We start from the raw sequence: 57,671 nt of genomic DNA, 5'->3' as shown, positions 1-57,671 counted from the left end.
CAGCAAAAGAAAGCGAAAGAAAATCAAAAGAAAGCCGCTAAAAAAATAAAACAAATGAGTGAGATGATGAAAATGAAAGCTGGAGGTGGCGGTGGAGGCGATCAAATGTCTGAAGATATTGATGCCTTACGTCAAATTCTAGAGAATTTGCTGCTATATTCTTTTGATCAAGAAGGACTTATGGAAACATTTGAAAGCATAGGTATCAATAATAACAACTACGGAAAGTATATAATTGAACAAAGTAATTTAAGAGAACATTTTGAACATATCGACGATAGTCTATTTGCCTTATCCTTAAGGCAACCAAAGATTTCTGAAAAGGTCAATTCCCAGATTACTGAGGTCTATTTTAACATCGACAAAGCCCTAGAACAACTTTCTGAAAATAGATTATATCAAGGTGTCGGTGCACAGCAATATGCTGTCACCTCAACCAATGAATTGGCAAGTTTTTTAAGTGATGTTTTAGATAATATGGAAATGTCTATGAATCCGTCTCCTGGTCAAGGGGAAGGCGATTCGCAATTACCGGATATTATTAAATCACAAGAGGAGTTGAATAAGGAAATGGAAGAGGGCGTCAAAAAGCAGGAGGAAGGAAAAAAAGGAGAAGAAGGAAAGGAAGGCGAAGGGGAGAAACCTGGAGAAGAGGGAAAAGAAGGTGAAGGCGAAAAGCCAGGCGAGCAAGGCAAGGATGGAAAAGAGGGCGAAGGCGGAAAGTCTGGCGAAAATGGAGAGCAAAAAGGTGAAGGCAATCAACGCGGCCAAAAAGAAGGTGAAGGTGGAGAGGGTAAAAATGGAGAAGGAAAAGACGGAAAGAATGGTAAAAACGGTAAAAATAGTGGTGACGGATCTGATGGAAATGGCGAAGGCGAAAAGAACAACGGTTATGGCGAAGGCGGAAGTGAAGAACAGAATGGGGAATTATTCAAGATCTACCAACAACAACAGCAGTTGCGTCAAGCGTTGGAAGATCGATTAGCAAAAGAAGGAAAGATTGAATCTGCTGGTGAATTAATTAAACAGATGGAAGATATTGAACTGGATTTGTTGAATACGGGTTTTACCAATCAAACGCTTCAAAAGATGATGGATCTGCAGCATCAGTTGCTTAAATTAGAAAATGCAACCTTCATGCAAGGCCAAGATACAAAGCGGAAATCGGAAACCAATAAAGAGGAATTCAACCAAAATAACCCTAGTCAGATTCCGACAGCGAAACAATATTTTAATACGACTGAAATTTTAAATCGTCAAGCCTTACCTTTGCAGAATCATTTTAAGAAGAAGATTCAAGAGTATTTTAAAAAGGCCGATGATTAGTTTTAACTACGAAACCGATTTTAGTTTAGAACAGGAGATGCAGATTTCCGATTGGATAACAGAAACTATTTTAGAGGAAAATTGTAAAGTAGGCGATATTGATTACATTTTTTGTTCAGATAATTATCTACATCAATTGAATGTCGATTTCTTAAATCATGATACGTTGACGGACATTATTAGCTTTGACTATTCAGTAGGAAAGGAGCTACATGGTGAAATTTATATTTCGGTAGATAGAGTGAAGGAAAATGCTTCTGATTTTGAGGTGTCTTTTGAAAATGAAATGACAAGAGTTATGATTCATGGTATTCTGCATTATTGTGGTTATAAGGATAAGTCTGAAGATGAGGCAAAGTTGATGCGTTCAAAAGAAGATTACTATCTAGCAAAACGAAATTTATAGTCACGATTTGGTTGTATATTCGCGGGCTGAAAAATTCCTTGTTAAAAAGGATAGTTGGTTTTCTCAAATTTATTTAATAAAAAAGAATCCTTATTTCTAAGGAGTATAATTGTTCCACGTGGAACAAAAAGAATTACTATATGTTTAATGATGTTTATGATGTTATAGTTGTAGGAGCTGGCCATGCAGGAAGTGAAGCTGCTGCTGCCGCTGCGAATATGGGAAGTAAGACGTTGTTAATTACAATGAACCTTCAAAATATTGCCCAAATGTCGTGCAATCCAGCTATGGGAGGAATTGCCAAAGGGCAAATTGTAAGAGAGATTGATGCGCTTGGTGGTTATAGTGGCATTGTTTCTGATACTTCGGCTATTCAATTTAAGATGCTTAACAAATCTAAAGGTCCTGCGATGTGGAGTCCAAGAGTTCAATCTGACAGAATGCGTTTTGCTGAAGATTGGCGACTACTTTTGGAAGGCACTGAGAATCTTGATTTTTATCAAGAGATGGTATCGGGTCTATTAGTTAAGAATCATAAAGTAGTCGGCGTAAAAACGTCACTTGGAGTCGAGGTTAAAGGAAAGAGTGTTGTATTAACAAACGGAACATTTTTGAATGGGTTAATTCATATTGGAGACAAAAATTTCGGCGGAGGAAGAGCAGGCGAAAGAGCTGCAACTGGTATCACTGAACAACTGGTGAATTTAGGTTTTGAATCTGGAAGAATGAAAACTGGAACACCGCCAAGAGTTGATGGTCGTTCTCTGGACTTTTCTAAGATGATAGAACAGCCAGGTGATGAAAATCCTGAAAAGTTTTCTTATTTAGATACTACAAAACCACTAAAAGAACAACGGTCGTGTCACATGTCTTACACGAGTGAATTAGTTCATGATTTGTTGCGTGAAGGTTTCGACCGTTCGCCAATGTTTAATGGAAGAATTAAAAGTGTGGGACCGCGTTATTGTCCATCTATTGAAGATAAGATAAATCGATTTGCGGATAAAGATAGGCATCAATTATTCGTAGAGCCCGAAGGTTGGAATACCTGTGAGTATTATATTAATGGGTTTTCCACATCGTTGCCAGAAGATGTTCAATTTAAAGCGTTGCGTTCTGTCGTTGGCTTTGAAAAAGTAAAATTCTTCAGACCGGGTTATGCTATTGAGTATGATTATTTTCCACCAACACAATTGAAACACACCTTAGAGACTAAACTTGTCGAGGGTTTATATTTCGCTGGACAAATTAATGGAACCACAGGATATGAGGAAGCAGCGTCCCAAGGTTTAATGGCAGGAATAAACGCCAGCTTAAAAGTGCAAGAGAAGGATGCGTTTACGTTACAAAGAGATGAAGCCTATATAGGTGTTTTGATCGATGATTTAATAACCAAAGGAACTGAAGAACCTTATAGAATGTTTACATCTCGTGCAGAGTATAGAACACTTTTAAGACAAGATAATGCTGATTTTAGGTTAACACCTAAAGGTTATAAATTGGGGTTAGCTTCTGAAAAACGTTTGAAACGAATGGAAGAAAAGGAATCCAAGTCCGTGGCATTTGTGCAATTTTTTAGAGATACGAGTGTGACGCCTGAAGAGGCTAATCCTGTGTTGGAATCAAAGAATTCGGCACCTGTAAAACAGCAAGACAAAATGTTTAAGTTGTATGCGAGACCAAATATTACGATTGATGATGTACGTAAATTTGATGCAGTTGAGTCCTATATTCAAGAACATGATTTAGATACCGAAGTTATAGAGCAAACAGAAATACAAGTCAAATATTCCGGATATATAGAAAAGGAAAAGAATAATGCGGATAAATTAAATAGGCTTGAAAATTTAAAGATTCCTGCTGATTTTGATTATTCGAAACTAAAATCAATGAGTATTGAGGCTCGGCAAAAATTGAGTAAGATTCAGCCCGTAACTATTTCACAGGCGTCTAGAATTAGTGGTGTCAATCCTAACGATATTTCTGTTTTATTGGTTTATTTAGGACGTTAAATTCCTGCGATAGCTGTAATTTCGGAAATAAATAAATGAATGTTCCACGTGAAACAATTAGTACAATTCATGAAAAACACCCCTAAAGTCCCCTCAGTGATTTTAATTTTTTTAAACAAAAGACGTATATCTGAAAACGTTATTTTCAATCCGTAAATTGTCCCCCTTGAGGGGACTTTAGGGGTGTTATTAGAATTATAACGTATAGTTCCACGTGAAACAATTTTAAAATAACAGTAAAGATTTAGGGATAAACTTTAAAATTTAATGAAAAATTGGGGAAGAATATCAGCGAAAGCATCTTAAATATTGAGGTTTATAGTTTTGCTCAACACATAGGAAATACTTTTCTAAATGTTTTTTTATATATGTTTTGCGCTTATATTTTTTCCATTTTTATAGTAGGCGATAAATCTAATCAAGTGTCGATTTTGTTATTTTATGTTTGTATCACTATCATTATTTTTATTATGAATATTCTATATAGTTTCAGAAAACCTTACACATACATATATAGTATTTCAATTGAAAATGAGCTAATCACAATTAAGTTTCGCAAGCTATTTAATAATCAGTTTGAAGAGGTTAACATTAATGATATAGATATGAAGTTAGAGATTATAGGAAAGAAAAATTTAAGTCTTAAAATATGTGGTTTTAATAATGGAAAGAATTTTTGTATTGAGCAGCCTGAAATATTTCAATGGAAAAAGAAATTATTGAATAATACTTATGATACATTAGATGGAATAATTACATCTAAAACTAAATAATAAATAAAGTATAAAATTCATAAATAAGTGCCAAAATCATACCCAACATACCTAACCTTAAAAGACTATTCCGTTTCCAAAGAAGAATTCCAATTATTGCACAATAAGGAATTAGATATGCTAGAAACATATCCTCAACCAGAAGCCGAAAAACTTTCAGAATATTATAAAAGCGAAGACTACATTTCGCATACTGACACAAAGCGAAATCTGCTAGAATTTGCCTACCATAAAGTGAGAGAAATTTGTCTAACGCGAAAATTGAAATTAATCAATTCTTTTGAATCAGAATCAAAGACACTTTTAGATATTGGATGCGGAACAGGCGATTTTTTAGAAACTGCTTTAAAAGATAATTGGAATATAAGCGGAATTGAACCTAACGAAAATGCGAGACAGATTTCTAATTCAAAAACCAACAACGCCGTTTTTGGAAGTGAAGAATTATCAAACCTAAAACCTCACACTTTTGATGTCATTACACTTTGGCATGTCTTAGAACATTTACCAAATTTGGAAATGCATACAGGATTATTTAAAAAACTTTTAAAACCAAATGGCACTTTAGTAATTGCTGTTCCTAATTTTAAAAGTTACGATGCGACGTATTACAAAAACTTTTGGGCAGCTTATGATGTCCCAAGACATCTTTGGCATTTTTCTAAAACTTCGATTTCAGAATTATTTAAAAATGAAAACATGACATTGGTCAAAACTTTACCGATGAAATTTGATCCCTATTATGTCTGTTTACTTTCAGAAAAATATAAATCCGGATTTATGAATCCTTTCAAAGCATTTTGGATAGGGTGGCTGTCTAATCGTAAAGCAAAACGTTCAAAGGAGTATTCTTCGCAGATTTATGTCTTAAAGAACGCTAATTCTTGATTAGAATCCGTTTCGTTCGATATTAGCTTTACCAATGGGCGGATACAAGAGGAAAATCAGATTCGCCTTTAAATCGCTTTATTTAGCTTCATTTTCTATAGATTATACAAATACGACTCTAGAATGTCAATAGAAAACATGAATACTTAAATATTTTAGGAAAACACAACCTAACTTTTATACATTTGCACAAAATTAATAGATAATACAATGAAGAAAATAATTTTAAGTTTAGCTGTTTTGATTTTTGCAGCATCTTGCCAAGAACAAGAAAAAATCGCATTTATTGATAATGGAAAAGTAATTAACGATTATCAAATGAAAATTGACATTGAGGATAAGTTTAAAACCCAAAATGAAAATTTTTCAAAACAACGTGACAGTATTGCTAAAACATATCAAATGGAAATGCAGTCTATACAACAACGATTAGCCACAATGTCGCCACAGAAACAACAGGAAGAATCCCAAGCCTTTTCACAAAAATGGCAACCTGTGCAGCAACAAATGCAAATGCAACAACAGCAAATGGAACAAATGTTCACTACGGAAATGGATTCTGTAATTTCGAAAATGAACAAATTCGTTGAAGATTACGGCAAAAAGAACGGTTATACCTTTATTCTTGGTAAAAACCAAGCAGGAAGTGTTGTATATGGAAACGAAGCCAATGACATCACGGAAGGTGTTATTGAAGCCATAAACGAATCTTATAGTGGAAAGGAAGCCAAAACTGAAGAAGAAACAGCAGAAGAAACTACTGAAGAAAAATAATATAACAATTTATCAAAATATAAAGCCGAGCCTAAGAAGCTTGGCTTCTTTTATGTAGTAAACGCGTCAGTTTTATAGATAAATCCGTGAGAATAATTTTAGAATTCCCGTTACGCTCAATATGATAAATTGCATCTTGGAGCTCTTCTGAAATTTCCATAATATTAGAATCATGGACAAAAGGCGCAAATTTTTCTAATTTAAAATCGTCTGATTTCGGTTCCAAATAGACCAGTTCATCAGCTTTATAATTGAGTAACAAAGCTTGCCTGAAATAATTCAAACAAAATGCTAAAAACTTCTTTTGTGTTTCACGGCCTGTTTTGGCAATTTCCTCTGACCAAGAAATTAAATCGTGAATGGCCGCTTTGTTGCCTTTAGCCTTAAATGCCGAACGAATCCAAATAACAAACCATTTTTCAAACTGAATATCTTCACTATCCTGATAAATTAAATCACAAGCCTTGTTGTAATTCCCATTAGACTGATGTGCAATTTTCGTAGCAACCGATTGCTCAATATGGTAATTTTTGACTAAAGCTTCAGTAATAGCGTCTTCTGCCAACGGCGGAAAGTGCAAAATTTGACAACGCGAACGAATGGTGTTGATAATTTGCTCTTCATCTTCAGCAATAAGAATAAAAATGGTCTTTTCCGGTGGCTCTTCAATCAACTTTAACAGCTTGTTGGCGCTAGCAGAATTCATTTTTTCGGCCATCCAAATCAGCATCACTTTGTGACCACCTTCATAAGATTTTAGTGTCAGCGATTTCACAATTTCCAAGGCTTCATCTACACCAATTTGTCCTTGTTTGTTATCCACACCAAGCTTTTTGTACCAATCAAAGAGGTTGCCATAGGGTTGTTGGTCTAAAAGTTCTCGCCATTCTTCGAGATAAAAGCTTGAAACGGGTTTGCTTTTTACTTTATCGCTCGTGGTGACGGGAAAGGCAAAATGCAAATCGGGATGCGAAAAATTCTTGAATTTTATATTACAGGAATCGTTTCCGCCTGTGTTTTCGCCATTGGTATTGCCGCATAATATATATTGGGCATAAGCCAAGGCCATGGGTAAGGTTCCAGAACCTTCCGGACCAACAAAAAGTTGGGCATGCGCAATTCTGCCAGCATCAACACTTGTGGTAAGATGGTTTTTTATGTGTTTTTGACCTAAAACGTCTGAAAATTGCATGTAGCAAAACTATGTTATTTTTATGAATCTGAAATTAATTTTTTAAAAGTTAAATCTAAAAAGAGAAAAAGCAGATAAGCGAAAAGGTTATCGTAAATAAAGGCTATTTATTGTTAAAATGTAGTCCTTTAAAGTCTATTTTTTAACAGGTTAATCTTTATATTTGTAATTCAAAATATTATTATTCACACCTTATTATATTCTCATGAAAACCATAAACGATTTCAACTTTCAAGATAAAAAAGCATTAATCCGAGTAGATTTTAATGTACCATTAAACGATAATTTCGAAGTAACTGATGCTACAAGAATTGTTTCTGCCAAACCGACCATCATTAAAATTTTAGAAGATGGAGGGAGTTGCGTTCTTATGTCACATTTAGGTCGCCCAAAAGGTGTTCAGGATGAATTTTCCTTAAAACACATTATTCCAAAAATTGAAGATGTATTAGGCGTTGAAGTAAAATTCGCGAGTGATTGTGTTGGTGCAGAAGCTGAAGAAAAAGCCAATTCTTTGCAACCTGGAGAAATTTTATTGCTTGAGAATTTACGTTTCCACGACGAAGAAACCAAAGGCGATAAGGATTTTGCAAAGCAGTTATCTAAATTAGGCGATATCTACGTCAATGATGCGTTTGGAACAGCACATAGAGCACATGCTTCTACAACCATTGTGGCCGAATTTTTCCCAGATGCAAAATGCTTTGGAAATCTATTAGCTCAAGAAATTGAGAGTATCAAAAAGGTATTGGAAGACGGCGAAAAACCAGTTTTAGCAGTTCTAGGTGGCGCAAAAGTATCTTCAAAAATCACAGTTATAGAGAATATTTTAGACAAAGTTGACCATCTGATCATTGGAGGTGGAATGACATTTACCTTCGTAAAAGCACAAGGAGGAAAGATTGGAGATTCCATTTGCGAAGATGACAAAATGGATTTGGCTTTAGACATTTTAAAACAAGCGAAGGCAAAAGGTGTACAAGTTCACTTACCTGTAGATGTAATTGCTGCAGATGCATTCAGCAATATGGCCAACACTCAAATTTGTGATGTTACTAAAATTCCAGATGGCTGGCAAGGTTTGGATGCTGGTCCAAAATCTAGGGAAATTTTTGATGATGTCGTGAATAAAAGCAATACCATATTATGGAATGGACCTTTAGGGGTTTTTGAAATGGAAAGCTACGACAAAGGCACTATTGCTTTAGGAAACTCAATTGCCAATGCCACCAAGAATGGCGCATTTTCTTTAGTCGGAGGAGGTGATTCTGTTGCTGCTGTAAAACAGTTTGGTTTTGAAGATAAGGTAAGTTATGTAAGTACAGGTGGAGGTGCTATGCTAGAAAGCCTTGAAGGTAAGACTCTACCAGGTATTGCGGCGATCATGAGCTAATTGCAAAAAATATACTATTTTTAGCGATTCCAACGTTTGCTAAACGTTGAACATTTAGGAATCAATTTCTGTAACCATGACATTAAAAACGTTTTTATTGGCTTGTCTCTGTATGTCTGTTTTTAGTGGGTTTTCCCAAACTAAAACGGATAGCATCGCTAAAAAGTCGTCTGAAGTTGTACCAGACAATGGTGCGGTCATTGATGGAAAACTTTTTTCAAAAGGAAATAAGATTGAAGCAGAAGAGGACTCAACTGGCGTTAAAAATCTTAAAGATTTACCTGAAGTTGCAGAACTCGAAAAAAAATGGCTGGAAGAACTGTACAGTAATTCATTGTTTGATACTATATACAAATCGGTTACTGAATTAGAATATGAACCGGTTTATTATCCAGAACTTTCTACAGATACCTTAAAAGCGAGATTGGAACGTCTCAATGCGAGAACACCTTTTAACGTGGAATATAATGCATCCTTAGAAAGTGTCATAAAAGGCTATTTGAAACACAGAAGAGGTTCTTTAGAGCGCTTAATGGGTTTGAGCCATTTTTATTTCCCGATGTTTGAGCAAGAATTCGACATTCACAATATTCCATTAGAAATGAAATATTTGGCGATTGTAGAATCGGCCTTAAAACCCAGAGCACGCTCTCGTGTTGGAGCCACTGGTATTTGGCAATTTATGTATGGTACAGGAAAAGAGCACGATTTAGATGTAAGTAGCTACGTAGATGATAGAAGTGATCCCATAAAATCCACTACAGCTGCCGCAGGTTATTTGGGCAGAATGTATCGTATTTTTAATGATTGGGATTTGGCATTGGCCGCTTATAATTCCGGTCCTGGCAATGTAAATAAAGCGATTAGACGTTCTGGTGGTTCTAAGAACTATTGGAATATACGTCAGAATTTGCCAAGGGAAACCGCAGGTTATGTTCCTGCTTTTTTAGCCACCATGTATATTTTTGAATACGCAGAAGAACACGGTTTTAAACCCGAAAGACCAGAATTTCAATTGATACAAACGGATACCGTTCATGTGAAACAAATGATTTCCTTAAGTCATGTTTCTGAAGCCACAGGCATTAAAATTGAAGAATTACAGTTTTTAAATCCAGCTTATAAATTAGATATTATTCCGAAGGTTAAAGGCAAAATATACCCATTAAGATTACCTCGTGAAGCCGTTGGTACTTTTGTTACCAATGAAGAGAGAATCTATGCGTTTGCCGATGCCGAATTTAAGGGTCGTGAAAAACCATTACCACAGATTGTTAATGATGATACTAAAATTAGATATCGCGTTCAAAGTGGCGATTATTTGGGTAAAATTGCTAGAAAATATGGTGTAAGAGTCAGCCAAATAAAACAATGGAATGGCTTAAGAAGTAATAATCTAAAAATAGGACAACGCTTAACTATTTTTCCTCGAAATCATGGGACTTCAAACAAATCGAAATCCGTTAAAAAAGTCGTAAATACAGAGGGAAAACAAACTTATAAAGTAAGGGAAGGCGATTCACTTTGGACGATTTCACAAAAATTTTCTGGAGTTTCTGTTCAAAATATTAAAGATTGGAACGATATTAGTAGTAATAAACTCAAAATAGGAATGACTTTAATTGTTTCTAATTAGTTAAACCAACAAAAAACAAATTTATGAGAGCTTTTTATTCAGTATTATTTTGTGTATTATTCTTGGCTTGCGGAGAGTCTAAGAAAGAAGATAACCAAAATTATTTACCTGCATCTAATGGTAATCTAAATACCATTTCTGTGGTTGCTGATAATACGTTGTGGGAAGGAAATGTAGGAGAAAATATTCGAAATATTTTTGCAGCACCATTAAACGGCTTACCAACAGAAGAGCCTATGTTTAATATGAAACAAATTCCAACGCAAGTTTTCGATGGTTTTGCAGCACGCAGTAGAATTGTACTCAAAATTGAAAAAGGTGCTGAAGCCACAGTAAAAATTGTAAATAACGCTTTTGCGAAACCACAAACAGTCGCTGTTGTAGGTGGAAAAACAGATCAAGAAATTATAACACAGCTCAAAGAAAATCGGGAAAAAATCATTGATGCCTTTAATAAAGAAGAAGTCAAGGAGAAATTAAGACGCATCAATTTGTCTTTATTGAAAGATGAAGAGATGGAAAAGGCATTGGGAATTACAATAGATATTCCGTCTGCATATAGAATCAGTAAAGCGGACGATGATTTTTTCTGGATTCGAAAAAACCTAAGTAATACCAAAACTATTGAATTGATGCTATATGAAGTGCCTCTGGAAACCCTTTCTCAAGGCGATAGCACGATTGTTGATATAGTAAAAATGCGAGATCATATCACTAAAACCAAAGTTCCTGGAGAAGATGGTATATACATGGCTGTTGAAGATGCCTATACACCATCAATGTACACTACGATTATAGACAACAAACCAGCTTACGAAGTAAGAGGCATGTGGGAAATGAAAGGCTATACTATGGCTGGACCATTTATTACTTATGCCATTGAGGACAAAATAAACAATCGTTATTTGGTAGCTGATGGTTATGTATATGCACCATCATTAGAAAAGCGAGATTATATTTTTGAATTGGAAGCCATGATAAAATCGATAGAAATAAAGTAATAAAAAAGCCAACTTTAAAAGTTGGCTTTTTTTATGTTTTCCAAAAGAGTTTATTTTTTCTCTTTAGTATCGTCTGCTGTCTCCTCTTTGCTTGCATCTTTAAACTCCTTAATTCCGCTGCCCAATCCTCTCATTAATTCAGGAATCTTTTTACCACCAAAAAGCAATAAAATAGCAACCACTATTAGAACGATTTGCCAAGGACCTATAGCTAAAAATATACCGCTAGTTATCATAATATTTAGATTTAGACCGCAAAGTTACATAATTATAGTTTAATAATAGTGAACTTTAAGAGTTTATCGTAATACTATTTCAGTAATTTAACTAATTTTGTTTTAATGGCAAAAAAGAAAAAAAAAGAAAAAAAATTAGCTAAAAAACTGCTTCATAAGTACCGTTTGGTCATTCTAAACGAAGATACGTTTGAGGAGCGTTTTGCTATAAAGTTAACACGACTCAATGTGTTTATACTGTCTTCAATTTCTGCCATTTCATTGGTGTTCTTTACGGTTTTACTGATTGCTTTTACACCATTAAGGGAATACATTCCTGGTTATTCTTCGGCAAAATTGAAAAAGAAAGCCACCATGTTGAATTACAAAACGGATTCTTTGGTGCAGGAACTGGAATTGAACAAACGTTATTATGCCTCAATAAGAAAAGTACTTACAGGAGATGTTGCGACTTTAGAGTTTAACAGAGATTCCATTTTAGAAGCCTCAAAAACCGACCTCGATATTTTGCAAGTACCAACCAACCGAGAGGATTCTTTATTAAGATTAAAAGTGGCAAAAGAGGATAAATACAATCTGTTTGAAGTGTCTGGAGACCAATCTAATTACGTGTTGTTTCCACCAGTGAATGGTAGTATTTCCGAAGGCTATAATTTAGAAGATAAACATTTTGCCGTTGATGTCGTTGTGCCAGAAAACACACCAGTAAAAGCAACGGCTGATGGTACAGTTATTTTTGCCGAATGGACTGTTGAAACTGGTTATGTCGTGATTATAGAACATAATCGAGAATTGATTTCGGTTTATAAGCATAATTCGGCCATTACAAAATCTCAAGGTGATTTGGTAAAATCGGGCGAAGTCATTGCCATGTCCGGAAATGCAGGAGAATTAACTACTGGACCACACCTTCATTTTGAATTATGGAGCAAGGGCTATTCTGTAGATCCAACTAACTTTATCAATTTTGAATAATGCCATCATTTAAAGCCGCACTTTCTAAACTGTTTGCCAAATACGTGGCAAAGCGAATCCATAAATGGTCATCCAAACCCATTGAAACCCAACAAAAAGTTTTTGAAAATTTAATTTCAGAGGCTGAACATACTGCATTTGGCAAAGACCATAACTTTAGCTCAATTTCATCTTTTGAAGCGTTTCAAAACAATGTTCCCATAAGGGATTACGAAGATTTAAAGCCTTATGTAGAACGTGTGGTTGCTGGCGAAAAAGATGTGCTTTGGAAAGGTAAACCTACTTATTTCGCAAAAACGTCTGGTACAACGTCTGGGGCAAAATACATTCCTATTACTAAAGAAAGCATGCCGACACATGTTGAAGCGGCAAGAAATGCCATTTTAATGTATATCCACGAAACAGGGAATTCAAAATTTGTGGATGGAAAAATGATATTTCTACAAGGAAGTCCGATTTTGGAAGAAAAGAATGGTATAAAGCTCGGCAGACTGTCAGGAATCGTAGCCCATTTTGTGCCGAAATATCTTCAAAAAAATAGAATGCCAAGTTTAGAAACCAATTGTATTGAGGATTGGGAAACTAAAGTTGATGCCATTGTCGAAGAGACCATAAATGAGGATATGACGATCATTTCCGGGATTCCATCTTGGGTGCAAATGTATTTTGAAAAATTAATTGAAAAGTCGGGAAAGCCTGTTGGAGACCTTTTTAAAAACTTCAATCTTTTCATTTTCGGTGGTGTAAATTATGAACCATACAGAGCCAAATTCGAGAATTTAATTGGCAGAAAAGTTGATAGCATCGAATTGTATCCTGCGAGTGAAGGCTTTTTTGCGTTTCAAGATAAACAGGACGAGAAAGGGATGTTGCTTCAACTGAATTCAGGAATCTTTTATGAATTTGTAGAAGCAGAACATTTTTTCGAGGACAACCCAAAACGTATAACAATTGCAGATGTAAAGTTAGGCGTAAATTATGTGATGATAATTTCTACTTCAGCAGGACTTTGGGCATACAATATTGGCGATACCATTCAGTTTACATCTCTAAAACCTTATAGAGTGATTGTCAGCGGTCGGATAAAACATTTTATTTCTGCTTTTGGCGAACATGTCATTGGGAAAGAAGTAGAACAGGCGTTAAAAGAAGCCACTGAGAACACTTCAATTTCTGTCAACGAATTTACGGTCGCGCCTCAAATAAACCCAGAAGAAGGCTTACCATATCATGAATGGTTCATTGAATTTGAAAACGAACCCGAAAACGAAGCCGAATTAATTGAAGCTCTGGAACATTCCTTAAAACAGCAAAATTCTTATTACTTAGATTTAATTGTTGGAAAGGTTTTAAGACCTTTAAAAATCACTAAAATTAAAAAAGACGGATTTCAAACTTATATGAAATCCATCGGAAAATTAGGTGGGCAAAACAAAATTCCAAGACTATCAAATGACAGAAAAATTGCCGACCAATTGCTTCAACTCAATTTAACTAAATAAACCTATATTTGTGCGTTAAAATAGCATAAGTAAATGAAGAAAAAACACGAAAGAACAAGAGCTCAGGAAAGCTCTAGCGCAATAGAACGCATGTATATTACCATGCGTCATCTTTTTAATCGTGGATTTTATAAACCTATGGGAGTTTCCGGAGAAACACTACGTGAAGCTTTGTTACTTCTTCGCCCAGAAATCTATGGTTCTATTGGAGAGGAAAAGGCAGAATTGGAAGGTTTGCTTTACGTGGTGGACCGTTTACCACAGGGTATTGAAGAATGTACATTTATTAACCTTACCAGTGATGAGGGTTATGCCAATTCGCATTTTAAGGCCATAATTCCACCAAAAAGAAGACGTAATTGCTATCGTATAGATGATGAGCAAATGAATATAGAAATCACAAGAGGTCGCTCTGAGATTTACGATATTTTAACCCATCTTACATTTATTTTTGTTGAGTCTCATAAAATCAGTAAACGTGTTATTATTGATGAAGAAGGGACGACGGTTAGGGATTGGCAGAAGTTAGAAAATGCTGTAACTTCGACTAAAAAACTGACGCAGAAAGAGCGTGAAATAGCCATAACACATACGGCAAATATCTTAGGAAGAACGTTCAATGAATTGACCGAAGCATATCCTAAATTCGCTACCGAAAGTCAACCAGAACGGTTATTGCACATAGTGTATTGGTTGGGGAAATTAGCCATTGAAGAAACGATAAATAACAACAAACGCACCATCACTTTTAGTCCGGTTTTAAGAGAACGCTTAGGACATCATATTCATGGCGAAGCTTGGGCAGAAACGATTAAATCTGCTTTACATAAGAACGGTTTATTAGAGCGACCAATCCATATCATTAGTGCCAATATGCATAGTGTAATGAACTCTTTGTTTGCTAAAGGCACACTAAAAGGTGCGGATGCCAAAAAAGATATTTTTCAGACCTACGAGGCTTTGAGTGATTCCAAGAATTCGACTTTACGCAATAAAGTGGAAAAATCAGCGTTGCAAAATGGGATGATTCTTATTAAAGACAGTTCTGGAACTAATATAGATATTCAGATTTTTGACACGGATAAAATTAATTTTTCTAATTCTGAATTTAAATACTTGGAAAAAGAAAAGGACAATAAAGCCGTTATTTTTGTTATGGATTATGCGTTTGGAGAACAAGCGTATGAAACTTTAGATGAGTTATTAAAGCCTATTAATGTTGATGGTAAAGACGTTCACTTGGATGTGAAATCCATTTCCATAATGGGAAAAGCAGGTATTTTAGAAGGTGGAAAAGGCGATATTATGATTCCTAACGCTCACATTTTTGAAGGAACCGCAGACAACTACCCGTTTAAAAACGAACTTAGTAAAAAAGATTTGTTGGATTGTGGCGTTTCTGTATATGAAGGTACTATGGTTACTGTTTTAGGAACCTCGCTTCAAAACAAAGAAATATTGAAATTCTTTAAGAACTCAACCTGGAATGTCATTGGTTTAGAGATGGAAGGGGCACATTATCAAAAAGCCATACAGGCAGCATCTAAAGTTAGAAGTAGTATCAATGAAGATGTTAAAGTAAGATATGCGTATTATGCGAGTGATAATCCCTTGGAAACTGGAAGTACATTGGCCTCAGGAGGATTAGGAACTTCTGGCGTAAAACCCACATACGTCATTACAAAAAAGATTTTAGAACAAATATTTAATTCATAACACATGAGTGAAAAATTACCACAACAACCCCAAAACGAAGAGGTTGATTTAGGGCAGTTGTTTAATGCAATTGGGAATTTATTTCAAAGACTATTTAACTTCATAGCTAAGCTATTTAAGGGTCTTTTTTCTATTATTATTTATGCTATAAAACCACTTGTATTGTATTTCAAGTTCGTTGTTATAGCATTGATTGTCACAGCTGTGTTAGGCTATATTTATGAAAAGACCAAAGAACCAATTTATTATTCAAACATGGTTGTTAAACCTCATTTTGGTTCGAAATATCAGTTATTTAATAATATCACTTATTTCAACGCATTGATAGGTTCAAACAATTATGTTGAATTATCCAATATTTTTGAAATAGACACGACAGAAGTTAAAGAGTTAGTCGGCTTTGAATTGGAAGCTGGTCCCGAAACCCAAAACGATTTATTTATAGAATATGACGAATACGTGAAATCTATTGATACCTCTTTAGTAGATGAATTGAGTTATGTCGATTATGTAAAAAACAGAGATCTTTTATCTGGTAATTTGTTTGCCATTAAGGCAAGAGCTTTTAAAAATGATATTTTTTCCCATCTTCAAGAAGGTTTTAGAAAGACTTTTGAAAACGATTTTTCAAAACATCAAAAGAAGGTACGGGATACTACTGCTTATATCGACCGCTTATCTTTAACAATGGAGTTATCCCGTTTAGACAGTATTCAAAAAACCTATTTGGAAGTCATTAAAAATGAATCTAAAAATCCCAAGTTGTCCTTTGACTTAGGAAGTGTAATGCCACTTCAAGAGGAAAAAACAGCTACTAAAGAATATGATTTATTCTTGAAAGAACAGGAAATTAGAAGAACATTAAATTATTTGAACCAAAAAGTAGCGGAAGAGAATACTTATTTTGATGTTCTTACTACGTTTGATAAAATTGGAAAAAAAGATAATAGTATTACTAGACGGTATTCGTTGTTCTTTCCGATTTTAACACTAATTCTTTTTTTCATTGTGTCTTTTGCCTATAAAGCATTTCACTATATTAAAAATTATGAATAATAAAGTGGTTTAAGTAAGAACTGTATAAGAATTTTTTCAGAATAACATGACTGTAAAAGAGACCAAATTAAAAGGGTGCTTTATTATAGAACCTCAAGTTTTTAAAGACAAACGAGGTTATTTTATAGAGAGCTATAATCAAGCAACTTTTTTTGCCGAAATAGGTGTTAATATAAATTTTGTTCAGGATAACGAATCAAAATCGTCCAAAGGCGTATTAAGAGGATTACATTACCAATGTGGTGAACACGCCCAATCAAAGTTGGTAAGAGTCGTAAAGGGAAAGGTTTTAGATGTTGTTGTGGATGTACGCAAAAATTCTCCAACCTTTGGTGAGCACGTTTCTGTAGAACTTTCCGGAGAAAATAAAACGCAATTTTTTGTACCTAAAGGTTTTGCACATGGGTTTTTAGTTTTAGAAGACGATACCATTTTCAGTTATAAGTGTGATAATTTTTACAATAAAGCATCTGAAGCAGGTATTATGTATAACGATGAAGATTTGGCAATAGATTGGCGGTTCTCTAAAGAAGATTTAATTATTTCAGATAAAGATTTAGTACTACCCACCTTTAAGGATGCGAAACTATGAAAGAGGTACTTGTACTTGGTGCTAACGGACAATTAGGCCAGACTATAAAGGATTTTTCAGATATAGAACTGGTAAGGTTCCATTTTTTTTCTCGTAAAGATCTCGACATTACTGATAGCAACAGTTTAAATGAAGTATTTAAGGATTCAGGATTTGATTATTGCGTTAATTGTGCCGCTTACACAAATGTGGAAGGTGCTGAAACACATACGGAAGCTGCTTTTTCAATTAATGCTGAAGGCGCAAAAAACATAGCCGAAGTATGTAAGACTTACCAAGTAAAACTAATACATATATCTACAGATTACGTGTTTGATGGCAATAAAGAAAAACCATACGCGACTACTGATGCTACAAACCCAATCAATCAATACGGAAAATCAAAACTACAAGGTGAGTTATATATTAAAGCACAATTAAAGGCATACTATATCATTAGAACGTCTTGGTTATATTCTTTACACGGTAAAAACTTCTTAAAAACAATTATTGACAAAGTTGAAAGTGGAGTCTCTTTAAATATTACTACAGAAGAAAATGGTACACCGACAAGTTGCGTCGATTTGGCCGCTTTTATTTTACACATCATTAAAACAGACAGCGTACCTTATGGAGTTTATAATTTTTCAGCAAGAGAAAGCACTACTTGGTATGGATTTGCAAAAGAAATAGTAAAAAACCTAAGTCCCGAAAAGAGTGGTTTAATTTCTCCAACAAAATCCTTTAAAACCCTTGCTAAACGGCCAAAATTTAGTGTTTTGAATCTTGATAAAACAGAAGAGTTTTACAAAGAATTGAATACTTGGCAAGAAAGTGTAAGGCTTATGGTTTCATCCTATAAAAGCTAATGACCACTATTAATGATTAAAAAGTTCTTACAAGATAAAGAGAAAAAAGTCTTAGCTAATAATTACTTATCACTCTTATTATTACAAGCTGCCAATTATTTATTGCCTTTATTAATATTACCTTTTTTGGTGAGGATATTGGGTACGGATAAATTTGGTTTAGTAATGTTTGCACAGTCCTTAGCTGTTTTTTTAACCGTATTTGTAGATTTTGGGTTTAATTTAAGTGGTACTAGAGAAATCTCGTTGGCTAGAGACGATAGAAAAAAATTATCCGAAATTTTTAATGCCATAATGATTGTAAAACTGTTTCTGATAGTTATTGCTTTTGCGATACTGTATATTATAGTAAATATTTTTACTAGATTTAGTATAGATAAAAATATTTATTTACTAAGTTTTGGGATTGTTATAGGTCAAGCGCTTTTTCCAGTCTGGTTTTTTCAAGGTATAGAAAAAATGAAATTTGTGACTTTAGTAAATATTTCTGCTAAGCTGATATTTACATTGCTTGTTTTTATCTTAATTCGAAGTGAATCTGATTACATCTATGTTCCCGTCTATAATTCTTTAGGTTTTATTATTGCAGGACTTCTCGGCTTTTTGCTATGCTTTAAGTACGTAAATTTAACATGGCCTAAATACAGTCTAATAAAACAATTAGTTTACGAAAGCTCTAGTCTGTTTGTCTCTAATTTTGCCACTACGCTATATACCTCTAGTAATGTTTTCATTTTAGGGCTTTTTACAGGCAATACCATTGTAGGAGTCTATTCGAGTATGGAGAAACTAATATTGGCTGTGAAAAATGTATATGTACCACTTTACCAGGCCATGTATCCTTGGTTGTCAAAACAAACAGATATTACTAAAGTATTGAAAATAAAAAAAATGGCACCTTTTGTATTGGCTTCAGGTATAGTAATTACCCTAATTATTATAATATTTGGGAAGTTTATTTTGAATATTATTTACGATGACAGATTAATTGAAAGTTACAGTATTATCTTTAGAATATTAAGTTTTATAGCCATATTTTCTGGACTTAACATGTTGTACAATGCGCTTTATTTACCAGCTATTAAAAAATATAAATTAAGAATGAATATTATGGTTGTTGGTGGTATTGCAAACCTGTTAATTAGTTTATTTTTGGTCAAACTATATGGTATATATGGAACCGCAATTTCTGTAACTTTTACAGAATTTCTTCTTCTACTTTTAGGATACCATTATTTTAAAAAAAACTCTAAATTTTGAAAAAACTTGTCATCTTACAAACTGTAGTTCCAGACTATAGAAAAGACATCTTTTCTTATCTTAAAGAAGAATTAGGTAATGGTTTTAAGATTTATAGTGGCAATGCTTATTTCGAAAAGTCAATAACGATAGACAAAAGCATAGGTTTTATTGAACCCATTGCAAATTATTATTTTTTAAATAGAAAATTTTTATTCCAGTTTGGAATGTGGATGGAGGTTTTTAAGAAAAATGTGATAGTATTAGAAATGAACCCGAGAATTCTATCGAACTGGTTGATTCTGATTTTAAGAAAATTATTATTTAAAAAAACAGTGGTTTGGGGACATGCCTGGCCTAGAGCAGGCTCTGAAAGTAAAAGTGATGTTGTAAGGCATTTAATGCGAAAATTGGGTAGTGAAATTATCGTTTACACCAAGACACAAGCTATGGAGCTTCAGTTAAAAATGCCAAATAAAATAATAAACGCCGCACCTAATGCCTTGTATTTTAAAAAAGACATGGCTACATCATTTAATAGTGAAAAAATAAATCATCTTATTTATGTTGGCCGTTTGTCTAAACCCAAAAAAGCCTTTTTTCTGGTAAAGGCTTTTCATAACGTTTTAATTCAACTCCCTGAAACTGCTAATTTAATTATTGTTGGAGAAGGAGAGGAGAAGCCTTTGATCGAAAATTATATCAGAGAGCATAAAATTACGAACCGTGTTTTAATTAAAGGCCACGTTTCTAATATTGAAAAGCTAAAAGAGTTTTATTCAGAAGCGTTATTCAGTATATCACCAGGCTATGTTGGTTTGTCAATAACACAAAGCTTTAGTTTTGGTGTGCCAATGATTATTTCTAAGCACGAAAACCATTCTCCTGAAATAGAAGCCTCGCAGAATGAAATTAATAGTTTGTTATTTGATACAGATAATATAGCCTCATTAGGCGAAACTATCGTTGAGGTTTATAATCATAAATCTATTTGGATTGCAAAGAGACAAGAAATATGCTTATTTTGTAGACATACGTATTCTACCGAAGCAATGGGACAAACATTTTTAAACATTTTGAAATAAATGAGTTTAAGAAACATATTCATAGTAGTTTACTTATTGCTTAGCTCTATTCTTTTTGCACTATTTAATTGCGATGTTTATGTCTGGTTGTCTTTTTTTATAAGCTTCCTTATAATTACGCTTATTACATACTACAATTTATTTATCGAAATTGAATACTCACCCTTTATTTCTGCTTATGTAGTTTTTAATTATTTATTCTTTTTACTAGCTCCTATAATTCAAATAGGAAGTTTTACTGAGACCAACTATAGGTTTGCTACAATGATGATTTATGATATTAGCTTAACTCTAAAGACCAACGGACTTATCATTTTATTTAATCTTATATTTTTTTTCTCGTACCTCTATTTAAAGAAAAAATACAAGAACCGCATAAATAAAAATGTCGGTCCAAGAAACGAAAAAAACCTGCCCTTAACCATTCTGACCCTTTTTGTTATTAGTATTGCTGTTTTATATTTTAGTATGGATTTTATGATGGACGAAATTTCTAGACCAAATTGGTTAAAATCCACTTATTCTGTATTTGAATTACTGGTTCAGAAAAAGGTGCTATTTATGATTCCTTTAGCCATTATAATTTTATGCTATCAGTTCTATAAAAACCAAAAAAAAATAAACAACAATACTATTATTCTCTTTTTTATTTTAATAGGTTCTTTTCTTTTGTTGCTGTGGTTTAAGAATCCACTTACGGAAAAGAGAAACGCATTAGGACCTATCTATATCGCGTTAATTTTCCTTTTTTACCCTAAAATGCTCAATACTAATGTTAAGATTATGTCATTTCTCTTTTTTGCGATGATATTACTATTTCCATTATTTCAAATTTTTACGCATATAGAATATTCATTTGAAGCTATTGTCGATAAGCCTAGTTTACTGACTAAAGAGTTTGCTAAAGCCAAGTTTGCCACAACTTTTAATACTCTAAATTATGATGCTTTTTCAAATATATCAGCAACGATTGAATATGTTTCTAAAAACGGATTTTCGTTTGGTTATCAATTGTTGAGCGGTCTTTTATTTTTTGTTCCTAGGGCAATTTGGACTTCAAAACCATTATCTACAGGAGAGCTTGTAGGCGACTTTATTGCAGACCAATACAATTTTAATTTTACAAACTTGTCTAATCCACTAGTTTCGGAAGGCTATATTAACTTTGGGATATTTGGAGTTATACTCTTGTCTTTTGTCTTAGCTCTTGTAATGGTAAGATTGTTAATATGGCTTAATAGACCAGATCAACTTAAAAAAATAATTGCATTCTATTTTGCAATTCATTTATTGTTTCTATTAAGAGGCGATTTTACTAATGGTTACGCCTATTTTATTGGTACAGTACTCGGCGTATTGGTCTTACCAAAACTTGTTCATAAAACCATTAATTTTGCATTAAAAAAATAATGATTGTCACCTCCAAAGATTTAAAATTTCAAGTGCTAAACATTAGTCTTATGTTGATGTTTGCGTTGCCATTATTTCCCACAAATGTTAAGCCGTATATTATTGTTTTTTTTGGTCTTTCTGTAGTGTTAGGTAATATTGGTAAATCTTTTAAATTCGATTTAAATAAGTTTTTAATCAATAGTACTATTTATTTTTTAATGATATTTAGTCTAGTTTATTCACAAAATATAGAATATGGACTAAATAAGCTAGAGACCATGGCTTCTCTGGTAATATTTCCCTTAATCTTTACGCTTTTTCCGCGCAGTTATCTAGATGATATTTCTAAAAACACTTATAAGTATATTACCGTCTATTTTATCGCTATTTTAAGCTTCAATTTAATATCATTTTTCTATCATGGTCTACATTATGGTCAAACCATTTTTATTCATTACCCTACTGTAAATAAAATCGCCCAAGGCCCTTACAACATTCATCCAATCTATTTGTCGGTACATATTTGTGTTGCTCTCCTATTCTCGTTTTTTATCATAAGAAAACTACAATCAAATTATAAAAGAGCTGCAATTATAGTGTTTGATATCATTTTAATAATATTTTTATTTATACTATTAAAGAAAGGGCCAATCATTGTCTTGGCATTGGTTTTTTTGATATTTGCTCTTTTTCAAAGAAGCAAAAAAGTACTATATATTGCACTATTGGTAATAATACTTAATGTGGTTGCCATAATGAGTATTCCTGAATATAGAGCCAAATTCTCAGAACTTGTAAAAATTGAAAATGTAGATTCTGGTGGCGCAACTTCGACCAATATTAGATATTCAATTTATAGCATTGCAATAAAAAAAATGTTGGAGTCTCCAATAATTGGTTATGGAATAGGTGATAACAAAGATGTGCTTTTAGAAACCTATAAAAAAGAATCTCCAACGCTTTATAAAGAAAAATACAATTCGCATAATCAGTATATAAGTTTTATGCTGGCTATGGGTATTATTGGCTTAATGGTATTTTTGTTTTTTATGTCTTATAATTTAGTTTATGCAATAAGATATAACAATCAAATTCTAATTCTGTTGATACTATTATATGGATTGATGATGTCGTTTGAAAACATTTTGGAAAGAGAAGATGGTGTAATTTATTTCAGTTTCTTTATTGGTTTTTTTGCACTAATATCATATAATGAACAAATAAATAAGAGTTTACCGAATAGCAAAATGTCAGATAAACAATAATGAGAACAATACATTTGACAAGGCATTATTCTAAATTTAGGAAACAAAAAAAATGAAGAGACTAAAAGTACTTATTGTTGGTCCTTTTCCCGAGCCTACTACAGGTCTGTCTTTATCAAACAAAGTAGTTTTTGATGGTTTGTGTAAAAACCCCAATATCCAACCCTCTAAAATAGATACGTCACTCAAAAACTTTGAAGAATCTGTAGGCTCTTTTACTTTCAAAAAAGTCTTCTTTTTTTTAAAACAAAACCTCAAAGCGTATCAAATATTTAATAATGACGTTGTGTATATTACCATTGGACAAAGTTTTTATGGAGTTTTAAAATATGCAATTTTTGTTTTTCTTGCTTGGATTTTAGGAAAAGAAATTATTGTTCATCTACATGGGAACACATTAATTAATACCTATAACAATTCAAGTAAACTGAAGAAAGTAATACTGAAATCTATTTTATCTAAAACAACAAAAGCGATAGTTCTATCAGATTCTTTGAAAGCTAATTTCATACCATTTATTAAAGAGAAAGAAATTTTTGTGTTGAATAATTTCGTTGAAGATTATCTTTATCTCAGCAAAAAAGAAAGGGGAAGTAAAGAATATAATGCTTTAAAAATCGTTTATTTAAGTAATTTGATGACGGAAAAGGGGATCTTTTATTTTCTAGATGCGTTAAATAAGTTGGAGGATTCTCATGTTAACTTTCAGGCAAAATGCGCAGGGCATATAGATGAGAGCCTAAAAGAATCTATAATTCGAAATATTAATAAAACGAAACACTTAACTTATCTTGGATCTGTAAAAAAACAAGATAAAAGAGAATTGTTAAAATGGGGAAACGTATTTGTATTTCCTTCTTATTTAATTGAAGGTCTGCCATTATCAATTTTAGAAGCTATGGTTACTGGAAATATTATTATTAGTACTGAGCACGATGCGTTGCTTGATTACTTTGATGCTTCTAATATGTATTTCATTGATAAGCAATCAGCAAATGATATATTGAAAACACTGATCGAAATAAATGATAGTCTAAATGACCACAGAAAAATGATTATCACTAATTACGAATACACAGAGCAGATTAATGAGGAAGCCTTTGTAAATAAATTGGTCAAAATAATTCAGAATAATTGAAAAAAAATATAATACAAAATTTAAGATCATATAAAAACCCCAAAGGTTTTAGAGGTAAATCTAAAATTACTGTACAGCTATGGTGGATTGTACAGGCAACGGTTTTTAGATGGTCCCCTCAAGTCATGTATGGTTGGCGGCGATTTTTACTGAGAGCTTTTGGTGCAAAAATTGGTAAAAATGTAATTATTAGGCCATCTGTCCAAATTACTTATCCATGGAAAGTTTCAATCGGAGATTACAGTTGGGTTGGAGATGAGGTTGTGTTGTATTCACTAGGCGACATAGAAATAGGATCAGATACTGTTATATCACAAAGAAGTTATATTTGTACGGGCTCTCATCATTATAACTCTATGAATTTTGATATTTACTCTAAAAAAATAACCATCGGAAATAAATGTTGGTTAGCCACAGATGTATATATTGCACCCAACGTAACTATCGGAAATTTTACAATTGTTGGTGCACGTAGTAATGTTTTTAAAGATTTGCCAGCGAACAAGGTATGTAAAGGAAATCCAGCAAAACCCTTTAAAGACAGAAGTTAACCTGTGAACATTAAGAATATCACATTCATCAGCCTAAACTACGCTCCCGAAGACTCAGCAATAGGTTTGTATTCTACACAATGGGTAGATTTCTTAAGGGAAGCGGGTTATAATGTTACAGTAGTTACTGCGTTTCCCTATTACCCTAAATGGGAAATAGCTGAAGAATACAAACGAAAAAACAGGTTTTTAAAAGAAGAGTTAAATGGAACAACAGTCTTAAGGTACAAACAATATGTGCCTAAAAACCCTTCTTTTCTAAAACGAATTATCCATCTTTTAGATTTTACATTCGGATCATTTTTTAATCTCTATAAAGTAAAAGAATGTGATTTGGTAATTTCGGTAGTGCCTTTTACTACCTCAGTATTTTTAGGGTATATTCAAAAGAAACGGTTTAAAACAAAACTATGGACTCATATTCAAGATTTTGAGTTTGATGCGGCTCTGCAAACAGGTGTTGGTAAAAACAAAAATTTTGTTTTCTCTTTACTTTTTAAACTGGAAAAGTGGTTGCTATCCAAAGCAGATCTCGTCAGTACAATAAGTTATAGTATGCTTAATAGACTGTCTGAAAAAACAAATGCCGAACAATTCTTTTTACCAAACTGGATAGATAATGAAAAGATAAATCCTAATAATTCGAAAATACATCCTTATTTATCAACCGATAAAATTAAAATTCTGTATTCTGGAAATATTGGTGATAAACAAGATTGGGAAGCTTTTATTCAATTCTGTCAGGATATTGATAAAAGTAAATATGATGTTGTAGTGGTTGGTGATGGTGCGAAAAAAGAGTGGATTTGTAATGAAATCAAGATATTTGAGAATGTAAATTACTATCCACCAGTACCTTTTGAAGATTTATCTGATTTGTTATGTAGTGCAGATGTTCATATTTTATTTCAAAAACCAGAGGTCATAGATACTGTGATGCCTTCCAAGGTTCTTGGGATGATGGCAAGCGCAAAACCTTCAATAATCATTGGTAATCCTGAATCTGAAGTCAAATCTATTTTTGAGGCCTCTAGTGCTGGAATGTACTATTCCGAATATACCGTTGAAATAGTTAACGGACTAAGGCTTTTGACATCGGATAAAGAAAAAATGCGCAATCGAGGAGAAAAAACCCGAAACTTTGTAATCGAAAATTTTTCAAAAGAAAAAATTCTTTCAAATATGTTAGAACAACTTAATAAACTGTAAACTCTGCAAGCCTTTGGCTATTTTTTTACTTTTGATTTCTTACGCTTCCGTTACTTTAAATAATATTGTATCTTAGGTTTTTATTCTAACATTAGAATGCTAAAAAAACTTTTATTAATAAAACCAATTAGCTCAGGAAAAAAACTACTTTTGTCAACTATTTTTAAGCGATTTGAGTTTATTTAAGCACGGAAGATATTCAGGATATTTACGCCCTATCTCTTACATTATTGATTTAACCATCATTAATGGAATTGCGATATTTTATCTACTCAAAGGAAGAGATCCCATCGTTTTTTCGGCTGTAATATCTGTAAGTTGGATATTACTATCAGTGTACTCCCAGTTTTATGAGGTCTATAGATACACAAGACCAATTAACATTTTATCCCTTATAGTTAAGCAGTTTATTTTATTTCTATTGTTAACTTTCGCTTTTTCAGGTTTATATCACGAACTTGATATTTACCCAAGACCCATTGTAAAATATGCCTTGCTGTGTTTTCTGTTTATTACTATTTTTAAATTTACCATATATTATTTATTGCAGAAATATCGAACCTCTTTTGGAGGAAACTTTAGATCAACAGTGATCTTGGGATTAAATAAAAAAACGATTGCTTTAGACCACTTTTTTAACAGTAATCCAGAGTATGGTTATTCTCATAAGAAAACCTTCAACTTCAAAAATAAAGAAGATTCTTTAGAGGAGTGTTTCAGATATGTACTTGATGAAGGCATAGACGAGATGTATTGTTCAATCTCTGAACTGACCAATAATCAAATTGCAGACATCGTAGATTTTGCTGATAACAATCTTAAAATCCTAAAGTTTATTCCAGACAGTAAGGAGATTTATGCTAAAAAATTGCGTTACGAGTATTACGACTATATTCCAGTACTCACCTTAAGAAATATTCCTTTAGAAGATAATGTAAATACTTTCATTAAACGTGGTTTTGATATTTTGTTTTCGAGCATTGTGATAGTCTTTGTTTTATCTTGGCTAACACCAATCATTGCTATCTTAATTAAGTTGGAATCTAAAGGCACGGTGTTTTTTAAACAGTCTAGAAATGGATTTAATTATAAAGAGTTCGATTGTTATAAATTTAGGTCTATGATGCCTAATAAAGATGCACATTTATATCAAGCCACAAGAGGCGATCAACGTGTTACTAAAGTTGGAAAATTTATAAGAAAAACGAGTATTGACGAATTGCCCCAATTTTTCAATGTGCTTTTTGGAGATATGTCTGTTGTTGGCCCCAGACCACATATGGTAAGTCACACAACCATGTATGCTAAAAAGATTGATAAATTTATGGTAAGGCATTTTGTAAAACCAGGTATTACAGGTTTGGCACAAACTAGTGGATTCAGAGGTGAAGTCGAAACAGATAAGGATATTATTGGTAGAGTGAAATACGATATTTTCTATATCGAAAACTGGTCGTTACTCCTAGATATTAAGATTATTATACAAACCTTTATTAACGCGGTAAAAGGCGATGATAAAGCCTATTAAAGTAGCTTCTTTAGTGCGTCCAATTGTTTATTGAAATCAAATTGAAGCCTTGCAGTACTTTGAATAGCTGTTTTTAAATCCAGATTCAAATCCTCAGGTTTAATGGTTCTTAAAACTGAATTCAAATCGTTATAATTACTTTCTTTTGCCACCCATCCTAACTTATTTTGCTCAATAACCATTTCGCCTTCGCCGCCACCAAAGTACAGCATTGGCAAACCTAATTTCGCATATTCAAATATTTTAGAAGGTACAGAACCATAGATTCTATTAAGCAATGGAATAATGGTAAGGTCATAATTCAAGAGTACTTTGTGCAATTCATCCCTATTCACTCTACCATGAAAATAAAGTGGTAGGTTATGATTTGATTCAATTAAAGTTTTTATCGCTTCTTCTTCAGCGCCAGAACCATATATATGGAACTCAATAAACTCATAATCAATTTCATTACAAAGTTTGTAAATACCTTGAGCTACTCCTAAAAGACCAGCATATACCATTTTTATTTTGCCATTGGTTATGTTGGTTGCTTGAAGTTTAGGCATTTCAATTTCAGGAAAGTTTCTGTACAGAAACAATTCTGGTTTCGTTGTAATCGTTTTAATATGAGTTAAGATTTCATTACTCTGACCTAAAATAAGATTTGCTTTTTTATAGTTGAAGGCTTCGAGCTTCTTTAAAACCTTATAAGAAAAGCCTTCTTTTAAAGCACCTAGTTCCAATCCTGCACTAGGCCATAAATCGCTCACATTTAATATCAACTTTCTTCTTTTAGACCTTAAAAAGAACATACAAGTAAACGATACTAAAAGCGGAGGCGATTGCACAATTACTTTATCTGGAATTTTATGCCACAGAAAAAACCAAATCAAACTAAAGCTATAGGATAGCATCGCGATTAAACGCAGAAACTTATTCTTAGAGACTGAAGCATAAATCCATAATCGATTTATACTTATACCATTTTCTTCTGTTATAGAGCTGAATTTCCCTTTATAGTCCTTAAAAATTTTTCCAGTTGGGTAATTAGGAAGTGGTGTGACAACAGTAACCTCATAATCATTTTTTAAGCCTTGCGCCAAATGATAAATACGATTTGAAGCCGCACCAATTTCTGGCGGAAAATAACTCGTTATAATCATCAGTTTTTTCACCAGTGCTTTATTTTAAATGTGATGTGAATTGCTTTAATTTTCCGGATTTTGAACGTTCAAGTTTTTCCACACGCTCAAAATCAATGGTAATGCGAGGTTCGAGATAATGAATCACTTCATTTTTAATCGTTGTTGTTTCAGCTTCAGAAAGTTCTGTTTTACTGACATAACTAATTTTAAATGTGTCTATATGAAACTGCTCAACTATAAATTCTGAAACATTGCCATCGTTTTCAATTACACTTTTTGTGATATAATAGAACGTGAGTCCAGCTGCTTTTTTTCCACTTGGCAAAACGACAATATCATTGGTTCTACCAATCAATTTTTTTAGGATCGGTTTTTTAATCGTACTATCTTTAGATAAAATGCCAATATCACCAATATCGTATCTTATGAAAGGATGTGCTTTGTTGTCAAGCGATGTAATTACAATTCTTCCTTCTTTACCATACGGCAAAACAGCACCATCTTCATCCAAAACTTCAACAAACAATGTTTCGCTATTCACTTGCCAGTCATCCATTGGATTCTGAAACGCAATTAAATCTAATTCCGAAGCACCATATTCGTTTATAACAGGAATTCCAAATTGTGTTTCCAGCAATTGCTTATCATCATCAAATAACATTTCAGAAGTAACAATACAAGCTTTCAAAGTAGGGCAAACTGAATTCAGAATGATGCTTTTACGATTCAGGTATTTCGCAAACTGGACAATGGAGCTGGTATAACCATTAATATAGTCGAATTTCGTAGATTTAAATTTAACTAAGGTTTCTTTAAATGCAGCATCACTTAAATCGAATACGGAAAACCGGAACCGGTTACTAAAATAATCCTTCAAGCGTTCCTTATAGTAAGCTTTTTTGTCCAATGGAATTCCGTAAAAACGAGCTTGTTTTGAAGAGTTAAAATCAATGCCATACCAGCCAAAACGATTCATAATTTCTGCCCAAGTCAATGCATGGCACCATTTGTCCTTTGCAAATATAAAAGGATCACCAGAACTGCCAGAAGTTTTGTTCACATAGACATTTTTAGGCGTAAATCCATCACTCAAGCGCTGCTCTAAAGATTGTTGTAAATGACGCTTAGACATTACAGGTACCGAATCCCAATCATTGATGATGATAGATTTTCCAAAGGCTTTATAAAACGAATTATGTTCTAAATGATAGGAAATAATGGCTTTTTTCCGATTTTCAACATCAACTTCAAAATCTAAATCATTTTTAGCTTGAATTTTAGCCAAAGCAGATTTAGCTTTATCAATATCAAAGCCGTTTATTTTTAAAGAAAAATCGAATAATCGCAAATTGTTTTTTGCCTTTAAGGTTTCCGTAAAATAATTGTTTTTTAAGCTTAAAACCAATTATTTTTGTCAGAACTCATATTGAGAATTTTTTTAGACCTAAAATTAGGGTGCGAAATGTATTATTTGCAGGGAAAATAAAAAGGTAAGATGCGTTCTTAAATAATTTTTAAACATGAATATTTTAGTACTTGGTTCTGGCGGAAGAGAACACACATTTGCATGGAAATTAGCACAAAGCGACCGTTGTAAGTCACTTTTTGTGGCACCAGGAAACTCAGGAACGGAAGCCATTGCTACCAACTTAAATATTGGTGTTACCAATTTTGAAGCGATTAAATCGGCTGTTTTAGAACATAATATAGATTTGGTAGTCGTCGGTCCAGAAGATCCATTGGTACAGGGTATACACGATTTCTTTTTACAAGATGAAGCTTTGAAAGATGTTTCAGTGATTGGACCACAAAAAGCGGCAGCGGAATTAGAAGGCAGCAAGGAGTTTGCTAAAGAGTTTATGTTGCGCCATAATATTCCAACAGCAGCTTACGAAAGCTTCACAAAGGACAATGTTGAAAACGGTTACCGGTTTTTAGAAACCCTAAACCCACCTTACGTATTAAAAGCTGATGGACTAGCTGCAGGAAAGGGCGTTTTAATTCTTAATGATTTACAAGAAGCGAAAGACGAATTAAAAAGTATGCTCGTTGATGCAAAATTCGGCCAAGCAAGTACCAAAGTGGTTATTGAAGAATTTTTAGATGGCATTGAACTCAGTTGTTTTGTATTAACAGATGGAAAAGATTATAAAATCCTACCAACAGCCAAAGATTACAAACGTATTGGAGAAGGTGATACAGGTTTAAATACAGGAGGCATGGGAGCGGTTTCACCAGTTCCTTTTGCAACAAAGGAATTTTTAGACAAAATTGAAAGCCAAGTGGTTAAACCTACGGTTGAAGGTTTAAAGAAAGACCATTTACCTTATGTCGGTTTTATTTTTATTGGTTTGATCAAAGTAGGAGACGACCCAAAAGTGATTGAATACAACGTGAGAATGGGAGATCCAGAAACCGAAGTCGTTTTACCTAGATTAAAAACAGATATGGTTGACATTTTTAAAGCTATGGCGAACCAAACTTTATCTGAAGTCAATATTGAAATCGATGAACGTGCGGCAACAACCGTAATGCTAGTATCTGGCGGTTATCCTGAAGCATATGAAAAAGGAAAGGAAATTACCGGAATTGAGAAAATTACCGATTCTATTGTGTTTCATGCTGGTGCAAAATCTGAAAATGGCAAAGTACTTACTTCAGGAGGACGAGTTATGGCAATAACATCTTATGGAAACACATACCATGAAGCCATAAAAAAATCTTATCAAAGTATAGAAAATCTACATTTTGATAAGATGAATTATCGTAAGGATATTGGTTTTGATTTGTAAACCAAAGAAATAAAGTTATAGAAAGGAATGCGAAGAAATGGACTTGTCTTCTTCTCCATTGTCATTGTATTTTTTAAGCTCTAGCATCCAATATACAAATGCTACAAAGCCTATAATCATAAATATCCATGAGAAAATATTAGCAGAAAACCAGCTTTCTAATTCCAATGCTCTAAGGGCATCAAATGGAGCAAATAATACATCTACAAATAAATCTTGTATTCCGTAAAAGAAATCCTTCATAACTTTATAAATTTACATCAATTCTAATTTTGAATTGGGATTCAAGCAACAAAAGTACAAAATCTGATTGATACTGGTATAAAAGTGCGGTTAGAATTTTATATACTGAATTAAGCTTATTGGTAGTCCCGATAAATTGAATATTTTAAAAATACATGTAAGCACAGCAATATTTATAATTTTGATTGAGCATGAAATAAAATAATAGTAAGTTGAATTGGTTTTTTTGCGGTCAATCACTATATAAAAAAGCCACGAATACACGAATATTTTCAAAGTTTTGAAGTAAACCAAATTGGATTAACACTAATTTTTCAAAAAAATCGCAGATTTTTTTATTCGTGATAATTATATTTTTTCTATGGCATTGTGTTTTATTCGTGTATTCATGGCTAAATATTTTACAGTTTAATTGATATTTAGCTTAAAAAGAAGCGAAATATTATAATTGCATATTTATAAGAGTCTCTATATGATTACAAGCATTTTTAGTAAATCTAAGCCCATAAACTTCATAATCGTTGCAGTTTATGTGTCACTCCTTTTTGTAGTTACTAATTATAACTTGCTGTTTTCAGATCTAAATACTGCGTTAGCCACGATTTTTAAATGGGGAATCACTTTGTTCTTGGTTTTTCTTTTGGACTTCATTGTGGGGAAAAATAATCTGACCCAAAGAAACAGTTATGCGATATTGACCTTTGGTTTGCTTTTTGGCATGTTTCCAGAGGCGATGACACATTTAGATTTATTGTTGGCTAATCTGTTTGTGATATTCGCATTAAGACGATTGATAAGCTTACATTCTAAATTAAATATTAAAAAGAAGCTGTTTGATGCTGCCTTCTGGATTGCATTGGCAACCCTATTTTATTTTTGGGCGATACTCTTTTTTGCCTTGGTCATCGTGGCTTTGATTTATCATTCCCAAAATGACTTTAAAAATGTGATAATTCCTTTTGCTGGTGTCGTAACAGTAATAATTCTACTCTTAACCTATAACATTCTCGTACACGACGTGTACTTGAGACCTTCAAATTTTAAGCGCTATGCGAGTTTAGACTTTACAGCCTATAATAGTAAAGAAAACATCCTGAAACTTACAGTTTTGTTCACCTCATTTGTATGGACGATAATCTATTATTTTAGAATCATACCAGACAAGAACAAAAAGTTAAAACCATCTTATTTTATTATGGCTTGGGCATCGATTATAGCCATTTTAGTTGCAATCATTGCACCAATAAAAAACGGTAGTGAATTTTTATTTTTGTTTGTTCCATTTTCTATAATAATGGCGAATTATATCGAAGTGATTTCAGAACGTTGGTTCAAACAAGTGTTTATCGCACTTTTGCTTCTTACACCTATTATTGGGTTATTGCTGTAATTTATTGCCGAATGCCAGATCACCTGCATCACCTAGCCCAGGAATAATATAGCCTTTATCATTTAAGTGATCGTCCACAGCAGCAATCCAAAGTTGTACATCAGCATCAAACGCTTTTGTGATATAGTCGATACCAGGTTGCGCACCAATGACACTCACTAAATGTATGGCTTTGGGTATACCAAAAGGTTTTAAAGCTTCGAAAGTAGCTACCATAGATTGTCCTGTGGCCAACATTGGATCTGCTAAAATCAAGGTTTTACCCTCCAAACTCGGACAAGCTAAATACTCAACCACAATATCGAAACTTTCGGGATTGTGCTTATGTTGTCTGTATGCTGAAATAAAAGCATTTTCCGCAGCATCAAAATAATTCAATAAACCATTATGAAGTGGAACACCAGCTCTTAAAATGGAACACAATACAATATCTTTTTTGTGTAAAACGGTTTCAGAAGTGCCTAAAGGTGTTTTAATAGGGTGCGTTTCAAACTGAAGGGATTTACTGAGTTCGTAACCAATAATTTCTCCGATCCGCTCAATGTTTCTTCTAAAACGCATACTGTCTTTTTGCACGGTTTTATCGCGTAATTCAGACATAAACGTATTTAAAATTGAAGGCGTTTCAGAAAGGTTGTGAATTTGCATAATATGGAAATTGTTTCGGCCGATAAAGTTAATAATTCCTACCGTATTTCTATTGTAAGATTTAATTTTAAAAAGGAAGAACTAAAATTACAAATACAAAAAAGACCCATACGTTAGAACATGATTTTTTTAAGTTGCTTTAAAGAATTTACAACTTAAAAAATTCATGTACTTTTGCATATTATAAATCGATTTCATTATGTTTTCACAAAAAGCTAACGCTATATTTCAAGAAGTTATTAAAACCTATAAAGTTTTAAATTCAGTAGATCAACCCTTTACAAATAAGTACGATAAAAACGACGATCTCATCGCACATTTATTATACAGAAAATCTTGGATAGATACGGTTCAGTGGGCTTACGAAGATATTATTAGAGACCCAAATATTGATCCTGTTGCCGCTTTAAAGTTAAAAAGAATGATTGATGCCTCTAACCAAGACAGAACGGATACAGTTGAATATATTGACAGTTATTTTTTGGATAAATACAAAGATGTAACCGTAAAACCAGGAGCTAAAATCAATTCTGAAAGTCCGGCTTGGGCCATAGACAGGCTTTCTATTTTGGCGCTTAAAATTTACCATATGCATCTCGAGACCGTCAGAGATGATGCCAGTGATGCACATAAAGCAGCTTGTCAAAAGAAATTGGATGTCCTTTTGGAGCAACGTGTAGATTTAAGTACTGCAATTGATGATCTACTTAATGATATCTCCAATGGAGACAAGTACATGAAGGTTTACAAGCAGATGAAAATGTATAATGATGATGAATTGAATCCTGTTTTGAGAGGTCTGAAGTAACGAATTCTGGCGAAAGCTGTAATCTCATTTTCCACTTCGGTTGCATTAAATATTAAGAGTGGTTAAGAAACACGTCTGTCATTTTGAGCCCAGCCGAAGAATCTCATTTTAAGATATTTCGTCTTCTCTTAATATGACATATATAAAAATTATGTCTAACAAACCGAACCACATATTAGCCATAAGGTTTTCAGCAATGGGAGACGTGGCAATGACAGTTCCCGTGCTTCGAGCACTTACGGCACAACATCCCGAACTCAAGGTCACAGTTGTTACTAGAGGATTGTTTAAACCGTTCTTTCAAGATTTAGAAAACGTTAGTGTATATGAAGCCGACTTAAAAGGTAATCACAAAGGTGTTTTAGGACTTTATAAATTATCAAAAGAACTAAAGGCCTTAGGTTTTGATGCCGTCGCAGATTTACACAATGTTCTTAGAAGTAAAATTTTAAAGTTCTTTTTCTTCGGAAATAACGTAGTGCAATTAAAGAAAGGTAGAGCTGAGAAAAAGGCACTCACATCAGGACAGGCTTTTCGGCAATTAAAAACCACGCTTCAACGCTATGCAGAAGTTTTTGAAGCCTTAGGTTATCCAGTAGACTTATCGCAACCTACATTTCCAAAACCAAAACCGTTTTCTGAAGAACTGAACGCCTTCATTTCCAAAAAAAACCTCAAAACTATCGGAATTGCACCTTTTGCAGCGCACCAGAGCAAAATGTATCCATTAGAACAAATGGAGAATGTAATTAAAAAACTGTCTGAAAATTATAATATCATTTTATTTGGAGGGGGAAACAAAGAAATAGAAATTTTAAATCAACTTGAAACCAAATTCGACAACGTAAAATCCGTAGCCGGAAAATTGAATTTAGAAGATGAGTTAGTGCTCATTTCAAATCTAGACCTTATGTTAGCTATGGATTCCGGAAATGCACATATCGCAGCCATGTTAGGCAAAAAAGTAATTACCATTTGGGGAGTTACACATCCATTTGCTGGTTTTGCACCTTTTAATCAACTTAAAGATTATTCTCTGACAGCAGATAGAAAGAAATTCCCTTTAATTCCGACTTCAATTTACGGCAACACATACCCTGAAGATTATAAAAATGCTGCTGGAAGTGTTACGGTAAAAACTATCGTATCAAAAATTTCAGAGGTTTTATAATTCTTTTTTTCAGTATTAAATATAAAGGATAATTTAAGAAAAAAGACCTGTAAGAGGTTTTATTCCCGAAAGCTTTCGGGACTGCTAGGTCTCAGGTTATTTTTCATTGGTAGCTAGTTCCCTTCCTTTGGAAGGGTTAGGGAAGGCTTCTTACACATCATCATAATCCACAGCAACATTTGCAGACGTCGGATGCGCTTGGCACGTTAATATCAAACCTTCTGCAACTTCTCCATCCGTCAATATATTATTTTGACGCATTTTGGCTTCGCCTTCGGTAAGTCTGGCAATACAACTACTACAAATTCCACCTTGACAAGAGTAAGGCGCATCAATATCTTGTTTTAAAGCCGCTTCAAGAATAGTTTGCTTTTGCGACATATTGAATTCAAACTCTTCATCATCAACCATCACCTTGATTTTAGTTTGTCCTGAAGGCAAATCTGTCGTAATTTCGGTATCAGCTTCAACAGGAGCTGTAAACAATTCAAACTTAATCGCATTTTCCTTTATACCATTTTCGATTAATACATCTTTTACGGTATGGATCATTTGTTCTGGGCCACAAAGAAAAAATTGTTCAATTGTAACATCCTTGTATTTGTTTTTTACGATGAGGTTGACCGTACTTTTTTCAATCCGACCAAATAGCGCATCTTCCTCTTTTACCTGACTGTAAATAAAATGAACATGAAGTCGATTGCCATAAAATGCTTGTAGTTCTACAAGGTCTTTAAAAAACATAGCGTCTTCAGAAGATTTATTCCCATAAACCAAGATAAAATTACTAAAAGGCTCGTCTTCCAAAAGTGTTTTTGCAATACTAAGAACTGGTGTAATTCCGCTTCCAGCAGCAAAAGCAGCAATGGTTCTGGTTTTGGCATTATTGGCTTCAAAAGTAAAACGTCCATTGGGTTCTGCCACCTCTAGCGTATCGCCAGCTTTTAATTGCTCGTTAGCATAAATGGAAAATGTACCACCTTCAACCGCCTTTACGGCTACAGTAACATTGCCGCTTTTTTGGGAAGCACAAATGGAATAATCCCGTCGGATGTCTTCGTTATTAATAGTCGTTTTTAAGGTAATGTATTGTCCGGCTTTAAAGCTGAATTTTTCTTTTAGATTCTCAGGAATATCAAAGGTAATGGCAACCGAATTGTCCGTTACTTTATCAACTGATTTTATAGTGAGTGAATGAAATTGTGACATTAAAAATTGTTTTATGCAAAAATAAGAAATGTATTAGAACCTAGTAGGTTTTTAAGACCTTGTCTGAATAAATTTTGATGTATATCAATACATACCATTATTGTTCATAAGAAAACAACACAATCACTAATAATCTTAGAGTTAGATAAAATTGCTTTTGAGTTTTAATTATTTTGTCATTCGATCATATTTATAATTTTATAGGCACTAGCACTTTACGTCTCAATTTTTGTAATTTTATCCAAATCCAAAAACGGCATAGCAAGGCATCAGCCAGAATACAATTTGCTATAGTTAGTGTAACAAATTTCACTAAAGTACTACTAACCCAACACACAACCCAACCAAAACAGGATGATAAAACATTTTCTCAATCTCGAATGGAAACAATATTTTCGTTCGTCCTATTGGCAGAAAAATATAGCTATCAATATCTTAATGGTATTTTTTGCGCTTTATTTTGTGGTTATGTTTTTAAGTTTGGGCTTCGGACTGCTTTTTATTCTTAAAAAAATGTATCCTGATCAAGATCCATTCATAATTGTAAATGGGTTTATATTTTTCTGGATTATCGGTGACTTAATGATGCGTTTCTTTTTACAGAAACTACCCGTTATGAGTGTAAAGCCCTTACTTATTTTACCCATAAAACGATCTACAGTAGTTAACTATGTTTTAGGAAAATCTGCAGTATCGTTTTTTAATTTTTTACCCTTATTTGCCATCATTCCATTTAGTATTATGCTCGTAAGGGATGGCTATGCAACTTCCATGGTTTTAACATGGATGTTTACCATGATAATTTTTGTACTTATTATCAATTTTCTGAATTTTATTATTGAAGCTTTTTCTGCTGAGAAAGAATTATCATTTCTTCCTATTATTACAGTTGTGGGTATCTTGTTTGGCTTAAACCATTTTGGCGTGCTTCCAATGACCACATTAATTGGTGAAGCACTAATAGGAATAGCAAATAACCCAATTTTCATACTTATTCCAATTGCAATTCTAGCATTTTGTTATGCTTTCAACTTTAAAATTTTAAGAAGTAAACTATTTTTAGATAGCTCACTGAAATCTAAAGTTATAGAAGTCAATGCGGCAGATTTATCTTGGACCAAACGTTTTGGAGACATTGCACCATTTATGCAATTAGATTTAAAACTGATTTGGAGAAACAAAAGAACAAAATCCATGACATTTTTATTGTTGATTGGTGTGCTTTATGGACTGTTCTTTTATCCACAGCCCATGTACAGGGAAATGTCTTTCATGTCTGCTTTTATCGGAATATTCTCAACAGGGTTTTTCTTGATCAATTTCGGACAGTTCATTCCAGCTTGGGATAGCGCTTACTACAAACTATTAATGAGCCAAAACATTAAATACGAGCAATATTTGCGTTCAAAATTTATATTAATGGTCATAAGCGTGGTTCTGCTTTTTGTTTTGGGTATTCCGTATGTGTATTTTGGTTATAAAATCTTGATCGCACACTTTGCAGCAGCGATTTATAATATTGGCGTCAATACGCACGTGATACTTTGGGGAGGATCTTTCAACCGTAAAAAAATTGAATTGGATAAAAAAGCAGCTTTTAATTATCAAGGAACTGGAGCCGTACAATGGCTGATTGGTATTCCGTTAATGTTGGTGCCAATGGGTTTATTTGGCCTAGTCAACTGGCTCGCTGGCTTTGGAGCTGCAATAGCCTTATTAATCGTACTTGGAATTTCAGGCATTGTTTTTCATAAAAAATTAATGAAAGGTATCACCCAAAAATATCTCGATTCAAAACACAAAATGATTGACGCTTTTAGTCAAGATAACTAATACACAAACAACCATGATATATACAAAAGACCTTACAAAAGCATATAAAGGAACAACTGTTCTTAATATTGAAGAATTAAAAATCCCTAAAGGTCAAAGTTTTGGTTTGGTAGGAAATAATGGTGCTGGAAAAACAACGTATTTCAGTTTATTATTAGATTTAATTAAACCAACCACAGGAAACATTACAAGTAATAGCGTTGTTGTGGATGAAAGTGAAGACTGGAAACCATTCACATCTTCTTTTATTGACGAAAGTTTCTTGATCGGTTATCTAACACCTGAAGAATATTTCTATTTTATCGGAGAATTACGCGGACAAAACAAAGCAGATGTCGATAATTTAACATCAAAGTTTGAAGATTTCTTTAACGGCGAAATTATAGGAAAGAAAAAATACCTAAGGGATTTAAGTAAAGGAAACCAAAAGAAAGCCGGCATTGTAGCAGCATTAATCGGTAATCCTGAAGTTATTATCTTAGATGAACCTTTCGCAAACCTAGATCCAACCACCCAAATAAGACTAAAACAAATTATTAAAGATTTAGCCAAAAAACAAGGTGGAACCGTTTTGGTATCTAGTCACGATTTAATGCACGTGACTGATGTGTGTGAAAGAATCGTTGTGTTAGAAAAGGGCAATGTGATTAAAGATTTAGAAACCAATCCTACAACATTAAAGGAATTGGAAGCGCATTTTGGAAGCAGCGCCATGGCATCACAAGAAGAAGAATAATCCCCTTTAGTTCCCCAAAAGGGGAAAACTCACCTGCACTTACGAACAACCCTCGTGTACGGACACGTCGCGACTTGTACCTACGCGAGAGAATATTTTTCAGGTCACAATAAAGCCAATAATTCAAAAAGATATGTATTTTTACCACCCAACACACTAAACAGGGTGTTTTTGAGTTATCTATTAACCAAATAGAACCAACGTTTGAAAACCTATTACAAAATCATATTATTGCTTTTCTGTGCATCAATGCTTACCCAAAGCTGTTCGCGCAAAAAAGATAAATTCATTAACCGACAGTTTCATGCTTTAGGCACTAAATACAATGTGCTTTATAATGGCAATATTGCGCTGATACGTGGCATTGATGGTGTAAATAATGAATTTACAGAAAATTTCTGGGAGCTCTTGCCTGTTGAGCGTATGAGTGTGTCCGAAGATATTTTTTTGCCAGGACAAACCAAAAATGCCGATTTTGAGCGTGCTGAAGAAAAAGCCATTAAGGCCATCCAAACTCACGGGATGAATATAGGTGGTAAGGAAAAAAATCCACAGATTGACGAAGCTTATTTACTTTTAGGGCAGGCACGCTATTTCGATCAACGATTTGTGCCAGCAATGGCAGCTTTCAACAATATTTTAAATAAATATCCAACAAGCGATAAAATAAATCAGGTTAAAATCTGGCGCGAAAAAACAAGTATGCGTTTAGATAATAACGTTGGTGCTATTGAGAAACTGACACGACTCCTCAAAGAAGAAGACATCGAAGGCCAAGATTTAGCAGATGCTTCGGCAGCTTTAGCGCAAGCTTATCTCAATACAAAATCTAAGGATAGTGCGCTTGCCCAACTGACAATTGCTGCGGAAAACACAGAAGTGAAAAGAGAAAAAGCACGTTATCATTTTATTAAAGGACAAATTTATAATGAATTTGGTAAAAAAGACAGTGCAAATATGGAGTTCGATGCCATTATAGACATGCATCGTCAGATCCCAAGATCTTTTTATATCAACGCACATATTGAAAAATCAAATAATTTTGAGGCCTCAGATGGAAATGAAATAGAGTTTGAAGACTATTTAGCTGAACTTGAAGAAAACAGAGAGAACAGACCATTTTTAGATAAAATCTATTACCGCATTGCCGAATACCATCGCCATAAGATGTCAGATAGTATTGCGGAAGTCTATTATAATAAATCACTTAGAAAAACAAGCTCAGACAAATACCTAAGATCCCTTAATTACGAAACATTAGGGAATATGTATTTCGACAAGAATATATATAAAATCGCTGGAGCCTATTACGACTCAACGATGACTGCCATGGTTGAAAACACCAAGCTCTACAGAATCATAAAGAAGAAACGGGAAAACCTCGATGATGTGATATATTATGAAGGTATTGCGCAAACCAATGATAGTATTCTAAGAATGGTGAGTCTTCCAAAAGCTGAACAATTGGCCATTTACACACAATTTGCGGAAGACCAACGATTAAAAGCGCTAGAAGCAAAAAAAGAACAAGAAGCAGCCTTAGAACGACAAAAAAATCAGCCAATAGCAACTAATAAGTTAGACCAAAGAAAATCACAAAATCTAAGAAGTGTGGGCGGTCCACCAGATATGTCCAAGAATTTTCAGTCTAAAGGAAATCAAGTGATAAGTAACAATAATAGCAAAAGCAGTTTTTATTTTTATAACCAAACTACTGTAGCTTACGGTAAAAATGAGTTTCTGAAACTTTGGGGAAATCGTAAACTTCAAGATAACTGGAGACTGTCTAGTGAGCGTGCTAGTCTTGTAAACACTGTAAAGAATGATAGCTTAATGGACACCGCTACAGAAGATACACGTTTTGATCCAGAAACCTATTTGGCATCTTTACCAACAGAGCAAAAAGAATTAGATAGCATCGCTAAAGAGCGAAACTTCGCTTATTATCAATTGGGTATTATTTATAAGGAAAAATTTAAAGAACTTGAATTGTCAAAAACTAGGTTCGAGGATTTATTGGAAAACAATCCTGAAGACCGATTGATTTTACCTTCAAAATATAATTTATATCGTCTTTATGTCGAATTAGGACTAAACCGAAAAGCGGAAGCGATGAAAACGACAATCATCAATGAGTATCCAGATTCTCGTTATGCCGAAATTCTTTTAAATCCACAATCAGAACTATCTAAGGACGAAAACAGTCCTGAAGCCATTTACACTAAGCTCTACAAACAATTTGAAAATGAAGAATATGCTGCTGTGATTAAAGAAGCAGAAGCGCAGATAAAACGCTTGGAAGGCGATGATTTTGTGCCAAAATTTGAAATTCTAAAAGCCTCCGCTAAAGGAAGACTTTACGGTTTTGAAGCTTATAAGGAAGGAATTAACTATATTGCCTTAACTTATGTGAATACAGAAGAAGGTAAAAAGGCACAAGATATTATAACGAATGCCTTTCCTGTGTTGGCAAAAAAGGAATTTGTAGCCGATGATGATGCCGAGAATTTTAATGTCATTTTTCAATTCGAGAATAATGAGGAAGAAGATGTTGAGGCATTTATTAAGACTTTAGACGAGGAAGTTGCTAAGGTAGAATACTTTGACCTTAGTACATCAAAGGATGTTTACGACGAAAACACTACTTTTGTAGTGGTGCATGGACTAAAAAGTATAGGTGGTGCAAAAGGATTTGCAGAATTACTGAAATCGGGAGAAAAGGACAAAAGAGGGCGTATTGTAAAACCTAAAATTACAAGACCTTATTTTGCAATTTCATCGGCAAACTATGCTATAATACAAAGACATAAAAATTTAAATGCGTATTTAGAGTTACAGTAACTTAAAACCAAATCATCATGTTTTCTTCAGACAACAAAAAACCAAAACAATCAACCATGGAAACAACTACTCAGCAAAACATAATAGCACAAGGCACTAAAATTGTAGGTGACATAGCCAGCCAAGGCCCTTTTAGAATTGACGGAACTGTAGAAGGAAATGTTAAAACATCAGGAAAGATTGTGGTCGGTAAATCTGGTTTTATAAAAGGGACTCTACAAGGTGAAAATGCCGATTTTGAAGGTAAATTTTCAGGTAAGCTTATTTTATCTGGTACCTTATCTTTAAAATCTACAGCTCATATTGAAGGTGAAGTCCATATAAGTAAGTTGGCTGTTGAGCCAGGAGCAACTTTTAACGCAACGTGTAGCATGAAAGGTACCGTTAAATCATTATCTAATGAGCCAAGCAAACCACAACAAGCCTCAGAGCCAACAACCACAAGACCAGAAAGACAAGCTTAATTCTTATGCAGTCTATTCAGGGATTGTAATTCAAATGGTTGCTATAATAGCGATAGGCACTTTTATTGGTATTAAACTAGATGAGTCTTATCCCAACGAAAATAACTTATTTACACTAGGACTAACATTGGGTTCTGTTATTGCTTCAATTATTTACGTAATTAGACGTATTATTGCAGCTTCAAAAGATGACAATAAATGAATGACCTTTTTAAAAAAAGAGAAGTAAATTTTCTTATTCAACTACTTATCTTAAGTGCTTTACTCTTTGGAATTCATAGTTATCTCAATTATCATTTTGCAAAAGATGTTGTTTTGTTTTTCCCTTTATGGCAGATTTATCTATTTCATATTATAACTGTGCTAATTATCTACACCTTAATAAATTATCGGGATTCTATTGGTAAAACCGAAGTGTTTAATGCGTTTATCTTGGGAATGCTTTTAAAAATGATACTCACTATGGTATTTTTATTACCTTGGATTTTATCTAAACCAGAGCAGAAAGGATTTGATCTTGCAAATTTCTTCATTCCATATTTCTTGTATTTATCCTTTGAGGTTTTTACCATCACTAAATTTCTTCAGAAGTCTTAAATAAATAGTTTCAAAACACCTATTAATCAGTTGTTTTAATCGACAAAACGGCATTAAAAATTATCGATAAATTATTGTTTGTGAATTCATATAATGTACGTACATTTGCACCGAATTTAAAGTAAGGTATTTTTTAAGCCCATTAGAATGAGAATAAGCACCTTTAAAAGCATAATATTTTCAGCGTTATTTTTAACGGTATTTAATATTGGTTTTGCCTCTGAAACAAAAGAAGGAGGAGACGACGAAAAATTCGATCCTAAAGAGATGATCTTACATCACGTTAAGGATGCTTACGGAATGCACTTATTTGATTGGAATGGCCATGCTGTTTCTATCCCACTACCTTTGATTTTATGGACGGATAATGGGTTAACCACGTTTTCATCTTCAGAATTCCACCATGATTATAACGGAGAAGTTGTTGTTGAGAAGAACGGACAGCGTTTTGTTAACGTACACGAAAAAGTATATGTTTTAGACGAAGGCGCAACGGCAGTAAAATACGATGCTGAGCATCATCCAACAAACGCACACAGACCGAAATTAGATTTATCGATTACGAGAAACGTATTTATGATGTGGGTTTCTGTGGCGCTATTGTTATTAATCTTTTTATTTGCCGCACGTCGTTATAAAAAATCAGAAAATTACGTACCAACTGGAGTCGCTAGTTTTGTTGAACCTCTAATTGTATTTGTTAGGGATGAAATCGCAAGACCAATGATTGGTGAGCATAAATACAAAAGGTACATGCCTTACTTATTAACCATATTTTTCTTTATATGGATCAATAATATTTTTGGGTTAATACCAATCTTTAATGGAGCTAACTTAAGTGGTAACATTGCGTTTACATTTACATTAGCGGTTATTACATTTATTATTACAACATTTAGCGGTAATAAAAACTATTGGAAGCACATCTTTTGGATGCCAGGCGTTCCTGTACCAATGAAAATATTTTTAATGCCAATTGAGATTATAGGAATGTTTGTAAAACCTATTTCCTTAATGATTCGTTTGTTTGCCAACATTACGGCTGGTCACGTAATCATATTAGCGTTAATGTCATTGATATTTGTATTTGAAACTGTTTATATAGCACCAGTATCTGTAGCATTCTCATTGTTTATTACGGTTATTGAAATTATAGTAACAGCGATTCAAGCTTATATATTTACAATATTGTCAGCCCTTTATTTTGGGATGGCAACTGAAGAAGAACATCATTAATTAATTTAAATTTTATATTATGACTATTACTGGAATTGCAGCTATTGGAGCTGGTTTAGCAGCTATTGGAGCTGGTGTTGGTATTGGTAAGATTGGTGGATCAGCTATGGAAGCTATGGCTCGTCAACCAGAAATGCACGGAAAGATTCAATCTTCTGCATTAATCTTAGCAGCCTTCGTAGAAGCGGTAGCACTATTTGGTGTTGTTGTTGCTTTCTTACAAGGGTAAGACATTTAAGATACAGAAGTAACGGTTGGTTGCTTCTGTATTTTATATCATCCTTCAAAGCTTTATGTGTAGAAGGATAAAATTTAAGTTATTTAAAACAAAACAAAATGGATTTAATTACACCTGAATTTGGATTGGTCTTTTGGACGTTAATTACATTTTTGATATTGCTTCTTATCTTAAGAAAATTTGCTTGGAAACCGATTTTAGGGGCTGTAGGCGAAAGAGAAGAAGGTATTAAAGATGCATTGGCTTCTGCTGAAAAGGCACGTAGGGAGATGGAAAACCTTCATGCTGATAACGAACGTATTCTGCAAGAAGCACGTGCTGAACGTGAAGCGATGTTAAAAGATGCTCGTGACATGAAGAATAAAATTGTTTCAGACGCTAAAGAAGAAGCGCAAGCACAAGCGAGCAAAATGATTGAGCAGGCACAAGCCGCTATTGAAAGTGAAAAGAAAGCATCGATGGCAGAATTAAAAAGCTATGTTGCAGGCTTATCAATCGATATCGCTGAAAAGGTAGTGCGTGAAGAATTATCTAACAAAGACAAGCAACTAAAATTGGTTGAAAACATGTTAGGAGAAGCAACTTTAAACTAAAATTAATTAATAAGAACTTCTTTCCTTTGGAAAGGATTTAGAATAGGATATGGCAGGATCTAGAGCGGCAATACGTTATGCCAAAGCAGTTTTGAGCTTAGCAACAGACAATAAATCTGCTGAAGCGGTAAACAGTGATATGAAATCAATCACTAACGCTATCACTCAGAGTGTGGACTTAGATCAGATGCTTCAAAGTCCTGTAGTGAGAGCTTCAGATAAAAAATCGGTACTTTCAAAAGTGTTTAAGGATGCTAATGTGGCAACCTTTAATTTAATAGACACATTAATTGAAAACAAAAGACTGGCGCTTTTAAATGATGTAGCTGCAAGTTATATAATGTTATACGATCGACTAAGGGACTCACAAATTGCGAAGGTAACGACAGCAGTGCCTTTAACTGAGGATTTAAAAGCCAAGGTTGTTGCTAAAGTGAAAGAACTAACAGGTAAGAAAGCAGAATTAGAAAATATTATAGATGAAAGCATCTTAGGTGGTTTCATATTACGAGTAGGAGATATTCAGTATAATGCAAGTATCGCAAACAAACTCGATAAATTAAAAAGAGAATTTACATTAAATTAAAAACGTCAGAGTTGGCGACTAACGTCTAACATCTAACGTCTAATATCTAAATAGAGATGGCAGAAGTAAAACCAGCTGAAATATCAGCAATCTTAAAACAACAACTTTCAGGTTTTGAAGCAAGTGCTTCATTAGACGAAGTAGGGACAGTATTAACTGTAGGTGATGGTATTGTACGTGCTTACGGATTAGCTAATGTGCAATATGGTGAATTAGTGGAATTCGATGGTGGTGCAGAAGGAATTGTACTTAACCTTGAAGAGGATAATGTAGGTATTGTACTTTTAGGAACTTCAATAGGAGTGAAAGAAGGTTCTATAGTAAAACGTACAGAACGAATTGCCTCTGTGAAAGTAGGAGAAGGTATTGTTGGTCGTGTTGTAGATACTTTAGGTAATCCTATTGATGGTAAAGGACCAATCGCTGGTGAAACTTATGAAATGCCTTTAGAGCGTAAAGCACCTGGTGTGATATACAGAGAGCCGGTAACTGAGCCGTTACAAACAGGTATTAAGGCGATTGACGCCATGATTCCAGTTGGTAGAGGGCAACGTGAGTTGGTAATTGGTGACCGTCAAACTGGTAAAACAGCGGTTTGTATTGATACCATCTTAAATCAAAAAGAATTTTACGATGCAGGTGAGCCTGTATATTGTATATATGTTGCTGTAGGTCAAAAGGCTTCAACAGTAGCTTTAATTGCTAAAACTTTAGAAGAAAGAGGTGCTTTAGCTTATACAACAATAGTTGCTGCAAATGCATCAGATCCTGCTGCAATGCAAGTTTATGCACCATTTACAGGCGCATCTATTGGAGAATATTTTAGAGATACTGGTCGTCCGGCTTTAATCGTATTTGATGATTTATCAAAACAAGCCGTTGCTTACCGTGAGGTGTCTTTATTGTTAAGACGTCCTCCAGGACGTGAGGCATATCCTGGTGATGTATTCTACTTACACTCAAGATTATTGGAGCGTTCTGCTAAAGTCATTAACGATGATTCTATTGCTAAAGAAATGAACGATTTACCTGAGGTTCTAAAACCTTTAGTAAAAGGTGGTGGTTCTTTAACGGCATTGCCAATCATTGAAACACAAGCGGGTGACGTATCGGCATATATTCCAACTAACGTAATTTCGATTACGGATGGTCAGATATTCTTAGATGGTGATTTATTTAACTCTGGTGTTCGTCCAGCGATTAACGTAGGTATTTCAGTATCGCGTGTTGGTGGTAATGCACAGATTAAATCTATGAAAAAGGTATCTGGTACATTGAAATTAGATCAAGCGCAGTTCCGTGAATTGGAAGCATTTGCTAAGTTTGGTTCAGATTTAGATGCGGTTACACTAAACGTAATCAACAAAGGTAAGCGTAATGTTGAAATCTTGAAGCAAGCACAAAACGACCCTTTCAGAGTTGAAGATCAGGTCGCTATTATTTATGCAGGTTCTAAGAACTTGTTAAAGGATGTTCCTGTCGATAAAGTGAAGGAATTTGAGAGAGACTATTTGGAGTTCTTAAACGCCAAGCATAGAGATACTTTAGATACACTTAAAGCAGGTAAATTAACCGATGAGGTCATTGATACATTGACAAGCGTAGCAAAAGATCTTTCAAGTAAATACAGAGCTTAATATTTTAAACTAATGTCACTCGGATGATTACCAAAAGCAAAACATATTTTGTTGGAGGTAGCTAGAAGGGTCTTTATAATAAAAGGATGGCGAATTTAAAGGAAATTAGAAACAGAATATCATCGGTATCTTCAACGATGCAGATTACAAGTGCCATGAAAATGGTATCTGCTGCCAAGTTAAAGAAAGCCCAAGATGCTATTACTGCCATGCGTCCATACTCCAATAAGTTAACGGAATTACTTCAGAGTTTAAGCGCTACTTTAGACGCAGATTCAGGAAGTAAATATTCTGTTCAAAGAGAAGTGAAGAACGTTTTAATCGTTGCTATTACCTCTAACAGAGGTCTCGCAGGTGCTTTTAATTCTAATATTATTAAAGAGGTTAATAGACTCTCTGGAAGCACTTATGCTAACCAAGAAGTGTCTTATTTAGCAATCGGTAAGAAAGCTAACGATGCATTTAAAAAGACCAATAAAGTTATCGCTAATAAAAGTGACCTTTATGACGATTTAACTTTTGATAATGTTGCTGAGATAGCTGAAATGTTAATGGATAAATTTACATCAGGAGAGTTTGATAAAATTGAAATTGTTTACAATCACTTTAAGAATGCAGCGACTCAGCTTGTAATTGCGGAACAGTTTTTACCAATTAAGCCAGTTGAAGGCGATGTGGTTTCTAATACAGATTATATTTTTGAACCTTCTAAAGAGGAGATTGTTGAAGCTTTAATTCCTAAGGCATTAAAAACACAATTGTACAAAGGCATAAGGGATTCTTTTGCTTCTGAACATGGTGCTCGTATGACAGCGATGCATAAAGCAACAGATAACGCCACAGAATTAAGAGATCAACTTAAATTAACTTATAACAAAGCAAGACAAGCTGCCATTACTAACGAAATCTTAGAGATTGTTGGTGGTGCTGAGGCATTGAATAACTAACAAATTCCTGCAAAAGCAGGAATCTCAGACTTAAAATACTTCAACCTAACTTTAATGAGTTAGGTTTTTTTATGACATTACTTTTCGAAATCTTATATTTATAATATGAAAATATTAAAAAACTTAGTATTTTTTATATTGATACAAGTGTCATTCATAGCGCTATATCAATGTGTATCCATGCCTAAGCTAGAAAAAGAAACACCATTCACAGTTGAAACAGTGTATTACCAAAAGTGGAACGCAGGAATAAAAGAAGGTGGTTCTGGAGTTAACGTCTATATTGAGATAAATGATACTTTGATAGATTTGGATAGTCTATATTTTCGTGGACAAGTAGCCAAACTTCAATCCAATACTAAAGATAGTTTATTATACATTGGACGTTTGAAGTCGAATGTAACGACTTCAAGTTGGCCATTTCAAATACAGGATGATGAATGTGTAATGAGCTACTTAGAGCATGATAAAGTGCATTATTTCAAAATATCTAATATTAAGGAACACAAGCCTTTAAACTATCCTAAAAATTCCTCAAATAGATGATAAAGTACTCTGGTTGATACATAAATGTTAAATATATATAAAAAATCTTACCTTAAAATACTTTTTGTCGAATAAAAAGTGCATTTAATAGATTTATTGTGTTTTTCATCTATATTGCATTTCCAAATCTTAACCTACATTATTATGAAACGATTAAGAAAAGCAGCCTACATTATAGGTTTAGCTGTTTTAGCTTCGTCCAATTTTCAGTGTTCAAGTTCAAGAGCATTTATCAAATCGTCGGAAGAACCTATTCCATTTAAAGTCAGAACAATATCTTTTCAAGAATGGAATGCTGGCGATAATGAAGAAGATACAGGTATCAATGTTTATGTGCCAATAGTTAATAAAGCTGAGGATATCATCATAGATAGTGTCTATTTCAGAAACTTTAAAGGTCAGTTAGTTAGAAATTATAGTAGATACACTTCCGTATTACGGACTAATTCACTTGACTATACCATAGAAAAAACAGAAAAAGTAAATGACTATCCGTTTACCTTAGCTAACAACGAATGCGCAATTAGTTATGTTGAAAAAGGTAAGGTTAAATATCTAAAACTGACCGATGTCATACAAAAAGAAGCAATTTACTATAAAGATGGTCCACCTTTGGCGTACCAAAGAAGGCGAGAAGCAATGATAGTATCTGGTGAGGAGTCAAATTTAAAACCTGAACCCAAGTTTCAACCTACTAAAACATTTAAAGTTAAAACGATATCGTATCAAGAATGGTACGCAGGTATAAAAGTTGGAGGCACTGGATTGAATGTTTTTGTACCTATAGTTAATAAAGAAGAACATATTAAAATAGATAGCGTGTATTTTAGAAACCTGAAAGCTAAGCTCGTTGAAAACTATGGTAGATATACAGCCGTCTTAAAAAACAAGTCCCCTTATTATACCTTTAAAAAGACAGAAAAAGACGATAATTTTCCATTTACATTAGGTGATAACGAATGTGCTATTAGTTATGTGGAAAATGGAGTAGTTAAATATTTAAAAGTAACTGACATGAGTGAAAAAGCAGGTACCTATTATGAAAATGGACCACCTTCAATTTACGAAAATACCGCTATAACAGTTGCTGCAAGAAATGATGAGAAAGATAAGTATATAACAACATTAGCTAACAATGAAAGTGCGGATAGTTTTATCGAAAAAGCTGAAGTTAATCCTCTAAAACGCACAGATGTTATTTTAAAAGAAGGAATTTATGATACAAACCTTCCGCCTATCACTTATCAACGAAGAAGTGAAACAATAGTAGAATCTTGTGATGACATCAAATTAGAACCCAAACCAAGGTTTGAACCTAAGACAAGATCTAAAGTTAAAACCACAGCCATTAAAAAAAGGTACGCTGGCATATATGTAGAAGGTTTAGGTATGAATGCTGTTGTGCCTATTGTAAATAATAAGGACGATTTCAAACTAGATTATATTTACTTCAGAAAATTAAAATTGGTAGAAATTTACGGTCGAGATAGTGTGATTTTAAAAAATAAAATCCCCTTACTACTCCTGTAATAAGTCTGAAAAAGATGATGACTATCTATATGATTTAGCTAATCAAGAATTTGCTATTAGCTTTTTGGAAAATGAAGAACCTAAATATCCTAAAGTAAAAAATTTGAATGAAAAACCAGGAGTTTATTACGAAAACGGACCACCTTATATTTCTGAAAACAATGCATCAAGTATTTATGCCGCTATAGTTTAGTTGTATGTATATTGGCTGAGAGCAATAGTGCATTTCATCGATAAAATAGGTTTTTGGTAGATGAAATTACTTTTTTTATCTATATTGCCCGTCCAAACCTTAACCTACATTAACATGAAACGACTTAAAAAGGCAATTTACGTCTTAGTTTTCGCAGCTATTTATGGTACCGCTTTACCATGTGCTGCACAAAAAATGACAACCGCAACTACATTACAACAACAAGCACCATTTACAGTTAAAACCGTTTCTTTTCAAGAATGGTATGCAGGCATCAAAGTTGGTGGAACAGGAATAAATATTTTCGTTCCTATAACTAATTTGTCCGACAACGTTGAAATAGATCGTATTTATTTTAGAAACCTTACAGGTAAACTGAATGAAAAAAACGGTAAGTATTTTGCCATACTGGAGAATGATTCTAAAAATTACACATTCAAAAAACCAGAAGCACCAGCGGATTATCCCTTTAGGCTCAAAGACGACGAATGTGTTGTGAGTTATGTTGAAGGAGGAACAACTAAATATTTAAAAATCACGTCTGTGAATGAATTCGCAGGGACGTATTATGAAAACGGACCACCATCAATTTATGAAAAAAAGTCCTCTACCATTGTAGCTACAGTTGACGACGACGAATAAAGTATTTTTGATTTAAAAATTCATGAAAGCCTTGCTGGTAAAGCAAGGCTTTTTTTGCATCATCTAACAAAAAGACCCATATATATTTAATACTTTTGGATTTCATAATTATTTTTAAGATTGAGCGGATTCAAATCACTTTTTAAGCAAACATTCATTTATGGCTTAGCAACAGTATTGCCTAGAATGTTGAGTTTTATTTTGGTACCACTTTATACCAATCCAGAGGTGTTATCTGTTGAGGAATATGGTCGCGTATCGTTCATATTCGCTTATTTTGTACTTTTTAATGTGGTTTTGGCCTATGGCATGGAAACCGCTTTTTTTAGGTTTTTCAATAAAGAAGACAATCAAGAAAAAGTAACGAGTACTTCAGCTATTTCCTTAATTGTGAGTTCTTTTATTTTATTGGGTATTGCTTTCCTGTTACGACATCAGATTTCAACAGCAATAAATATAGAACTTAAATATCTCAATTTAGTATTTATTATTCTACTTTTAGATGCTTTGGTCATTATTCCATTTGCTTGGTTGCGCGCTACAGCAAGACCTATGCGCTACGCCATTATTAAAATATTTAACGTTGCGGTTAACCTTGGGCTCAATATCTTCCTACTATTATACTTGAACGGTTTAGCAGAGAGCAATTCGTTTTTCAACAGTATCTATATTCCAGATTATCAAATCAGTTACATATTCATTTCAAATTTAATAGCGAGCGGACTAACTTTAGTTTTATTGCTCCCATTCTACGCTCAAATTAAGTTCAAATTCGATACCGTTTTATGGAAAAAAATGATGAAATACACCATGCCTGTTCTTGTGGCAGGTATTGCTTATTCCGTTAATGAAACCTTCGATCGTATTTTATTGGAACATCTTTTACCAGTGAATGTTGCAAACGAACAAATCGGGATGTACTCAGCATGCTATAAATTGGCCTTATTTATGACCTTGTTTGCAACCGCCTTTCGTTTAGGCATAGAGCCTTATTTTTTCAGTCACTCTAAAACCGAAAACCCTCAAAAAAACTATGCAAAAATTTTAGAATACTTTATAGCCTTTGGTTCTGTAATTCTTTTAGTGGTCGTTGTTTTTGCAGACCTCTTAAAACCTTACATTATTTTAAGTGAAGCGTATTACGAAGCCATGTGGATAGTACCTTTTATACTTTTGGCGAATTTTTGCTTAGGTATTTATCAAAACCTTTCGGTTTGGTACAAAATCACGGATCGCACTAAGTTTGGCGCGTATATTTCAATAGTTGGTGCCATCGTAACCTTAGTGTTGAATTATGTTTTAATTCCAATTATTGGTTTTAAAGGTTCGGCAATAGCAACGCTTTCAGCTTATTCAGTGATGATGTTGATATCTTTTTATTTCGGACGAAAATATTATCCTATTCCGTATGATTTGAAGAAAATAGGTCTTTACCTTACTGTATCTGTTCTATTTTCATTTCTGTTTTTCTATAGATATCGAGAGCATTATATTCTCGGAATTGTAATGATAATTGTATTTTTGGGCTTAGTTATTTTACTTGAAAAGAAGGAATTAAAGCAATTATTGAATAGGTAATGGTGTAATCATGCTGAGCACAGAAGCATTTTTATAAAATTAAAACATAATTAAAAAGTCTCTTCCCTTGGGAAGACGTAAGATGGGAATGAAAATAAAAATTATAAACAAATCCAGACACGATTTACCGCATTACGAAACCATAGCATCTGCTGGAATGGATTTACGCGCAAGTATAACTAAATCTAGAGTCCTTAAACCTCTAGAAAGAACCATTGTTGGAACGGGTTTATTCATAGAATTACCTGTTGGGATTGAAGCACAGGTAAGACCAAGGAGCGGATTGGCTGCTAAAATGGGAGTTACAGTTTTGAACGCACCAGGAACAATTGACGCAGATTACAGAGGCGAAATAGGTGTTATTTTGGTCAACCTTTCTAACGACGACTTTACGATAAATAATGGTGAGCGTATTGCACAATTAGTGATTGCAAAACATGAGCGTGCAGAATGGGTAGATTCAATAGAGCTTTCTGAAACCGATAGAGGAGAAGGTGGTTTTGGGAGTACAGGAGTTAGATGACCAATTCTCGCGAACGCGGGAATCTCAGAATAAATAAGCTTGAAACATTGGTATGTCTATATATATTGGCAAACAAGCCAAATGGAGTACCAACTGGAATTAGATTTATAATAAAATTAGAAATTAATAAAAAATTCGTGTTTTCACGGGAAGAAAGTATAACCTAAAAGATAATAGCTTTCGCAGGCATCAATTAAATTTCCTGCAAGGTTTTGAAAACTTTGTAGTTATAAACCCAAAAAGTAAATAATTAGGTTGAAAAAAACATAAAATAATTTAAAACATAGTTTAATTAAAATAAAAAAGTCCTTTCCTTTGGAAAGGATTTAGATAGGATATGAAAATAATAGTACCAATGGCAGGCAGAGGCTCTCGCCTAAGACCACACAGTTTAACCGTACCAAAACCTTTAATTCCTGTTGCAGGACAACCTATAGTCCATCGTTTAGTTAAGGATATTGCTAAAGTTTTAAAGCAACCGATTGAGGAAATTGCTTTTGTTTTAGGCGATCCAGCATTTTTTGGAGATGAGGTTGTCGAGAGTTTAACGGAACTCGCTGAAGGATTAGGAGCCAAAGCATCCATCTATAGACAAGATCAGCCATTAGGAACTGGTCATGCCATTATGAGTGCCAAACCATCACTTTCCGGACCAGCCGTAATTGCTTATGCGGATACATTGATTAGAGCAGAATTCGATTTAGATCCAACGGCGGATAGTGTGATTTGGACAAAATGTGTTGCAAATCCTGAAGCTTATGGCGTCGTAAAATTGAATGCAGATAAGAACATTGTTGAATTGGTTGAAAAGCCAGAAACTTTTGTTAGTGACCAAGCCGTTATCGGAATCTACTACTTTAAGGATGTGGCGGTTTTAAAGGAAAAATTACAAGAGATTTTAGATGAAAATATAATGAATGGCGGTGAATACCAAATCAATGATGGTATTAAACGCATGATGGCTGATGGAAGAATTTTCAAAACAGGAACTGTTGACGAGTGGATGGACTGCGGAAACAAAGCCGTTACCTTAGAAACGAATGCTAAAATGCTAGGGTTTTTAACCTCAGATAATGAAGAGCAATTAATTGACGATTCTGTCGTTTTAGAAAACTCAAAAATTGTTGAGCCTTGTTTTATAGGAAAAGGAACAGTTCTGAAAAACACAACGGTTGGACCATATGTGTCTATAGGAAAAGATTGCGTGATCGAAAACTCAACCGTTAAAAATAGCTTAATTCAGAATCAAACGACTATTAAAAATGCTAATTTAGATGAAGCTATGATTGGTAATCATGTGAAATATAATGGTGAGTTTACAAAGATTAGCATTGGGGATTATACCGTCATAGAATAAAATTCCTGCGAAAGCAGGAATCTCATGAAGCATAACCCAAATTAATCTGTGAACCTATTTTTCATTCAGCAGCTTATTTTTGTTCCATCAATTTGAAACTAATTTTAATCAAGAAAAGAAGTGGTTTAAAGCACCTTTAAGAACGGTATATAATGTACCTAAAGGCACATTTAAAAATGAGAACAAACAGTTTTCAACCCATATAAAATCCCTCTGGGATGAAAAAAGGAAGTCAGATAAATTAATTTTTGGAATAACTTTTGAAATTAAAAAATTACACGGTTGTTAAGTGAGAAAAATAAATTGAACTAAACATGTATATCGTATTGTACGCCATTAAAATTAAACCAGACCAAGAACATAAATTCATTGATGCTTGGAAAGGTTTGACCAATTTGATTTACAAATACGAAGGAAGCTTAGGATCTAGATTACATCAAAAAGATGCACTACATTTCTTTGCCTACGCACAACGGCCTGATAAACATACTTTTGATAATGCTGGTGTTAATTTACCAGAAGAAGCCAATCATTTTAGAAAGACTATGAAGGCGTCCTGTGAAAAATTTGAAGTGTTAGAAAAGTTTGAAATGATTGAAGATATGTTAAATCAAAAACAAAGTAAAATTTAACAATTAGAGACTTCAATTTTTGTCCTAGAGGACAACATATCGGTAAAAAACAAGAAAGAGTAAAATAGTGCCTTTAGGTACTACATATGAAAAAACAACTATACATACTATTGCTGTTAATCGGATTAATAATTATTCCGCAGTCAATCTACGCCCAAGTCGATTTCAATAAACGACCAGACGACGACTTAGGGAATGTTGAAGACGAATTTCAAGAGCATTTTTTTGAGGCGCTGAAGCAAAAAGGCATAGAAAATTATGATCGCGCCGTTGATGCGCTTCATAAATGTTTGAACCTTAATAGCAAGCTTCCTGTCATTTATTTTGAATTAGGTAAAAACTATAACAAACTTAAAAACTTTGGTGCTGCAGAAGAAAATCTAAAGAAAGCCATCGACATGCAACCTGACAATGTTTGGTTTTTAGATGAACTTTACGATGTATATTTCCAACAAGATGATATTAGAAATGCTTTAAAAACGATTAAACAGTTGGTAAAGTACCATCCAGATTATAAAGAGGATCTGGCGGCACTTTATGTTAGAGAGGAAAAATACAAACAAGCCTTGGATTTATTGGATGAATTGGATGCTGAATTCGGTTTAAGTGAATCGAGAGACGCCATGCGAAACGATATCTACAGTATCACAGGCAACGCAGACGATCGTATTGAAAATTTAGAAGAACGTGTCGCCAATAATCCGAATAATGAGGATAATCACTTAAAGCTTATTTATAGATACAGCCAAACAGGCGACCACAAAAACGCTTATAAAGCAGCGAAAAACTTACTAAAAGTGAAACCAGATTCTAAGTTTGTGCATTTGGCATTGTATAAGTTTTACCTTCAAGATGAAAAAGTAGATGATGCCATCAACTCTGTAAAAGTAGTATTAACGAGCCCAACAATAAATGCAGATGCGAAAGCCAAAGTGCTTAAGGATTTTGTGGCATTTGTAGCTAAAAATCCTGAATACGAGTCGGATTTAATTGATATCACAGCGCTTATAGACGACAATAAAGATGCGCAAACGCATAGCGATTTGGGACACTATTACTTAAGAGCAGGCGATAAGGTAAAAGCACTTTCAAATTTTAAAGAAGCTTTGAAGCAAGACCCTAACGACTTCAAATTAATTAAGGATGTCTTATTACTTCAGTTAGATATAAAAGATTATAAAGCAGTTATAACAGATAGTGAACGTGCTTTGGAATTGTATCCTGCACAACCTATTTTGTATTTAATGAATGGAGTGGCAAATAATAATTTAGGTCAATCACAAAAAGCCATTGATAATCTAGAAATGGGACTGGATTTTTTAATCGACAATACCACCATGGAAGCCGATTTCTATTCCGAACTAAGCATTGCCTACAAAGCCTTGAATAATATTAGTAAATCTGAAACGTTTGCTAAAAAGGCGAAAACCTTAAAGCCTCAACAGTAAATGAAGTTATCCCAATTTTACATAAGTACAAAACTTATAATTAGTACCATACTTATCGCTTTAACATTCAGTTGTAATTCCGCCAAAAGCGTTATCGATTCTGGTGTAGCAAGCGATAAGCTATCGGCAAAACAAGTCATAAGGCAACACGAGAAGAATGAAGCCGATTTTAAAACCATGAATGCTAGGGTCGCCATTGATATCATTCAAGGCGAAAATGAACAAGGGCATACGTTTAGCCTTCGTATGAAAAAAGATAAAGTGATATGGTTAAGTGCTACTTTGGGTATGGCTCGAATGATGATTACACCAGAAAAAGTGCGATTCTACAATAAGCTGGACAACGAATATTTTGATGGCGATTACAAACTGTTAAGTGATGTAGTTGGCGTG

General features: G+C 33.7%; 56 protein-coding genes (2 of these 56 only partly in view). 49 read left to right on the top strand and 7 right to left on the bottom strand.

Features of this window, described 5'->3' with window-relative positions; all coding sequences use genetic code 11:
- The 6 genes from HM990_RS18700 to HM990_RS18675 all read left to right on the top strand — a co-directional run.
- Nucleotides 1-1,326, top strand: the final stretch of a protein-coding gene (locus tag HM990_RS18700) for a DUF4175 family protein (RefSeq protein ID WP_178991352.1). The gene continues 2,244 nt to the left of window position 1, outside the view; only the last 1,326 of its 3,570 coding nucleotides appear in the window; the start codon falls outside the window, past its left edge; it ends in the stop codon at nt 1,324-1,326.
- A complete protein-coding gene (ybeY, locus tag HM990_RS18695) occupies nt 1,319-1,732 on the top strand; it encodes an rRNA maturation RNase YbeY (RefSeq protein ID WP_178991350.1) in 414 nt (137 codons plus the stop codon). Before HM990_RS18700 ends, ybeY begins: the two co-directional genes overlap by 8 nt.
- A gap of 140 nt (nt 1,733-1,872) precedes the next feature.
- On the top strand, nt 1,873-3,744 hold the full coding sequence (gene mnmG / locus HM990_RS18690; protein WP_178991340.1) for a tRNA uridine-5-carboxymethylaminomethyl(34) synthesis enzyme MnmG: 1,872 nt from the start codon (nt 1,873-1,875) through the stop codon (nt 3,742-3,744).
- 275 nt (nt 3,745-4,019) lie between these two features.
- On the top strand, nt 4,020-4,517 hold the full coding sequence (locus HM990_RS18685; RefSeq protein ID WP_178991338.1) for a hypothetical protein: 498 nt from the start codon (nt 4,020-4,022) through the stop codon (nt 4,515-4,517).
- A 27-nt stretch (nt 4,518-4,544) separates the two neighbouring features.
- A complete protein-coding gene (locus HM990_RS18680) occupies nt 4,545-5,405 on the top strand; it encodes a class I SAM-dependent methyltransferase (protein WP_178991337.1) in 861 nt (286 codons plus the stop codon).
- Between the two features lie 210 nt (nt 5,406-5,615).
- Nucleotides 5,616-6,179: an OmpH family outer membrane protein gene (locus tag HM990_RS18675; protein WP_178991335.1), complete on the top strand. Its 564-nt coding sequence runs from the start codon at nt 5,616-5,618 to the stop codon at nt 6,177-6,179.
- Between the two features lie 31 nt (nt 6,180-6,210).
- Here HM990_RS18675 and HM990_RS18670 read toward each other — a convergent pair whose 3' ends face one another.
- Complete coding sequence (locus HM990_RS18670) at nt 6,211-7,371, bottom strand: DNA polymerase III subunit (protein ID WP_178991333.1); 1,161 nt, start codon at nt 7,369-7,371, stop codon at nt 6,211-6,213.
- A gap of 205 nt (nt 7,372-7,576) precedes the next feature.
- On the opposite strand from HM990_RS18670, the gene HM990_RS18665 reads away from it, so the two are divergent.
- The 3 genes from HM990_RS18665 (at nt 7,577) to HM990_RS18655 (ending at nt 11,401) form a co-directional block, all read left to right on the top strand.
- Nucleotides 7,577-8,764: a phosphoglycerate kinase gene (locus HM990_RS18665; RefSeq protein WP_178991331.1), complete on the top strand. Its 1,188-nt coding sequence runs from the start codon at nt 7,577-7,579 to the stop codon at nt 8,762-8,764.
- A 76-nt stretch (nt 8,765-8,840) separates the two neighbouring features.
- Nucleotides 8,841-10,400 carry a LysM peptidoglycan-binding domain-containing protein gene (locus HM990_RS18660; RefSeq protein WP_229719317.1) on the top strand — a complete coding sequence of 520 codons (1,560 nt, stop codon included), beginning with the start codon at nt 8,841-8,843 and terminating at the stop codon, nt 10,398-10,400.
- 23 nt (nt 10,401-10,423) lie between these two features.
- Nucleotides 10,424-11,401 (top strand): DUF4837 family protein, encoded by a 978-nt coding sequence (locus HM990_RS18655; RefSeq protein WP_178991330.1) that lies wholly within the window; start codon nt 10,424-10,426, stop codon nt 11,399-11,401.
- A 50-nt stretch (nt 11,402-11,451) separates the two neighbouring features.
- On the opposite strand, the gene HM990_RS18650 is transcribed toward HM990_RS18655, so the two are convergent.
- A complete protein-coding gene (locus HM990_RS18650; RefSeq protein WP_178991328.1) occupies nt 11,452-11,637 on the bottom strand; it encodes a Sec-independent protein translocase subunit TatA/TatB in 186 nt (61 codons plus the stop codon).
- A 105-nt stretch (nt 11,638-11,742) separates the two neighbouring features.
- Between HM990_RS18650 and HM990_RS18645 the strand changes: the two genes are divergently transcribed.
- From HM990_RS18645 to HM990_RS18580, 14 genes are all read left to right on the top strand, one after another.
- Nucleotides 11,743-12,612 (top strand): M23 family metallopeptidase, encoded by an 870-nt coding sequence (locus HM990_RS18645; protein ID WP_178991326.1) that lies wholly within the window; start codon nt 11,743-11,745, stop codon nt 12,610-12,612.
- Nucleotides 12,612-14,114: a GH3 auxin-responsive promoter family protein gene (locus tag HM990_RS18640; protein WP_178991324.1), complete on the top strand. Its 1,503-nt coding sequence runs from the start codon at nt 12,612-12,614 to the stop codon at nt 14,112-14,114. The genes HM990_RS18645 and HM990_RS18640 overlap by 1 nt, the downstream gene beginning before the upstream one ends.
- Before the next feature lie 33 nt (nt 14,115-14,147).
- A complete protein-coding gene (locus tag HM990_RS18635) occupies nt 14,148-15,830 on the top strand; it encodes a DUF6909 family protein (protein ID WP_178991322.1) in 1,683 nt (560 codons plus the stop codon).
- Between the two features lie 3 nt (nt 15,831-15,833).
- Nucleotides 15,834-16,886 (top strand): hypothetical protein, encoded by a 1,053-nt coding sequence (locus HM990_RS18630; RefSeq protein ID WP_178991321.1) that lies wholly within the window; start codon nt 15,834-15,836, stop codon nt 16,884-16,886.
- 46 nt (nt 16,887-16,932) lie between these two features.
- On the top strand, nt 16,933-17,478 hold the full coding sequence (gene rfbC, locus HM990_RS18625) for a dTDP-4-dehydrorhamnose 3,5-epimerase (protein ID WP_178991319.1): 546 nt from the start codon (nt 16,933-16,935) through the stop codon (nt 17,476-17,478).
- Nucleotides 17,475-18,326, top strand: coding sequence for a dTDP-4-dehydrorhamnose reductase (gene rfbD / locus HM990_RS18620; RefSeq protein ID WP_178991317.1), 852 nt, complete (start codon nt 17,475-17,477; stop codon nt 18,324-18,326). Before rfbC ends, rfbD begins: the two co-directional genes overlap by 4 nt.
- Before the next feature lie 12 nt (nt 18,327-18,338).
- Complete coding sequence (locus HM990_RS18615) at nt 18,339-19,586, top strand: oligosaccharide flippase family protein (RefSeq protein ID WP_178991315.1); 1,248 nt, start codon at nt 18,339-18,341, stop codon at nt 19,584-19,586.
- Nucleotides 19,583-20,650 carry a glycosyltransferase gene (locus HM990_RS18610; protein WP_178991313.1) on the top strand — a complete coding sequence of 356 codons (1,068 nt, stop codon included), beginning with the start codon at nt 19,583-19,585 and terminating at the stop codon, nt 20,648-20,650. Before HM990_RS18615 ends, HM990_RS18610 begins: the two co-directional genes overlap by 4 nt.
- A complete protein-coding gene (locus HM990_RS18605; RefSeq protein ID WP_178991311.1) occupies nt 20,651-22,060 on the top strand; it encodes an O-antigen polymerase in 1,410 nt (469 codons plus the stop codon).
- A gap of 260 nt (nt 22,061-22,320) precedes the next feature.
- Nucleotides 22,321-23,307 (top strand): O-antigen ligase family protein, encoded by a 987-nt coding sequence (locus HM990_RS18600; protein WP_178991309.1) that lies wholly within the window; start codon nt 22,321-22,323, stop codon nt 23,305-23,307.
- Nucleotides 23,308-23,359: 52 nt separating this feature from the next.
- Nucleotides 23,360-24,445 carry a glycosyltransferase family 4 protein gene (locus HM990_RS18595; protein ID WP_178991307.1) on the top strand — a complete coding sequence of 362 codons (1,086 nt, stop codon included), beginning with the start codon at nt 23,360-23,362 and terminating at the stop codon, nt 24,443-24,445.
- Nucleotides 24,442-24,996, top strand: coding sequence for a putative colanic acid biosynthesis acetyltransferase (locus HM990_RS18590; protein WP_317166917.1), 555 nt, complete (start codon nt 24,442-24,444; stop codon nt 24,994-24,996). Before HM990_RS18595 ends, HM990_RS18590 begins: the two co-directional genes overlap by 4 nt.
- A gap of 3 nt (nt 24,997-24,999) precedes the next feature.
- Nucleotides 25,000-26,205 (top strand): WcaI family glycosyltransferase, encoded by a 1,206-nt coding sequence (locus tag HM990_RS18585; RefSeq protein WP_229719316.1) that lies wholly within the window; start codon nt 25,000-25,002, stop codon nt 26,203-26,205.
- A gap of 172 nt (nt 26,206-26,377) precedes the next feature.
- The gene (locus HM990_RS18580) at nt 26,378-27,733 is read left to right on the top strand and encodes an exopolysaccharide biosynthesis polyprenyl glycosylphosphotransferase (RefSeq protein WP_178991305.1); all 1,356 of its coding nucleotides are present in this window, start codon (nt 26,378-26,380) and stop codon (nt 27,731-27,733) included.
- Here the strand turns inward: HM990_RS18580 and HM990_RS18575 are convergent.
- Nucleotides 27,730-28,890 (bottom strand): glycosyltransferase family 4 protein, encoded by a 1,161-nt coding sequence (locus HM990_RS18575; protein ID WP_178991293.1) that lies wholly within the window; start codon nt 28,888-28,890, stop codon nt 27,730-27,732. The two genes, HM990_RS18580 and HM990_RS18575, sit on opposite strands and share 4 nt — an antisense overlap.
- Nucleotides 28,891-28,897: 7 nt before the next feature.
- Nucleotides 28,898-30,208 carry a phenylacetate--CoA ligase family protein gene (locus HM990_RS18570; protein ID WP_178992096.1) on the bottom strand — a complete coding sequence of 437 codons (1,311 nt, stop codon included), beginning with the start codon at nt 30,206-30,208 and terminating at the stop codon, nt 28,898-28,900.
- 172 nt (nt 30,209-30,380) lie between these two features.
- Between HM990_RS18570 and purD the strand changes: the two genes are divergently transcribed.
- Nucleotides 30,381-31,652, top strand: a complete 1,272-nt coding sequence (gene purD, locus HM990_RS18565) for a phosphoribosylamine--glycine ligase (RefSeq protein ID WP_178991291.1) — start codon at nt 30,381-30,383, stop codon at nt 31,650-31,652.
- 15 nt (nt 31,653-31,667) lie between these two features.
- Here the strand turns inward: purD and HM990_RS18560 are convergent, their stop codons facing one another.
- Nucleotides 31,668-31,895 (bottom strand): DUF6341 family protein, encoded by a 228-nt coding sequence (locus HM990_RS18560; protein ID WP_178991289.1) that lies wholly within the window; start codon nt 31,893-31,895, stop codon nt 31,668-31,670.
- 472 nt (nt 31,896-32,367) lie between these two features.
- Here HM990_RS18560 and HM990_RS18555 point away from each other — a divergent pair, with 472 nt between their 5' ends.
- Nucleotides 32,368-33,285, top strand: coding sequence for a DUF6427 family protein (locus HM990_RS18555; protein ID WP_178991288.1), 918 nt, complete (start codon nt 32,368-32,370; stop codon nt 33,283-33,285).
- Here the strand turns inward: HM990_RS18555 and upp are convergent.
- Nucleotides 33,274-33,933: a uracil phosphoribosyltransferase gene (upp, locus tag HM990_RS18550; protein WP_178991285.1), complete on the bottom strand. Its 660-nt coding sequence runs from the start codon at nt 33,931-33,933 to the stop codon at nt 33,274-33,276. The two genes, HM990_RS18555 and upp, sit on opposite strands and share 12 nt — an antisense overlap.
- 199 nt (nt 33,934-34,132) lie before the next feature.
- On the opposite strand from upp, the gene HM990_RS18545 reads away from it, so the two are divergent.
- Nucleotides 34,133-34,741, top strand: a complete 609-nt coding sequence (locus HM990_RS18545; protein WP_178991283.1) for a DUF4254 domain-containing protein — start codon at nt 34,133-34,135, stop codon at nt 34,739-34,741.
- Nucleotides 34,742-34,892: 151 nt separating this feature from the next.
- Nucleotides 34,893-35,912 (top strand): glycosyltransferase family 9 protein, encoded by a 1,020-nt coding sequence (locus HM990_RS18540; protein ID WP_229719315.1) that lies wholly within the window; start codon nt 34,893-34,895, stop codon nt 35,910-35,912.
- 150 nt (nt 35,913-36,062) lie between these two features.
- Here HM990_RS18540 and HM990_RS18535 read toward each other — a convergent pair whose 3' ends face one another.
- Nucleotides 36,063-37,121: a ferredoxin--NADP reductase gene (locus HM990_RS18535; RefSeq protein WP_178991280.1), complete on the bottom strand. Its 1,059-nt coding sequence runs from the start codon at nt 37,119-37,121 to the stop codon at nt 36,063-36,065.
- Nucleotides 37,122-37,475: 354 nt separating this feature from the next.
- Between HM990_RS18535 and HM990_RS18530 the strand changes: the two genes are divergently transcribed.
- The 22 genes from HM990_RS18530 to HM990_RS18430 all read left to right on the top strand — a co-directional run.
- Nucleotides 37,476-38,954 (top strand): DUF5687 family protein, encoded by a 1,479-nt coding sequence (locus HM990_RS18530; protein WP_178991278.1) that lies wholly within the window; start codon nt 37,476-37,478, stop codon nt 38,952-38,954.
- A gap of 13 nt (nt 38,955-38,967) precedes the next feature.
- Nucleotides 38,968-39,690: an ABC transporter ATP-binding protein gene (locus HM990_RS18525; RefSeq protein WP_178991276.1), complete on the top strand. Its 723-nt coding sequence runs from the start codon at nt 38,968-38,970 to the stop codon at nt 39,688-39,690.
- A 204-nt stretch (nt 39,691-39,894) separates the two neighbouring features.
- A complete protein-coding gene (porW, locus tag HM990_RS18520) occupies nt 39,895-42,531 on the top strand; it encodes a type IX secretion system periplasmic lipoprotein PorW/SprE (RefSeq protein WP_229719314.1) in 2,637 nt (878 codons plus the stop codon).
- A gap of 17 nt (nt 42,532-42,548) precedes the next feature.
- Nucleotides 42,549-42,995, top strand: coding sequence for a bactofilin family protein (locus tag HM990_RS18515; RefSeq protein ID WP_178991274.1), 447 nt, complete (start codon nt 42,549-42,551; stop codon nt 42,993-42,995).
- The gene (locus HM990_RS18510; RefSeq protein ID WP_178991272.1) at nt 42,931-43,197 is read left to right on the top strand and encodes an AtpZ/AtpI family protein; all 267 of its coding nucleotides are present in this window, start codon (nt 42,931-42,933) and stop codon (nt 43,195-43,197) included. The genes HM990_RS18515 and HM990_RS18510 overlap by 65 nt, the downstream gene beginning before the upstream one ends.
- Complete coding sequence (locus HM990_RS18505) at nt 43,194-43,592, top strand: hypothetical protein (RefSeq protein ID WP_178991270.1); 399 nt, start codon at nt 43,194-43,196, stop codon at nt 43,590-43,592. Before HM990_RS18510 ends, HM990_RS18505 begins: the two co-directional genes overlap by 4 nt.
- Before the next feature lie 147 nt (nt 43,593-43,739).
- Nucleotides 43,740-44,828 (top strand): F0F1 ATP synthase subunit A, encoded by a 1,089-nt coding sequence (atpB, locus tag HM990_RS18500; protein ID WP_178991268.1) that lies wholly within the window; start codon nt 43,740-43,742, stop codon nt 44,826-44,828.
- A gap of 19 nt (nt 44,829-44,847) precedes the next feature.
- Nucleotides 44,848-45,057, top strand: coding sequence for an ATP synthase F0 subunit C (atpE, locus tag HM990_RS18495; protein WP_034042296.1), 210 nt, complete (start codon nt 44,848-44,850; stop codon nt 45,055-45,057).
- Between the two features lie 107 nt (nt 45,058-45,164).
- The gene (locus HM990_RS18490; protein ID WP_178991266.1) at nt 45,165-45,659 is read left to right on the top strand and encodes a F0F1 ATP synthase subunit B; all 495 of its coding nucleotides are present in this window, start codon (nt 45,165-45,167) and stop codon (nt 45,657-45,659) included.
- Nucleotides 45,660-45,708: 49 nt separating this feature from the next.
- Entirely contained in the window at nt 45,709-46,245 is a 537-nt protein-coding gene (gene atpH / locus HM990_RS18485; RefSeq protein ID WP_178991264.1) for an ATP synthase F1 subunit delta, read from the top strand.
- Between the two features lie 56 nt (nt 46,246-46,301).
- Nucleotides 46,302-47,882: a F0F1 ATP synthase subunit alpha gene (gene atpA, locus HM990_RS18480; RefSeq protein ID WP_178991262.1), complete on the top strand. Its 1,581-nt coding sequence runs from the start codon at nt 46,302-46,304 to the stop codon at nt 47,880-47,882.
- 86 nt (nt 47,883-47,968) lie between these two features.
- Nucleotides 47,969-48,829: an ATP synthase F1 subunit gamma gene (atpG, locus tag HM990_RS18475; protein WP_178991260.1), complete on the top strand. Its 861-nt coding sequence runs from the start codon at nt 47,969-47,971 to the stop codon at nt 48,827-48,829.
- Nucleotides 48,830-49,009: 180 nt separating this feature from the next.
- Nucleotides 49,010-49,375 (top strand): hypothetical protein, encoded by a 366-nt coding sequence (locus HM990_RS18470; protein WP_178991258.1) that lies wholly within the window; start codon nt 49,010-49,012, stop codon nt 49,373-49,375.
- A 144-nt stretch (nt 49,376-49,519) separates the two neighbouring features.
- Entirely contained in the window at nt 49,520-50,905 is a 1,386-nt protein-coding gene (locus HM990_RS18465; protein ID WP_178991257.1) for a hypothetical protein, read from the top strand.
- 64 nt (nt 50,906-50,969) lie between these two features.
- A complete protein-coding gene (locus HM990_RS19945) occupies nt 50,970-51,098 on the top strand; it encodes a hypothetical protein (RefSeq protein WP_262886556.1) in 129 nt (42 codons plus the stop codon).
- 114 nt (nt 51,099-51,212) lie between these two features.
- The gene (locus HM990_RS18460; RefSeq protein ID WP_178991255.1) at nt 51,213-51,740 is read left to right on the top strand and encodes a hypothetical protein; all 528 of its coding nucleotides are present in this window, start codon (nt 51,213-51,215) and stop codon (nt 51,738-51,740) included.
- A gap of 120 nt (nt 51,741-51,860) precedes the next feature.
- The gene (locus HM990_RS18455) at nt 51,861-53,318 is read left to right on the top strand and encodes an oligosaccharide flippase family protein (protein WP_178991253.1); all 1,458 of its coding nucleotides are present in this window, start codon (nt 51,861-51,863) and stop codon (nt 53,316-53,318) included.
- A gap of 88 nt (nt 53,319-53,406) precedes the next feature.
- On the top strand, nt 53,407-53,841 hold the full coding sequence (gene dut, locus HM990_RS18450; protein WP_178991251.1) for a dUTP diphosphatase: 435 nt from the start codon (nt 53,407-53,409) through the stop codon (nt 53,839-53,841).
- 337 nt (nt 53,842-54,178) lie between these two features.
- Nucleotides 54,179-55,198 carry a sugar phosphate nucleotidyltransferase gene (locus HM990_RS18445; RefSeq protein ID WP_178991249.1) on the top strand — a complete coding sequence of 340 codons (1,020 nt, stop codon included), beginning with the start codon at nt 54,179-54,181 and terminating at the stop codon, nt 55,196-55,198.
- Between the two features lie 314 nt (nt 55,199-55,512).
- A complete protein-coding gene (locus HM990_RS18440) occupies nt 55,513-55,830 on the top strand; it encodes an antibiotic biosynthesis monooxygenase family protein (protein WP_178991247.1) in 318 nt (105 codons plus the stop codon).
- 86 nt (nt 55,831-55,916) lie between these two features.
- On the top strand, nt 55,917-57,278 hold the full coding sequence (locus HM990_RS18435) for a tetratricopeptide repeat protein (RefSeq protein WP_178991245.1): 1,362 nt from the start codon (nt 55,917-55,919) through the stop codon (nt 57,276-57,278).
- On the top strand, nt 57,279-57,671 hold the 5' portion of the coding sequence (locus HM990_RS18430; RefSeq protein ID WP_178991243.1) for a DUF4292 domain-containing protein. The gene runs 399 nt beyond the window's last position; only the first 393 of its 792 coding nucleotides appear in the window; the start codon lies at nt 57,279-57,281; its stop codon lies off the right edge, out of view.

This window comes from Winogradskyella schleiferi (assembly GCF_013394655.1).
Classification (GTDB): Bacteria; Bacteroidota; Bacteroidia; order Flavobacteriales; family Flavobacteriaceae; genus Winogradskyella; species Winogradskyella schleiferi.
The sequence above is the reverse complement of the archived record's forward strand: the minus strand, read 5'-3'. Positions and strand labels throughout refer to the sequence as shown.

Bases quoted from the DNA above. Each gene is read 5' to 3' on its own strand.
- HM990_RS18555 (WP_178991288.1), top strand. From the start codon at position 32,368: ATGATTACAAGCATTTTTAGTAAATCTAAGCCCATAAACTTCATAATC.
- atpA (WP_178991262.1), top strand. From the start codon at position 46,302: ATGGCAGAAGTAAAACCAGCTGAAATATCAGCAATCTTAAAACAACAA.
- atpE (WP_034042296.1), top strand. From the start codon at position 44,848: ATGACTATTACTGGAATTGCAGCTATTGGAGCTGGTTTAGCAGCTATT.
- dut (WP_178991251.1), top strand. From the start codon at position 53,407: ATGAAAATAAAAATTATAAACAAATCCAGACACGATTTACCGCATTAC.
- rfbD (WP_178991317.1), top strand. From the start codon at position 17,475: ATGAAAGAGGTACTTGTACTTGGTGCTAACGGACAATTAGGCCAGACT.
- HM990_RS18595 (WP_178991307.1), top strand. From the start codon at position 23,360: ATGAAGAGACTAAAAGTACTTATTGTTGGTCCTTTTCCCGAGCCTACT.
- HM990_RS18640 (WP_178991324.1), top strand. From the start codon at position 12,612: ATGCCATCATTTAAAGCCGCACTTTCTAAACTGTTTGCCAAATACGTG.
- purD (WP_178991291.1), top strand. From the start codon at position 30,381: ATGAATATTTTAGTACTTGGTTCTGGCGGAAGAGAACACACATTTGCA.
- HM990_RS18535 (WP_178991280.1), bottom strand. From the start codon at position 37,121: ATGTCACAATTTCATTCACTCACTATAAAATCAGTTGATAAAGTAACG.
- HM990_RS18470 (WP_178991258.1), top strand. From the start codon at position 49,010: ATGCCTAAGCTAGAAAAAGAAACACCATTCACAGTTGAAACAGTGTAT.
- HM990_RS18615 (WP_178991315.1), top strand. From the start codon at position 18,339: ATGATTAAAAAGTTCTTACAAGATAAAGAGAAAAAAGTCTTAGCTAAT.
- HM990_RS18540 (WP_229719315.1), top strand. From the start codon at position 34,893: ATGTCTAACAAACCGAACCACATATTAGCCATAAGGTTTTCAGCAATG.
- atpG (WP_178991260.1), top strand. From the start codon at position 47,969: ATGGCGAATTTAAAGGAAATTAGAAACAGAATATCATCGGTATCTTCA.
- HM990_RS18440 (WP_178991247.1), top strand. From the start codon at position 55,513: ATGTATATCGTATTGTACGCCATTAAAATTAAACCAGACCAAGAACAT.
- HM990_RS18530 (WP_178991278.1), top strand. From the start codon at position 37,476: ATGATAAAACATTTTCTCAATCTCGAATGGAAACAATATTTTCGTTCG.
- HM990_RS18490 (WP_178991266.1), top strand. From the start codon at position 45,165: ATGGATTTAATTACACCTGAATTTGGATTGGTCTTTTGGACGTTAATT.
- HM990_RS18665 (WP_178991331.1), top strand. From the start codon at position 7,577: ATGAAAACCATAAACGATTTCAACTTTCAAGATAAAAAAGCATTAATC.
- HM990_RS18675 (WP_178991335.1), top strand. From the start codon at position 5,616: ATGAAGAAAATAATTTTAAGTTTAGCTGTTTTGATTTTTGCAGCATCT.
- upp (WP_178991285.1), bottom strand. From the start codon at position 33,933: ATGCAAATTCACAACCTTTCTGAAACGCCTTCAATTTTAAATACGTTT.
- HM990_RS18505 (WP_178991270.1), top strand. From the start codon at position 43,194: ATGAATGACCTTTTTAAAAAAAGAGAAGTAAATTTTCTTATTCAACTA.
- HM990_RS18655 (WP_178991330.1), top strand. From the start codon at position 10,424: ATGAGAGCTTTTTATTCAGTATTATTTTGTGTATTATTCTTGGCTTGC.
- HM990_RS18525 (WP_178991276.1), top strand. From the start codon at position 38,968: ATGATATATACAAAAGACCTTACAAAAGCATATAAAGGAACAACTGTT.
- HM990_RS18600 (WP_178991309.1), top strand. From the start codon at position 22,321: ATGGCTTCTCTGGTAATATTTCCCTTAATCTTTACGCTTTTTCCGCGC.
- atpH (WP_178991264.1), top strand. From the start codon at position 45,709: ATGGCAGGATCTAGAGCGGCAATACGTTATGCCAAAGCAGTTTTGAGC.
- rfbC (WP_178991319.1), top strand. From the start codon at position 16,933: ATGACTGTAAAAGAGACCAAATTAAAAGGGTGCTTTATTATAGAACCT.
- HM990_RS18635 (WP_178991322.1), top strand. From the start codon at position 14,148: ATGAAGAAAAAACACGAAAGAACAAGAGCTCAGGAAAGCTCTAGCGCA.
- HM990_RS18460 (WP_178991255.1), top strand. From the start codon at position 51,213: ATGAAACGACTTAAAAAGGCAATTTACGTCTTAGTTTTCGCAGCTATT.
- HM990_RS18660 (WP_229719317.1), top strand. From the start codon at position 8,841: ATGACATTAAAAACGTTTTTATTGGCTTGTCTCTGTATGTCTGTTTTT.
- HM990_RS18670 (WP_178991333.1), bottom strand. From the start codon at position 7,371: ATGCAATTTTCAGACGTTTTAGGTCAAAAACACATAAAAAACCATCTT.
- HM990_RS18605 (WP_178991311.1), top strand. From the start codon at position 20,651: ATGAGTTTAAGAAACATATTCATAGTAGTTTACTTATTGCTTAGCTCT.
- mnmG (WP_178991340.1), top strand. From the start codon at position 1,873: ATGTTTAATGATGTTTATGATGTTATAGTTGTAGGAGCTGGCCATGCA.
- HM990_RS18630 (WP_178991321.1), top strand. From the start codon at position 15,834: ATGAGTGAAAAATTACCACAACAACCCCAAAACGAAGAGGTTGATTTA.
- HM990_RS18645 (WP_178991326.1), top strand. From the start codon at position 11,743: ATGGCAAAAAAGAAAAAAAAAGAAAAAAAATTAGCTAAAAAACTGCTT.
- HM990_RS18465 (WP_178991257.1), top strand. From the start codon at position 49,520: ATGAAACGATTAAGAAAAGCAGCCTACATTATAGGTTTAGCTGTTTTA.
- HM990_RS18435 (WP_178991245.1), top strand. From the start codon at position 55,917: ATGAAAAAACAACTATACATACTATTGCTGTTAATCGGATTAATAATT.
- HM990_RS18650 (WP_178991328.1), bottom strand. From the start codon at position 11,637: ATGATAACTAGCGGTATATTTTTAGCTATAGGTCCTTGGCAAATCGTT.
- HM990_RS18560 (WP_178991289.1), bottom strand. From the start codon at position 31,895: ATGAAGGATTTCTTTTACGGAATACAAGATTTATTTGTAGATGTATTA.
- ybeY (WP_178991350.1), top strand. From the start codon at position 1,319: ATGATTAGTTTTAACTACGAAACCGATTTTAGTTTAGAACAGGAGATG.
- atpB (WP_178991268.1), top strand. From the start codon at position 43,740: ATGAGAATAAGCACCTTTAAAAGCATAATATTTTCAGCGTTATTTTTA.
- HM990_RS18515 (WP_178991274.1), top strand. From the start codon at position 42,549: ATGTTTTCTTCAGACAACAAAAAACCAAAACAATCAACCATGGAAACA.
- HM990_RS18545 (WP_178991283.1), top strand. From the start codon at position 34,133: ATGTTTTCACAAAAAGCTAACGCTATATTTCAAGAAGTTATTAAAACC.
- HM990_RS18510 (WP_178991272.1), top strand. From the start codon at position 42,931: ATGAGCCAAGCAAACCACAACAAGCCTCAGAGCCAACAACCACAAGAC.
- HM990_RS18445 (WP_178991249.1), top strand. From the start codon at position 54,179: ATGAAAATAATAGTACCAATGGCAGGCAGAGGCTCTCGCCTAAGACCA.